This is a genomic window from Azospirillum sp., assembly GCF_035627195.1.
Lineage (GTDB): Bacteria > Pseudomonadota > Alphaproteobacteria > Azospirillales > Azospirillaceae > Azospirillum.
Genome location: NZ_DASPMG010000047.1, coordinates 1 through 52,189 on the forward strand (window position 1 = coordinate 1; position 52,189 = coordinate 52,189).

The following is a 52,189-nucleotide window of genomic DNA, read 5'->3' on the forward strand; positions in this document are numbered from 1 at the left end:
GGAAGAGGCCCCCGCCGAGGCCGAGCAGGCTCCGGCCCAGGCCTGACGCCAGGCAAAAGGGCAGCCGGGCCGCGCTTCGTCTGGTCCGGCTGCCTTTTTTTGTGAGTTCGGGCCTGAGTTGGTCAGGTCGATTCGTACTTAGATTTTTCGAGGAAAGGGCTCCCCCATGGCCGAGATTACCGCTGCGCTCGTCAAGGAACTGCGCGAGAAGACCGGCGCCGGCATGATGGATTGCAAGAAGGCGCTGGGCGAGACGAATGGCGACCTCGAGGGCGCCGTGGACTGGCTGCGCAAGAAGGGTCTTGCCGCCGCCGCCAAGAAGTCCGGCCGCGTGGCCGCCGAGGGCCTCGTCGCCGTCGCCACCTCCGGCACCGCCGGTGCCGTGGTCGAGGTGAACGCCGAGACCGACTTCGTCGCCCGCAACGAGAAGTTCCAGGGCTTCGCCGCCGAGTCCGCCAAGGTCGCGCTGACCACCGGCGCCGACATCGAGGCGCTGAAGGCCGCCGGCTACCCCGGCGCCGGCCACACCGTGCAGGACGAGCTGACCAGCCTGATCGCCACCATCGGCGAGAACATGAACCTGCGCCGCGCCGCCAAGCTGAGCGTGTCGGCCGGCGTGGTCACCAGCTACATCCACACCGCCATCGCGCCGGGCCTCGGCAAGATCGGCGTGCTGGTGGCGCTGGAGTCGACCGGCGACGTCGCCAAGCTGACCGAGCTGGGCAAGCAGATCGCCATGCACGTGGCCGCCGCCCGTCCGGACGCGCTGGACGTGGCCGACGTCGACGTCTCGGCGCTGGAGCGCGAGAAGAACGTGCTGGCCGATCAGGCCCGCGCCTCGGGCAAGCCGGAGAACATCATCGAGAAGATGGTCGAAGGCCGCCTGCGCAAGTACTACGAGGAAGTCTGCCTGCTCGAGCAGACCTACGTGATCGACGGCGAGACCAAGGTCCGCGCCGTGGTCGAGAAGGTCGCCAAGGAGCTGGGCACGCCGGTCAAACTCACCGGCTTCGTCCGCTACGCGCTGGGCGAGGGCATCGAGAAGGCCGAGAGCGACTTCGCGGCCGAGGTCGCCGCGGCCGCCGGCCAGACCCAGGGCTGATCGGACCGTTCCGATCGCGATCGGCCGATGCCCATCGGCCGATCCGCCCAACGGCCGAACCACCGTCCACCGTCATGCCCGCCCGTGCGGGCATGACGCTTGGACAGGGGGACAGCCGCAGGCAAAAGGCCTATGTTCGGGCCGGCAGTCGGCATCCGACCGACCTTCCAAACCGCGACCACCAGACGGGGAGCGATCCATGGCTGAAACCTCCGGCGCGCCGGCACCCGCCGCGGGCGTGCGTTTCAAGCGCGTGCTGCTGAAGGTGTCGGGCGAGGCCCTGATGGGCCAGCGCGACTATGGCCTCGACCCCGAGGTCGTCAACCGCGTCGCCAGCGAGGTGAAGGCGGTGGTGGCGCTGGGCGTCCAGGTCTGCCTGGTGATCGGCGGCGGCAACATCTTCCGCGGCGTCAAGGGTGCGGCGTCGGGGATGGAGCGCGCCAGCGCCGACTACATCGGCATGCTCGCCACCATCATGAACGCGCTGTCCATGCAGTCCGCGCTGGAGCGCATGGACGTCAACACGCGCGTGCAGTCGGCCATCCCGATGTCGACGGTGTGCGAGCCCTACATCCGCCGCCGCGCCATCCGGCACATGGAGAAGGGCCGCGTGGTGATCTTCGCCGCCGGCACCGGCAACCCGTTCTTCACCACCGACACCGCCGCGGCGCTGCGCGCCTCGGAAATGGGGTGCGACGCGCTGCTGAAGGGCACGCAGGTGGACGGGGTGTACACCGCCGATCCCAAGAAGGTCCCCGATGCCGAACGCTATGAGCGCCTGACCTACCTGGACGTGCTGTCGCGCGACCTGCAGGTCATGGACGCTTCGGCAATTTCCTTGGCGCGCGAGAGCCACATCCCCATACTGGTCTTCTCGATCCACACCGCCGGGGCGTTCGCCGAAGTGATGGCCGGACGTGGCAAGTTCACCATCATTACCGAAGAAAGGGAGTGAACCGTGGCCGAACCCGATGTGTCCGACGTCAGGCGCCGCATGGACGGCGCGCTTGAGGCCTTCAAGAAGGAACTGAGCGGCCTGCGGACCGGCCGCGCCTCGGCCAGCCTTCTCGAACCCGTGCAGGTCGAGGCGTACGGCAGCCGGATGCACCTCAAGGAAGTCGCCACGGTCAGCGTGCCCGAGCCGCGCATGATCACGGTGCAGGTGTGGGACCGCGGCATGGTCAAGGCGGTGGAGAAGGCGATCCGTGACGGTGGCCTGGGCCTGAACCCGCAGACCGAGGGGCAGGTGATCCGCGTGCCGATCCCCGACCTGAACCAGGAGCGCCGCCAGGAGCTGGTCAAGGTCGCCCACAAGTACGCCGAGCAGGCCCGCGTGGCGGTGCGCAACGTGCGCCGCGACGGCATGGACATGCTGAAGAAGGCGGAAAAGAACGGCGACATCACCCAGGACGAGCAGAAGACCTGGCAGGACAAGGTGCAGGCCATGACCGATCAGCACATCAAGCAGATCGACGACGCCTTGGCCAGCAAGGAAAAGGACATCATGCAGGTCTAGGAGCGGACCAGCATGCGCGACGCTGAGCAGAGCCGCCCGGCGGAACCGCCCGTCCACGTGGCCATCATCATGGACGGGAACGGCCGTTGGGCAAAGGCGCGCGGCTTGCCGCGCACCGCCGGCCACAAGAAGGGCGTGGAGGCGGTGCGCCGCACGGTCGAGGCGGCGCGTGAGCTGGGCATCGGCTACCTGACGATCTTCAGCTTCTCCTCGGAGAACTGGCGCCGGCCCGAGGAGGAAGTCTCCGACCTGATGGGCCTGCTGCGCTTCTACCTGCGCAGTGAAATCGCCGAGCTGCACAAGGCCGGCGTGCGCCTGCGGGTGATGGGCGACCGCACCCGCTTGGCCGACGACATCAACCGCCTGATCGACCAGGCGGAAGGGCTGACCGCCGACAACAAGGCGCTGACGCTGGTGGTGGCGCTGAGCTACGGCTCGCGCCAGGAGATCGCCATGGCCGCCCGCCGCTTGGCCGAAGAGGTCAAGGCCGGCCGCCTGGACCCCGCCGCCATCGACGAGGAGGCGGTCACCGCCCGCCTGTACACCGCCGACATCCCGGATCCGGACCTCATCGTCCGCACCAGCGGCGAACAGCGCCTGAGCAACTTCCTGCTGTGGCAGTCGGCCTATTCGGAGCTGGTCTTCGTCGACACGCTGTGGCCAGACTTCACCAAGCGCGACCTGGAGGCCGCCATTGAAGAGTTCCACCGCCGGGAGCGCCGGTTCGGCGCCACCACCGCCGGCAGCCGCTAGGACCAGCGACCTCAAGACGCGCGTGCTGTCGGCCCTGGTGCTGGGGCCGCTGGTGTTGGCCGCGGTGTGGATCGGCGGCTGGGTGTTCCGCCTTCTGCTGGTGGTGGGCGCCGTGCTCGCCCTGCGCGAATGGGTGCTGATCGTGGCGGGCGACCGGGCGGGCCGGCCGCTTGTGGCGTCGTACGTGGGGATCGCCGCCGTGCTGGCGGCCTACATGGTCACGGGTCCGCTCTTCGCGTTCGGCGTGGGCGTGGCGTTCTGGCCGCTGGTCGGCTTCTTCGCCGACAAGGCGGAGCGCGGGTTGACCGGCCTCGGCGTGCCCTATGTGGCGGCCGGGGTGGTCGGGCTGGGCTGGCTGCGCGAGGATCCCTCGGCCGGGCTGGGGCTGTTCCTGTTCGCGCTGCTGGCCGTTTGGGCGACGGACATCGGCGCCTACGCCGCCGGCCGCTCCATCGGCGGGCCGAAGCTGGCGCCGCGCATCAGCCCGAAGAAGACCTGGGCCGGGCTGATCGGCGGCGTCATCGCCGCCGGCCTGTTCGGCTGGGGGGTGGCCGTGGTCGACAACGCCGCGGTTCCGGCGCTGGCGCTGGGCGTCGCCGGGCTGCTGGCGGTGGTCAGCCAGATCGGCGACCTGTTCGAATCCTGGGTGAAGCGGCGTTTCGACGTCAAGGACAGCGGCAACCTGATCCCCGGCCACGGGGGCCTTCTGGACCGCATCGACGGGCTGTTGGTCGCGGCCCCGGTGCTGGCAGTGTTTCACGCGACCGTTGGTGCGAGGCTGGCATGGTGGTGAAGGGCGAGACGCCCCGGCGGGTGACGATCCTGGGCTCGACCGGATCGGTCGGCACGCAGACGGTCGATATCGTCGCCCGCGCGCCGGAGGCCTTCGCGGTGGAGGCGCTGACCGCCAACCGCAACGTCCGCCTGCTGGCCGAGCAGGCCCGCGCGCTGAAGCCGCGCATGGCGGTAGTCGCCGATCCCGCCGGCTACGCCGAGCTGAAGGACGCGCTGGCCGGCACCGGAGTCGAGGCGGCGGCCGGGCCGCAGGCCGTGGCCGAGGCGGCGCAACGGCCTTCCGAGGTGGTGATGGCCGCCATCGTCGGCGCCGCCGGGCTGGAGCCGACTCTGGCCGCCGTGCGCCGCGGCGCCTGCGTCGCCTTCGCCAACAAGGAGGTGCTGGTCTGCGCCGGTGCGCTGATGATGGAGGAGGTGAAGGCGCACGGCGCGGCCCTCCTGCCCGTCGACAGCGAGCACAGCGCCATCTACCAGTGCTTCGACTTCGCCCATCCGCAGCGCGTGCGGCGGCTGGTGCTCACCGCCAGCGGCGGGCCCTTCCGCACGAAGGACCGCGCCTTCATGGCGGCGGCGACGCCGGAGCAGGCGGTGGCCCACCCGACCTGGGACATGGGCGCCAAGATCTCCGTCGACAGTGCCACCATGATGAACAAGGGGCTGGAGCTGATCGAGGCGCACTTCCTCTTCGGCATCCCGGAGGAGCGCATCGACGTGCTGGTCCACCCGCAGTCGGTCGTGCATTCGCTGGTGGAATACGTGGACGGTTCGGTGCTGGCGCAGCTGGGCACGCCGGACATGCGCACGCCCATCGCCTACGCGCTGGCGTGGCCGGACCGGATCGAGACGCCGGCCGAGCGGCTGGACCTCGTCAAGGCCGCGACCCTGTCCTTCGAAGCCCCTGATCCCGAACGGTTTCCGGCCCTGCGGCTGGCCCGGGTGGCCTTGCAAAGCGGTGGGGGCGCACCTACTATCCTCAGTGCCGCCAATGAGGTGGCCGTGCAGGCGTTCCTGGAACGCCGAATCGGCTTTCTCGACATCGAGAAGGTCGTCGAGAAGACGTTGGCGGCGCTGCCGCACCAGCCCCTCCACGATCTGGGGGAGGTGCGGGCGGTCGACGCCGAGGCCCGCCGGTATGCGGATGCGCTGGTGATGCGCCTCGCCGCCTGACACCACGCAGCCGCCGTTCCCTGGTCGTGCGGGGTGCGGGCGGCGCATCGAAGGCAAAGGGTTTATGGACGTCCTGGGCGGTTTCGGAACGTCGGTGCTGGCGTTCCTGGTGGTTCTCTCGGTGCTCGTGTTCGTGCACGAGTTCGGACACTATTTCATCGCGCGCCGCAACGGCGTGCGGGTCGAGGTGTTCTCGATCGGCTTCGGGCCGGAGCTGTTCGGCTTCCACGACCGCGCCGGCACGCGCTGGAAGTTCAGCGCCATTCCGCTGGGCGGCTATGTGAAGATGTTCGGCGACGCCGACCCCGCCAGCACGCCGGGCGCCGAACTGCCGCACATGACCGAGTCCGAAAAGGCCGTTTCCTTCCACCACAAGCGGCTGGGCCAGCGCGCCGCCGTGGTGGCCGCCGGACCGCTCGCCAATTTCGCCTTCGCGCTGGTGGCGCTCACCCTCCTCTTCGCAACCGCCGGGCAGCCGTTCACGCCCCCCGACGTCGGCGGCATCCAGCCGGGCAGTGCGGCCGAGCGCGCTGGCCTGCAGCCGGGTGACGAGATCGTCGCCATCGACGGCGCCAGCATCCAGCGATTCGAGGAGATCCGCCAGGTCGTCAGCATGAATCCGGGCCGGCCGCTGGCCTTCGAGGTGCAGCGCGACGGCAAGCCGGTGACGTTGACCGCCGTCCCCGACTCCTCTGAAGTGAAGGACCGATTCGGCAACGTGCACCGCATCGGCCTGCTCGGCATCACCCGCGGCGGCACCGAGACCCGCCGTCACGATCCGCTGTCGGCGGCGTGGCAGGCAGGCCGCGAAGTGTTCGGCATGATCGGCGGCACCTTCACCGCGCTCGGCCAGATGGTCGAGGGAACGCGCGGCACAGAGGAGCTGGGCGGCCCGCTGCGCATCGCCCAGATGTCGGGCGAGGTCGCCCAGACCGGCTTCTACACCATGGTCTGGTTCATGGCGTTCCTGTCGGTCAATCTTGGGTTGATCAACCTGTTCCCCGTCCCGCTTCTGGACGGTGGCCACCTTCTTTTCTACGGGATCGAGGCCCTGCGCGGCCGGCCGCTCGGACCGCGAGCGCAAGAATACGGTTTCCGCATCGGACTGGCTCTGGTATTAAGCCTCATGGTCTTCGCCACGTGGAACGACCTTGTTCAGCTCCGCGTGGTCGATTTCTTTCGAGGACTAATCTCCTAAATCGATTCAGAGCCAGGGGGCGTGCTTTGCGGGTGTCGTCGAGGGTTCTGGCGCTCAGCCTGATGGCTGGCTGCGCCATGACAACGGTATCTATGGCCATGGCCCAATCGGCCGGGGCTCCGCTGGTGGTGGATCGGACGCAGGTCGCGCAAGTCTTCTCGGGCGGGACCGTCCGGGATATCCGCGTCGAAGGCTCCCAGCGCATCGAACCCTCCACGGTCCGCTCGTACCTTGCGGTGCAGCCGGGCGAACCCTTCAACCCCGACCGCATCGACGAGTCGCTGAAGGCGCTGTACGCCACCGGCTTGTTCGCCGACGTGCAGATCCGCCGCGAGGGCGACGCGCTGGTGGTCGCGGTGAAGGAAAACCCGATCATCAACCGCATCGCCTTCGAGGGGAACAAGCGCATCGAGGACGACCAGCTGGAGAAGGAGATCCAGCTGCGGCCGCGAGTCGTCTACACGCGCACCCGCGTGCAGAACGACGTGCAGCGCCTGATCGAGATCTACCGCCGCCAGGGCCGCTTCGCCGCCACGGTGGAGCCGAAGATCATCCAGCTCGACCAGAACCGCGTCGACCTCGTCTTCGAGATCAACGAGGGCGTGCGCACCGGCGTGCGCGGCATCAACTTCATCGGCAACCAGGAATTCAGCGACGGGACGCTGCGTGAGACGGTCATGACGAAGGAAAGCGCCTGGTGGCGCTTCCTGACGTCGGACGACAACTACGATCCCGATCGCCTGACCTACGACCGCGAGCTGCTGCGCCGCTTCTACCTGCGCGAGGGCTACGCCGACTTCCGCGTCGTCTCGGCGGTGGCGGAGCTGACGCCGGACCGCAACGACTTCGTCATCACCTTCACGGTGGACGAGGGCGAGCGCTACAAGTTCGGCAAGATCGACATCAACAGCAACCTGAAGGCGCTCGACCCGCAGGCGCTGCGCGGCGTCCTGCTCACCCGCGAGGGTGAGTGGTACAACGCGCAGGAGGTCGAGGACACCATCACCAAGCTGACCAACGCGGTCGGCGACCTTCAGTACGCCTTCGTCGACGTGCGGCCGCGCATCAACCGCGACCGCGAGAAGCGCATCATCGACATCACCTACGAGATCGCCGAGGGACCCCGCGTCTTCGTCGAGCGCATCGACGTGAACGGCAACGTCCGCACGCTGGACAAGGTCATCCGGCGCGAGCTGCTGCTGGCCGAAGGCGACCCGTTCAACACCTCCAAGCTGCGCCGGTCGGAACAGCGGGTGAAGGACCTGGGCTTCTTCGAGCGCGTGCAGGTCACCACGCAGGAGGGTTCCGCACCCGACCGCTCGGTGGTCAACGTCGAGGTGACGGAACAGTCGACCGGTGAAATCGCACTGGGCGCCGGTTTCTCGACCTCCGACGGTCCGTTGGGCGACTTCTCGATCCGCGAGCGCAACCTGCTCGGCCGCGGCCAGGACCTCCGCTTCGGCGCGACCATCGCGCAGCGCCGGCAGGAGTACGACATCAGCTTCACCGAGCCGTACTTCCTCGACCGCGACCTGTCGGCGGGCTTCGACCTCTACCGGATCACCCGCAACTACCAGGACGAGGCGTCGTACGACGAGAAGAACAACGGCTTCTCGCTGCGCCTCGGCTTCCCGCTGTCGGAAAACCTGCGCCAGCGCGTCTATTACCAGCTTCAGAGCACCAGCATCGACCGCGTGCCGGACTCCGCCTCCATCTACATCAAGCAGGAGAAGGGTGCGCACGTTAACTCGATCATCGGCCAGGAGCTGATCTACGACCGCCGCAACAGCCGCCTCACCCCGACGGACGGCTATTACGTGCGCCTCGTGACCGACGTGGCCGGCCTGGGCGGCAGCTCGCGCTTCATCCGCACGCGCCTGGGCGGTGGCTACTACCTGCCGCTGAGCAGCGGCGACGAGTGGGTGCTGAGCACCACGGCGGAAGTCGGCTACCTCGTCGGCCTCGGCAAGCCGATCTATCTGGCCGACCGCTTCTTCCTGGGCGGCGACACGCTGCGCGGCTTCCGCACGGCGGGCGTCGGCCCGCGCGACACGCGCACCAGCGACGCGCTGGGCGGGCGCCGCTATGGCCGTGCGTCGGTCGAGATGACCTTCCCGCTCGGCCTGCCGGAGGAGTTCGGGCTGAAGGCCCACGCCTTCTCCGACGTCGGCGTGCTGGGCAACAGCACCATCAAGAACGACCCGTTCGTGCCCGACGAGGAGTCGATCCGCATGTCGGTCGGCACCGGCGTTTCCTGGCGGTCGCCCTTCGGCCCCATCCGCGTGGATCTGGCGCTGCCGATCCTCAAGGAAGGCTACGACCGCAAGGAAATCTTCCGCTTCAGCTTTGGAACCAGGTTCTAGAATCATGCAGCTCTCCACCATCCGGGCGCTCGTGGGCGCCGCCGCGCTCGCCACCAGCGCACTCATCCCGCTCTCGGCGACCGCCCAGCAGGCCCAGCCGGCGCCCCAGGCGCCGGCGCAGCAGCCGCCCGGCCCCGGTGCGACCGCCAAGGCGCCGATCATCGTCGTCGTCGACGTGCAGAAGATCCTGCAGGATTCGACGGCGTCGAAGGGCATCCAGACGGCGGTCGAGTCGCAGCGCGACACCTACCAGAAGGAAATCTCCGCGCTGGAGGACAAGCTGCGCAACGGCGAGGCGGAACTGCGCAAGCAGCAGACCGTGCTGTCGCCGGACGCGTTCGCCAACAAGCGCCGCGACTTCGAGAAGCAGGTCGCCGACGTGCAGCGCACGGTGCAGAACCGCAAGCGGGCGCTCGACACCGCGCTGAACGAGGCGATGGGCCAGGTTCAGAAGAACATGGTGGAGATCATCGCCGACGTGGCGCGGGCGCAGAGCGCCAACCTCGTGCTCGCCCGGCATCAGGTGGTGCTGGTCGACACGCAGCTCGACGTGACCGACGTCGTGCTCGAGCGGCTGAACAAGAAGCTGCCCACCGTCGCCGTGTCGATCCCCAAGCAGTAAGAGCGGGCGCCCTTCCGGGCGCCCTTCGGCATAGCGATTGATCGGCTGCGGGAAATGGGGCACAACGTGCCTCGTCTCCCGCGGTGGCGGCGTTGTATTCTCCTTGCGCGCACGCGGACAGGCGCGCACAGCGGATGGTCGGACGATGGATGTGACGGCGGAAAACAAGAAGGTGGCCGACATCGACATCATGCGGGTCATGCAGATGATCCCGCATCGCTACCCCATGCTCATGATCGACCGCGTGGTCGACGTGAACCTGGGAGAGAGCGCGGTCGGCGTCAAGAACGTGACGATCAACGAACCGTTCTTCGCCGGGCACTTCCCCTCGCGGCCGGTGATGCCGGGCGTCATGATGATCGAGGCCATGGCGCAGACCGCCGCCGTGCTGGTGGTCGCCACGCTGGGCACCGAGGCGGAGGGCAAGCTGGTCTATTTCATGACCGTGGACGAGGCGCGCTTCCGCAAGCCGGTGATGCCGGGCGACACGCTTCACATCCACGTGACCAAGGTGCGCAGCCGCGGCAACGTCTGGAAGTTCAAGGGCGAGGCCAAGGTCGGCGACACGCTGTGCTCGGAAGCCATCTTCTCCGCCATGATCCTGGACGAGAAATGACCGTCTCGATCCATCCCAGTTCCGTCGTCGATTCCGCGGCGAAGCTCGGCGCCGGCGTCGTCATCGGCCCGTTCTGCGTGGTCGGCCCCGATGTCGAGCTTGGCGACAACGTCCGCCTGACCTCGCACGTGGTGGTCGAGGGCCGCACGCGCATTGGCGAGGGCACGGTGGTCTATCCGTTCGCCTCGCTGGGCCATCCGCCGCAGGACCTGAAGTTCAAGGGCGAGGCGTCCGAGCTGATCATCGGCCGGCACAACCGCATCCGCGAGAACGTCACCATGAACCCCGGCACCGAGGGTGGCGGGATGGTGACGAAGGTGGGCGACCACGGCCTGTTCATGGTGGGATCGCACGTCGCGCACGACTGCATCGTCGGCGACCACGTGATCCTCGCCAACAACGCCACGCTGGGCGGCCACGTGACGGTTGGCGATTACGCCATCCTGGGCGGCCTGTCGGCGGTGCACCAGTTCGTGCGCATCGGCCCGCACGCCATGATCGGCGGCATGTCGGGCGTCGAGAACGACGTCATTCCCTACGGCCTGGTGATGGGCGAGCGGGCCAAGCTGGCCGGGCTCAACCTCGTGGGGCTGGAGCGGCGCGGCTTCACGAAGGACGACGTGCGCGGCCTGCGCGCCGCCTACAAGATGCTGTTCGCGTCGGCCGGCGACACCTTCGCCAGCCGCCTGGAGGAAGTCAGCCGCGAGTACGAGGGGCAGACGCTGGTCGCCCAGATCCTCGACTTCATCCGCGGCAAGTCGTCGCGCCCGCTTCTCCAGCCGCGCATGGAGAATGGCGCCTAAGGTCGGCATCCTGGCGGGCGGCGGCGACCTGCCGGCCCGCCTTGCCGCGGCGGTGCGCGGCACGGGGCGCGAGGTGTTCATCGTCGCCTTCGAAGGGCAGACCGACCCCGCCGCCGTCGCCGGCTTCCCGCATTTGTGGAGCCGCTTCGGCGCCGCCGGCAGCATCATCGCCCGCCTGAAGGCCGAGGGCGTCGGCGACCTCGTGTTCGCCGGCCCGGTGCGCCGTCCGTCCTTCAGCGAACTGTTCCCCGACTGGTACACCACCAAGTTCCTGGCCAAGGTCGGCACCCGCGCGCTCGGCGACGACGGGCTGCTGCGCTCCGTCGCGCGCGAGCTGGAGGGCGAGGGGTTCCGCGTCGTCGGCCTGCACGAGATCCTGGGAGAGCTGCTGACGCCCGCCGGCCCGGTCGGGCGGCTGGCGCCGGACGAGGCGGCGTCGCGCGACATCGCCCGCGGGGTGGAGGTGGCGCGCGGCCTTGGCGCGCTCGACGTCGGCCAGGGGTGCGTGGTGCAGCAGGGCATCGTGCTGGCCGTGGAGGCGATCGAGGGCACCGACGCCATGCTGGAACGTTGCGCGGGGCTGCGCCGGGCGGGCGGCGGCGGCGTGCTGGTGAAGGTGAAGAAGCCGCAGCAGGATCGCCGCCTCGACCTGCCGACCATGGGCACGACGACCGTCGAGAAGGCGGCCTCGGCTGGTTTGGCGGGGATTGCCGTGCAGGCGGGCGGCAGCCTGATCGTGGATCGGGCGGCGGTGGGGGCGGCGGCCGACCGACTCGGCCTGTTCGTCGTCGGCATCGAGGTTCAAGAATGAACGGACCGCTGGTCTTCCTGATCGCCGGCGAGCCGTCGGGCGACGCGCTGGGCGCGCGCCTGATGGCCGCGATCAAGCGGCTGACCGGCGGCGCCGTGCGCTTCGCCGGCATCGGCGGCGAACGCATGGCGGCCGAGGGGCTGGACACCATGGTGCCGCAGGCCGAACTGGCGCTGTTCGGCGTGTTCGAGCTGCTGCCCCAGATCCCCAACCTGCTGCGCCGCATGGACCAGACGGTGGCCGAGATCGTCCGCCTGCAGCCCGACGTGGTGGTGAGCATCGACTCGCCGGGCTTCACCGTGCGCGTCGCCAAGCGGGTGCGGCAGGCGGCGCCCCGGATTCCGCTGATCCATTACGTGGCGCCGACGGTGTGGGCGTGGAAGCCGGGGCGGGCGCAGAAATACGCGGCCATTTACGACCACCTGCTGGCCATCCTGCCCTTCGAGCCGCCGTACTTCGAGCGCGCCGGGCTGGCGTGCACGTTCGTCGGCCACTCGGTGGTCGAGGGCGGGGCCGGGAAGGGTGATGCGGCGCGATTCCGGACGGCGCATGGCATCAAGCCGCACGAGCGCCTGATCGCCGTGCTGCCCGGCAGCCGCCGCAGCGAGGTCACGCGCCTGATGCCCGACTTTCGCGCGACGCTGGACCGGCTGCGCTCCGGCCATCCCAGCCTCGTCGCCGTGGTGCCGACGGTGGCGACGGTGCGCGACACGGTGGCGGCGGAGGTGGCCGGCTGGCCGGTGCGCACCATCGTCGTGGAAGGGGACGAGGCCAAGTACGACGCCTTCGCCGCGGCGGAGGTGGCGCTGGCGGCGTCCGGCACGGTGACGCTGGAGCTGGCGCTGGCCGGGCTGCCGATGGTGGTGGCCTACCGGCTCAGCCCGATCACGGTGGCGCTGTACCGGCGGTTCATCCGGGTGAAGTACGTCAGCCTGGTGAACCTCATGCAGGACCGGATGTTGGTCCCGGAACTGCTGCAGGAGGACTGCCGGCCGGATAAGCTGGCGACGGCCGTGGCGCGCCTGCTGGACGATCCGGCGGCGCGGCGCGAGCAGGTCGACGGCGTGGCCGAGGTCGCCCGCTGGCTCGGCCAGGGTGGCGAGCCGCCCAGCGAGCGCGCGGCCCGCGTGGTGCTGGACGAGATCGGCCGGAAGCAGAAGGGCACGAAGCCCGCACACACTGGAGGGTGAGAATGAGCGAATACCGGATGCTGCACACGATGGTGCGCGTGTTCGACCTGGACAAGTCGCTGGACTTCTACACGCGGCTGCTGGGCATGAACCTGCTGCGCAAGAACGACTACGAAGGCGGGCGCTTCACGCTGGCCTTCGTCGGGTACGGCGACGAGAAGGACACGGCCGTCATCGAGCTGACCCACAACTGGGACCAGAAGGAGCCGTACAGCATCGGCACCGGCTATGGCCACATCGCCATCGGCGTGCCGGACATCTACGGCACCTGCGACAAGCTGCGCGCCGAGGGTGCGAAGATAACCCGTGAGCCCGGTCCGATGAAGCACGGCAGCACGGTGATCGCCTTCATCGAGGACCCGGACGGCTACAAGATCGAGCTGATCGAGAAGAAGTGACGGCAAGCCCGGCCGCCGCGACGTCCAGAGTCGGGGCGGCCAGAGTCGTGGCGTGGCGGCCGGGCGCCGATCCGGTGTATCCTGCTCCTCCGATCGATAGGGGGATGTCATGGGGCCGGGTCGTCTCTGGTGCATGGCCGTGGCGCTGGTTGCCGCGCTTTGGGGTTCCGCCGCCGGGGCGGAGGGGATTGCGCAGCAGGCGATCCGCATCCCGGCCACGATGACCTGGGGCGGAGCCCCGGTGAACGTCTCGTTCGAGGCGGTCGTCGTCCGCCCGGACGGGCCCGGCCGCCATCCCCTCGTGATCCTCAACCATGGCGCCCCGCGCGACGCGGCGGAGCGGCCGGGCATGTCGCCCACCGGCATGGTTCCGCAGGCCCGCGAGTTCGCCCGGCGCGGCTGGGTGGCGGTGGCGTTCATGCGGCGCGGCTACGGCGGCACCGGCGGCGACTACGTGGAGAGCAGCGGCCCCTGCAAGCAGCCGGACTACGTCACATCCGGCAAGCGTGGCGCCGAGGACATCCGTGCCGTCATCGCCCATATGGTGCGCGAACCCTACGTCGACGGCAGCCGCGTCCTCAGCGTCGGACGCTCCGCCGGCGGTCTCGCCACCGTGGCGCTGACCGCCGATCCGCCGCCGGGCCTCGTCGCCGCCATCAGCTTCGCGGGTGGCCGCGGATCCCAGCGCGAGGACGAGGTGTGCGCCGAACACGAACTGGTCGCCGCCTTCCGCACCTTCGGCCGCACCTCGCGCGTGCCGATGCTGTGGGTCTATTCCGAAAACGATCACTTCTTCGGGCCGCGGCTGGCACGGCAGTTCCACGAGGCTTTCACGGCGGCCGGCGGCAAGGCGGCCTTCATCATGGCCGATGCCTTCGGCACGGACGGACACAGCCTGTTCTCCAACGCCGGCACGCCGATCTGGTCGGCCTACGTCGACCGCTTCCTCGCCGAGCGCGGGCTCGCCCCGCGCGCCCGGCCCATGGCCCAACTGGCACCGCCGCCCGGCCTGTCCGACAAGGCGCGCGCCGGGTTCGAGGAATACATGCGGGCTTCCCCCGGCAAGGCCTTCGCCACCTCGCCGGACGGTGCGTGGGGATGGCGCGGCGGCCGGCCGAGCGTTCAGCAGGCCATGACGGACGCGCTCGCCGCCTGCGAAAGCCACGCCAAGCAGGCTTGTCGGCTGTTGATGATCGACGACGCGCGCGCACCCTGAATGCACGTCCTGTGGGTTGCATCGGGGGCGAGGCTCGTGCCATCCTTTCATCCGAACTCGGATGAATAAGAAGGACCGCGACACATGCTGCGCCTGTACGACAACCTGTCTTCCGGCAACGGCTACAAGGTGCGGCTGATGCTGCACAAGCTGGGCATCCCGTTCGAACGGGTCGAGATGGACATCGACCACGGCGGGACGCGGACGCCGGAGTTCCTGGCGAAGAACCCGAACGGCCGCATCCCCACGCTGGAACTGGAGGACGGCACGTTCGTGGCCGAATCCAACGCCATCATCTGGTATCTGGCCGAAGGGTCGCCCTACCTGCCCGACGGGCGGCTGGAGCGGGCGCAGGTGCTGCAATGGATGTTCTTCGAGCAGTACAGCCACGAGCCCAACGTCGCCACGCCGCGCTACTGGATCACCCACCATGTGGAAATGACGCCCGAGCGCACCATGGCGCTGCCCGGCAAGCGCAAGCAGGGTTACGACGCGCTGGGCGTCATGGAAGGGCACCTCGGGGAGCGCCCGTTTTTCGTGGGTGAGCGGCTGAGCATCGCCGACGTCGCGCTGTACGCCTACACGCACGTGGCGCATGAAGGCGGCTTCGACCTGTCCGCCTATCCGGCGGTGAACGCGTGGCTGGCGCGGGTGGCCGCCGAGGCGCCGCACATTCCGATCACCCAGGGCTGAGCGGGGAGGGGCGCCATGCTGCGGCTGAAGCGGGTCTACGACCCGCCGGCACCCGATGACGGGCAGAGGATCCTGGTCGACCGGCTGTGGCCGCGGGGCCTGCGGAAGGAGGAAGCGCGCCTCGACGCCTGGATGCGCGACGTGGCGCCCAGCCCGGGCCTGCGCACATGGTACGCGCACGACGAGGCGAAGTGGCCGGAGTTCCAGGAGCGCTACAAGGCGGAGCTGGCGGGAAACGCCGGGGCCCTGGATGAGTTGCGGCGGCGCCTGAAGGACGGGCCGGTCACGCTGCTCTACGCCTCGGGCGAGGGAAAGCACACCCACGCCGAGATTTTGAAGGGGATTCTGGAAGAAGCGCCGTAGGTTGGGTTGAGCGTCAGCGAAAACCCAACATTCCAGACCATGCAAAGTACGTTGGGTCCAGACCCAACCTACGAAGGTCCGCTCAACCGAAAACCAGAAACGCGACGGCGCCGGCGATGGCGGCCCAGGCCGCCAGCCGGATCAGCCGGCGCTTGAGCGGCGGCTTGTTGTCGTTGGCCGCGGGCAGAAGCCGCGCCCGGCGGGCCGGAACGAGGTACGCGGTCGGCGGTCGGGTGGCTCCATCGGAGCCACCCTTGCCGAACTGTGCTGTGGGCCGGTTAGCCACGCTGCGCCAGCGGCACGAACGGCCGCTTGGTCTCGCCCGTGTACAGCTGACGCGGACGGCCGATCTTCTGCTGCGGGTCCTCGATCATCTCCTTCCACTGGCTGATCCAGCCGACGGTGCGCGCCACGGCGAACAGCACGGTGAACATGCTGGTCGGGAAGCCCATCGCCTTCAGGATGATGCCCGAGTAGAAGTCGACGTTCGGGTACAGCTTCTTCTGGACGAAGTAATCGTCCTCGAGGGCGATCTTCTCCAGCTCCATGGCGATGTCGAGGAGCGGGTCGTTCTTGATGCCCAGCTCGCCCAGAACCTCGTGGCAGGTCTTACGCATGACGGCCGCGCGCGGGTCGTAGTTCTTGTAGACCCGGTGACCGAAGCCCATCAGGCGGAAGTTGTCGTTCTTGTCCTTGGCGCGGCGGACGATTTCCGGAATGCGATCGACCGAACCGATCTCCTCCAGCATCTTCAGCACGGCCTCGTTCGCACCACCGTGCGCCGGGCCCCACAGCGAGGCGATGCCGGCGGCGATGCAGGCGAACGGGTTGGCACCCGACGAACCGGCCAGGCGGACGGTCGAGGTCGAGGCGTTCTGCTCGTGGTTGGCGTGCAGGATGAAGATCTTGTCCATGGCCTTGGACAGGATCGGGTTGACCTTGTACGGCTCGCACGGGGTGCCGAAGGTCATGTACAGGAAGTTCTCCGCGTACGACAGGTCGTTGCGCGGGTACATGAAGGGCTGGCCGGCCGCGTACTTGTAGGCCATGGCGGCCATCGTCGGCATCTTGGCGACCAGACGGTGCGACGAGATCATCCGGTGCTGCGGATCGTCGATGTCGATCGAGTCGTGGTAGAAGGCCGACAGCGCGCCGGTCACGCCGCAGAGCACGGCCATCGGGTGCGCGTCGCGGCGGAAGCCGCTGTAGAACTTCGAGAGCTGCTCGTGCACCATCGTGTGGCGGCGGATGGTGTTCTCGAAGTCCTCCTTCTCCTTGGCGTTCGGCAGGTGGCCGTTCAGGAGGAGGAAGCAGACCTCGGGGAAGGTCGAGTGCTCGGCCAGGTCGTCGATGGCATAGCCGCGGTGCAGCAGAACGCCTTCGTCACCGTCGATGTAGGTGATCTTGGACTCGCAGCTGCCGGTCGAGGTGTAGCCCGGGTCGTACGTGAAGCAATCGGTTTCCGCGTACAGCTTGCGGATGTCGATCACGCTCGGTCCGGTCGAGCCGTGCAGCACGGGCATGGTCACCTGCTTGCCCGTACGATTATCAATAAGGGTGACGGTGTCGCTCGACGCGTTCTGGGTCATCTCGGCACGTCCTTTATTTTATCCGGTTGAGGGCTTCCCGCCCCTTTCGAATCGGCGCAGCATAGTTCCGCAAACGCCATAGTGCAACGCATCGAAGTTATCGGGATGCGGCCTTCGACGCATCACCCATGCGTGCGAGCGTCTCGGCCCGGCCGAGCAGCTCGGCGACCTCGAAGATCGGCGGCGACACGGTCGAACCGCTGAGCGCGGCACGCAGGGGTTGGGCAACCTTGCCAAGCTTTTCGCCCTTGTCCTCGGCGAACCGGCGGACACGGGCTTCCAGCGCGGCGGCGGTCCACTCCGGCTCTTGCTCGAAGACGCCGGCGAGTTCGGTGAGCACGGCGCGTCCCGCGTCGTCCAGCAGGGCGCGGGCCTTGTCGTCGTAGGAGAGCGGCCGGGCGGCCACGTAGAAGCGGGCACTCTGGGCCAGATCGACGAGGGTGCGCGCGCGCTGCTTCAGCCCGTTCATGGCGCGCAGCAGCAGGTCGCGCTGCGCGTCGGTGAGGGCGGCGCCCATCTCCTTCTCGATCCGCGGCGCCACGAGGCCGACGAGGCGGGCGTCGTCCGCCTGGCGCAGGTAGTGCGCGTTCAGGCTCTCCAGCTTGGCGAAGTCGAAGCGCGACGGCGAACGGCCGATGCCCTCCAGGTTGAACCACTCGATCGCCTGCTCGGTCGAGATGATCTCGTCGTCGCCGTGCGCCCAGCCCAGGCGCAGCAGGTAGTTGCGTACGGCTTCGGGCAGGTAGCCCATGTCGCGGTAGGCGTCGACGCCCAGCGCCCCGTGCCGCTTCGACAGCTTGGCGCCGTCCGGGCCGTGGATCAGCGGGATGTGCGCGAACTGCGGCAGGTCCCAGCCCATGGCGTTGTAGATCTGGATCTGGCGGAAGGTGTTGGTCAGGTGGTCGTCGCCGCGCACAACGTGGGTGACGCCCATGTCGTGGTCGTCCACCACCACGGCCAGCAGGTAGGTGGGCGTGCCGTCGGCGCGCAGCAGGATCAGGTCGTCGAGCTGCTGGTTCTGCACCCGCACCTCGCCCTGCACGTGGTCCTTCAGCACCGTCTCGCCGGTCTGCGGGGCCTTCAGGCGAATCACGGGGGGCACGCCGGCCGGCGCCTCGGACGGATCGCGGTCGCGCCAGCGCCCGTCGTAGCGCACCGGCTGGCCGGCGGCCTTCTGGGCGGCCCGCATCTCATCCAGTTCCTCGGGACTGGCGTAGCAATGGTACGCCTTGCCCTCGGCCAGCATCTGCTTGGCCACCTCGGCGTGGCGGTCCTTGCGGTCGAACTGCGACACGGCGTTGCCGTCCCAGTCCAAGCCCAGCCACGACAGCCCGTCGAGGATGGCGTCGACGGCGGCCTGCGTGGAGCGGGCGCGGTCGGTGTCCTCGATGCGCAGCAGGAAGGTGCCGCCGTGGTGCTTGGCGAACAGCCAGTTGAACAACGCGGTGCGGGCGCCGCCGATGTGCAGGAAGCCGGTGGGCGACGGGGCGAAGCGGGTGACGACGGTCATTGGAAAACCAAGCTCAAGGGTCGCAGACTTTTGCAGTGCGGTGTGTAGCACAGAACGGCCGGGGGTGGGGGAGTCCCCTTGCAGTGGACCGTCCGAAAAAGTGCAGGACCACGCGGTTCGGCGTATCGTGCGGCATGAGCGAGCGCATCGTCTTCGATGGCGACGGTTTCGAGGAAGGCGCGGCACCGCCGCGGCCGCCGGGCGCGCTCGTCCGCGCGCTGGGGTGGTTTGCCGACCGGCTGCTGGCGGAGCGCGAGCGCTGGGCGCTGTGGGTGCCGGCCGGCATCGGCCTGGGCATCGCCGCCTACTTCGCGCAGCCCATGGAACCGGCGGGGTGGATCGGCGCGGTCGCGGCGGCGGCGTGCGCGGTCGCCGCGTGGATCGGACGGCGGTGGCTGGGCGTGCTCGCGGTTGCCTTGGCGCTGCTCAGCGTGGCGGTGGGATTCGCGGCGGCGCAGTTGCGCACGGCGCTGGTCGAGGCGCCGGTCCTGCGCAAGGAGATCGGGCCGGTGGCGGTCACCGGGCGGGTGGTCGGCGTCGAGGCGCTGGCGCAGGGCAGCCGCATCGTGCTGACGGATCTGGCCGTGGAGCGGCTGGATGCGGGCAAGACGCCGGCGCGCGTGCGCCTGCGGCTGCGCGACGGGCTGCCGGTGCCGCCGGCCGGCGCCATGGTGCGCGCGAAGGCGCTGCTGCACCCGCCACCGGCGCCGGCCGAGCCGGGTGCCTACGATTTCCAACGGCACGCCTTCTTCGACCGCATCGGCGCCGTCGGCACGGCGCTGACCGCGCCCGAGGTGGTGCAGGCGCCGTCGGCGACCGGCTGGCGGGCCTTCGCCGTGTTCCTGGAGGGGCTGCGGCAGACCATCGCCGCGCGCGTCCATGCCGTGCTGCCGGAACCGGCGGCGGCGGTCACCGTGGCCTTGCTCAACGGCCAGCAGACGGGCATTGGCGAGGAGGTGATGGCCGACATGCGCAACAGCGGGCTGGCGCACCTGCTCTCCATCTCCGGGCTGCACATCACGGTTGTGGCCATGCTGGTGTTCGGCGTGGTGCGGGCGCTGCTGGCGCTGGTGGAACCGGTGGCGCTGCGCTGGCCGATCAAGAAGATCGCCGCCGTCGCCGGGCTGCTGGCGGCGGTGGCCTACACAATGCTGGTGGGCGCGCCGGTGCCGACGCTGCGGTCGGTGCTGATGACGGGCGTGGTGCTGCTGGCCATCGTTGTGGACCGCAGCGCGCTCAGCGTGCGGCTGATCGCCTTCGCTGCGGTGGTGGCGCTGCTCGTGGGGCCGGACGAACTGGTGGGGCCGAGCTTCCAGATGTCGTTCGGTGCCGTGCTGGCGCTGATCGCCGCGTACGAGGTGCTGAACCCGCACATCGTGCGCTGGCACACGGGTGCTGGCTGGCTGGGCCGGGCCGCGCTGTACCTGGGCGGGCTGGCGTCGACCAGCGTCGTCGCCACGCTGGCCACCACGCCGTTCTCGCTGTTCCACTTCCAGCAGATCGCCTTCTACGGTGTGTTCGCCAACATGGTGGCGGTGCCGCTGACCTCCTTCTGGGTCATGCCGTGGAGTTTGATCGTCTACCTGCTGATGCCGCTGGGCTGGGAAGGGCCGGCGGTCACGGCCATGGGCTGGGGCGTGACCGGCGTGATCTGGACCGCGAAGGCGGTCAGCGACCTGCCCGGGGCCACCGCCATCGTGCCGGCGATGCCAGTGTGGGGCCTGGTCGCCGTCACCGGCGGCGGGCTGTGGCTGTGCCTGTGGTCCGGGCGCTGGCGGCTGTTCGGTCTGGCCGGCGTCGCGGCGGGCCTGGTCAGCCCGGTCTTCGCCGAGCGGCCGGACGTGCTGGTCTCCGGCGATGGGCGGCTGGTGGCGGTGCGCACGGCGGATGGCGGGCTCAGCCCGTCGACGGCGAACGCGGCGAAGCTGACGGCGCGGATGTGGGCGCACCGCGACGGACGCACCGACGCCGACGAGCCGTGGCCGAAGGCGGGCCGCAGCGTCGACGGCCGGCTGGCCTGCGACGCGCTGGGGTGCGTTTACCGGGCCGGCGGGCGGACGGTCGCGGTGATCCGGCAGGCGGAGGCGCTGGCGGAGGACTGCGGCGGGGTGGACGTGGTGATCAGCACGACCGAAGGGGCGCGGCGCTGCCGGGCACCCCTGGTGATCGATGTCTGGACGTTGCGCCGGGACGGCGCGCACGCGCTGTACCTGGGACCGGACGTGGGACCGGGTGGCGTGCGCGCGGAGAGCGTTCGGGCATGGCGCGGTAGCCGGCCATGGACGGTGCCGTGAGGGAAGGCGCGGCGCCGGGCCGCGCCCGCTCAATACTTGCGGAAAAGCCCCACCAGCTTGCCCTGCACGCGCACGCGGTCGGCGCCGAAGATGCGTGTCTCGTAGGCGGCGTTGGCGGGCTCCAGCGCGATGGTGTTGCCCTTGCGGCGCAGGCGCTTCAGCGTCACCTCGCCATCGTCCACCAGGGCCACCACGATGGTGCCGTTCTCGGCCGTCTCGCAGCGCTGGATGACCACCGTGTCGCCGTCGAGGATGCCGGCCTCGACCATCGAGTCGCCCGCCACTTCCAGCGCGTAGTGTTCGCCGGTCGTCAGCATGCTGGCCGGGATATCCACGGTGTTGGAGTTGTCGCGCAACGCCTCGATCGGCGTGCCGGCGGCGATGCGGCCGTAGAGGGGAAGCTGCACCGTCTCCGCCGCCGCATGGAGCTCGCGGCCGGACACGTCGCGTCCAGACAGGGCGCCGGAAAAGTCGCCCTTGATGACGTTCGGCTGGAACTTGGCGCGGGCCGGCCGGCCCGCGCCGCTGCCACGGGCCGCTTCGAGGCCTTCGGGCAGTTTGACCACCTCCAGCGCCCGGGCGCGGTGCGGCAGGCGGCGGATGAATCCGCGCTCCTCCAGGCCGGTGATCAGGCGGTGGATGCCTGACTTCGACTTCAGGCCCAGCGCGTCCTTCATCTCGTCGAAGGAGGGCGACACGCCACCCTGGCCCAGCCGCTCGTGGATGAAGAGCAACAGCTCGTGCTGCTTGCGAGTGAGCATTTGTGCCTCCCGGCGGTCGCCGTACTAGATCTGGAACAAAAGCAAAACGCTTGCAGCTTGTTCTAGTTTGGTTCTGGGCTTCCGTCAAGCGCCGGCTTTGCGGATCGGCGTGGAAATTTCGGCAGGACTCGAGATCAAAAAGACCGCTCGGGACCAAAAGACCGCCCGGACCAAAAGACCGCTCAGACCGAAAGGCAGCCGCCGGACAGGGGAATGATCTCCACCCCGTCGCCCGGCCGGGCGGGCGGCGCGTGCGGCGGGCGGACGATCAGCGCGTCGGCCTTCGCCATGCGCGACATCATCGCGCTGTCCTGGCGCGGGAAGGGTGTGACCGCCGGATCCCCTCCGGCGACGGGCGTCAGCGTGGCGCGCACGTAGTCGGCGCGGTCGTCGCAGGCGGGCAGGGCGCCGTCGAGTCGGGCGGCGCGGGTCGGCTCGTCCGCCGGAAGACCCTGGAGTGCTCGCAACAAGGGCTTGAGGAACAGCACGGCGGCCACGGCCGACGACACCGGGTTGCCGGGCAGACCCAGCAGCCGGCCGGCGCCCATGGCGGCGTCCATGCGGCCGAACATCACCGCCTTCCCCGGCCGCATGGCGATGCGGTGGAAGTCGAGGTCGCCGCCCAGCACGTCCCGCACGTGGTCGTGATCGCCCTCCGAGGCACCACCGGAGGTGACCAGCAGGTCGCAGCCGGCGGCACCCCTGGCCATCTCCGCCAGCGCCTCCGGCGTGTCGCCGGCCACGCCGAGGAAATGCGGCACGCCGCCTTCCGCCGCCACCAGCGCCGACAGGAAGAAGGCGTTGGAGCTGACGATCTGGCTGGGACCCAGCGGCTCGCCGGGCAGGCGGATCTCGTCGCCGGTGGGCAGCACCGCGACGCGCGGCCGGCGGTGCACGCGCAGCCACGGCACGTTGGCGGCGGCGGCCAGCCCGACGTCGCGCGCGGTCAGGCGCCGGCCGGCCGGCAGCACCGCCTCGCCCGCCTGGAAGTCCAGGCCCGCGGGGCGCACGAACTTGCCGGGCTTCGGCGCGACCGGGATGCGGACGGCGTCGCCGTCGGCCGCCACGTCCTCCTGCATCACCACGGCGTCCGCGCCGTCGGGCAGGGGGGCGCCGGTGAAGATGCGCACCGCCTGTCCGGGGCCGACGGTGCCGGAGAAGGCATGCCCGGCGGCGGATTCGCCGATCGGGCGCAGCGTGACGGGCGATGCGTCGGAGGCCCCCGCGAGGTCGGCGGCGCGGACGGCCCAGCCGTCCATGGAGGAGGACGCGAACGGCGGCTGGGTCAGCCGCGATACCACCGGTTCCGCCAGCACGCGCCCGAGCGCTTCGTGCAGCCCGACCGTCTCCGCCGGCAGCGGCGGGCAGTGGGTCAGCATGCGGGCGAGCGCCTCAGCGACGGAGATCATGCGGCCGGCACCGCCCACTCGCCGCTCTTGCCGCCGGCCTTGTGGACCAGCTGCACGCCGGTGATGGTCATGCCGCGGTCCACCGCCTTGCACATGTCGTAGACGGTCAGCGCGGCGACGGAGACGGCGGTCAGCGCCTCCATCTCCACGCCGGTGCGGCCCTTCAGCTTGCAGGTGGCGGTGACGTCCACGGCGTTGCGGTCGGGATCGCAGGTCAGGTCGACCTTGACCGAGGTGAGCGCCAGCGGGTGGCAGAGCGGGATCAGGTCCGGCGTGCGCTTGGCGCCCATGATGCCGGCCAGCCGCGCCACCGACAGCACGTCGCCCTTCTTGACGCCGCCCTCCATGATCAGCGTCAGCGTCTCCGGCTGCATGATCACCGAACCGCGCGCGGTGGCCGTGCGCTCCGTCTCGTCCTTGTCGGAGACGTCGACCATCACGGCGCGCCCCTCGCTGTCGAAATGGGTGAAGCCGCTCATCGAACTCCCTCTTCCACAAGGATTTTTTCCATGAACACGCTGCGCTCCAGCGGCGGGTAGTCGCCGAACGGGCCGCGTTCGGCGAAGCCGGCGGCGGCGTAGAGGCGGATGGCCTCCGGCTGCGCGACGCCGGTCTCCAGGCGCAGGACCGGCAGGCCGAGCGCCCGCGCTTCCGCCTCCAGCCGCTCCAGGACGCGGCGGCCGATGCCGGCGCCCCGCGCCTCGGGCCGCACGTACATGCGTTTCACCTCGCCGTAGCCGGCGTCGAGGCGCAACGCGCCGCAGCCGAGCGCCGCCCCGTCGCGGCGGGCGACGAAGAAACGGATGTCATCGGCCGCCAGCGTCTCCACGTCGAGGAGATAGTTCTCCTCCGGCGGATAGAGCGCGTCGAGGTGCGCGTCCAGGTTGGCGATCAGCGCGATCACCTCAGGCTGGCGTGGGTCCTCGAGGCTGACCGTGACGTCGGACATGCAGCGTCCTCAGGCCGGCGCCAACAATGCCTTGGTCGCGGCGGTGACGTCGTCCTGGCGCATCAGGGATTCGCCGACCAGGAAGCACTTGGCGCCCACGGCGGCCATGCGGGCGAGGTCGGCGGGGGTGTTCAGGCCGCTCTCGGCGACCAGCATGCGGTCGGCGGGCACGCCGGCCGACAGCTCCACCGTGGTCGCAAGATCGACCGCCAAGGTCTTGAGATTGCGGTTGTTCACGCCCAGGAGCGGCGTCTTCAGTTTAAGCGCGCGCTCCATCTCCGGCGCGTCGTGCACCTCGACCAGCACGTCCAGACCGTAGTCGCCGGCGGCCGCCTCCAGCTCGGCCGCCTGGGCGTCGTCGAGGGCGGCCATGATCAGCAGGATGCAGTCGGCACCCAGCGCGCGGGCCTCGGCCACCTGATAGACGTCGAGCATGAAATCCTTGCGCAGCACCGGCAGGTCGACGGCGGCGCGGGCGGCGACGAGGTATTCGTCCTTGCCCTGGAAGTACGGCTCGTCGGTCAGCACCGACAGGCAGGTGGCGCCGCCGGCGGCGTAGGCGCGGGCCAGCGTGGGCGGGTCGAAGTCGGCGCGGATCAGGCCCTTGGATGGGCTGGCCTTCTTGATTTCGGCGATCAGGCCGTAGCGGCCGGCGGCCACCGTGCGGCGCAGCGCGGCGATGAAGCCGCGCGGCGGCGACGCGGCGCGGGCGGCGGCCTCGACCTCGGCGAAGGGACGGGCGGCCTTGCGGGCGGCGACGTGGGCGCGCTTGTCGGCGCAGATCTTTGCCAGAACGTCACTCATTCGGCCGGCACCGTCTCGTGGGTGATGGTAACGAGGCGGTGCAGGACCGTGCGCGCCGCCCCGGAATCAATGGCATGGCGGGCGATCTCGACACCCTGCTTAAGGTCATTCGCCTGCCCGGCGACGATCAGCGCGGCGGCCGCGTTCAGCAGCACGATGTCGCGGTAGGCGCCGGGCACACCGTCGAACAAGGCGCGCAGCGCCTCGGCATTGTGGGCGCCGTCGCCGCCCTTCAGGTGCTCCGGCCGGGCCAGGAAGATGCCGGCCTCCTCCGGGTGCACCTCGAACACAGTGACCTCGCCGTCCTTCAGCTGAGCGACGGTGGTCGGGCCGGTGGTGGTGATCTCGTCCAGCCCGTCGGCGCCGTGCACCACCCAGGCGGACTCGGACCCCAGACGCTTCAGCACGTGCGCCAGCGGCTCCACCCACTGCTTGGCGAAGACGCCCAGCAGCTGGCGCTTGGCGCCGGCCGGGTTGGACAGCGGGCCCAGCAGGTTGAAGATGGTGCGCGTGCCCAGCTCCACGCGGGTCGGGCCGACGTTGCGCATGGCGAGGTGGTGGCGCGGCGCCATCAGGAAGCCGAACTTCGCCTCCCACAGGGCCTTCTTCACCAGCGCCATGTCGCAGTCGAGGTTGACGCCGACGGCGGCCAGCACGTCCGCCGCACCCGACTTCGACGACAGCGCGCGGTTGCCGTGCTTGGCCACCGGCACCCCGCAGGCGGCGGCGATCAGGGCCGCGGCCGTGGAGATGTTGAAGGTGCCGGCGCCGTCACCGCCGGTGCCGCAGGTGTCGATGGTGCCGGGCGGCGCCTCGATCGGCAGGGCCTTGGCCCGCATGATGCGGGCACCGCCGGTGATCTCCTCCACCGTCTCGCCGCGCACGCGCAGCGCCATCAGGAAGCCGCCCATCTGCGACGGCGTGGCGTTGCCGGACATGATGATGTCGAAGGCGAACTCCGCCTCCGGCTCGGTCAGCGCGTTGCCGGCGGCCACCTTGGCGAGGATGGCCTTCATGTCGGTGATGTCGCCGTGCGGTGCGCTCATGCCACGGTCTCCAGCCGGCGGGTCAGCGAGAGAAAGTTCTGCAGGATGGTGTGGCCGTGCTCGCTCTCGATGCTCTCCGGGTGGAACTGCACGCCGTGGATCGGCAGCTCGCGGTGGGCCAGCGCCATGATCAGGCCGTCGGCCGTCTCGCCCGTCACCTCCAGGCAGGAGGGCAGCGTCGCGCGCTCGACGATCAGCGAGTGGTAGCGGGTGGCGCGGAACGGCGAGGGCAGGCCCTTCAGGACACCCTTGCCCTGGTGGAACATGCTGTCGACCTTGCCGTGCATCGGCACCGGGGCGCGCACCACGTCGCCGCCGAACGCCTGGCCGATGGCCTGATGCCCCAGGCACACGCCCATCAGTGGCAGCCGCACCTTGGCGGCGGCGTCGATGAGGGGCAGGCAGATGCCGGCCTTGTCCGGGTCGCAGGGGCCGGGCGACAGCAGGATGCCGTCGGGCCGCAACGCCAGCGCCTCCTCCACCGTCAGCGCGTCGTTGCGCCGGACGACCACGTCGGCGCCCAGCTCGCCCAGGTAATGGACGAGATTGTACGTGAAACTGTCGTAGTTATCGATGAGGAGCAGCATAGAGGCCACCGGCGTTCCGGCATCGTTCCCGAAGGGGCCTACCCTAACCGGCCGGGGTGCGGATTTCCAGCCTCGCGGGACGTGCAAGGACTCTGTTGCAGCAAGCGGCGGCCGGTGCCACCCTCCCCGACGCCCCCAGGAGACCGTACAGCCCATGACCGCCGGCATCGCCGCCCATCGCCCGGAGCCCGCCTGATGGCCCGCCGACGCGCCCGTCCGGCCGGCAAGCGGCTGACCGCGACTCCGTTCCTGCTGGCGCTGGGCGCCGTGGCGGTGGTGTTCGGCGTGGCCGTCGGCGGCACGCTGTTGAGTGGCCGGACAGCGCCGGCCAAGGCGGTGACGCCGGTCGCGGCCAGCATGCCTGCGCCGCCGACGCCGCCCGCCGTGGTGGACCTGCCGCCGGTCACCGAACCGGAGCCGGGGATGCCGGTCGAGGAGGTGGAGGTCGCCCCGCCGCCGGCACCGCCCGCCCCGCCGCCGCCGGCACCCGTGCAGGCGGCGCTGCTGCCCCCGCCCGTGCCGGCGGCGCCGGGGGCCCTGCCGCTGTGGCGCAGGAACGCCTTGCCGTTCGCGGTGCCGCAGGGCGCGCCGGCGATCGCCGTCGTCATCGACGACCTGGGCGTGGACCGCAAGCGCTCGGCCCGCACGGTGAAGCTGCCCGGCCCGCTGACGCTGGCGTGGCTGCCCTACGCCGAGCAGCTGCGCGAGCAGACCCGCGCCGCGCAGGCCGCCGGGCACGAGCTGCTGCTGCACCTGCCCATGGAGCCCAGCGTGCACGCCGACCCCGGCCCGGACGCGCTGTTGACGCGCCTGGACCGGGCGGAGATCCAGCGGCGCGTCGCCCAGGCGTTGGCGAGCTTCGACGGCTACGTCGGCATCAACAACCACATGGGCAGCCGCTTCACCGCCGACCGCGCGGCCATGGCGCCGGTGCTGGGCGAGATCCAGCGGCGCGGCCTGCTGTGGATCGACAGCCGCACGACGCCGAACAGCGCCGGAATGGTGCTGGCCCAGGAGATGCGCATGCCGCACGCCGGGCGCGACATCTTCCTGGACAACGTGCAGAGCGTGGCCGCGGTGCGCGCCCAACTCGCTAAGACGGAGGTGGTGGCGCGCCGTCAGGGCTTCGCCATCGCCATCGGCCACCCGCACGACGCCACGCTGGAGGCGCTGGCGGCGTGGCTGCCCGACGTGAAGAAGCGCGGCTTCACGCTGGTGCCCGTCAGCGCCGTCGTGCGCGCCCGCTGTTCCTGCTGACGTGTTCAACGACCAAGAAGGGATCGGATCATGGCTGAGAAGTACAAGGTGGATGGGATGACCTGCGGCGGCTGCGTGCGCTCCGTCACCAACGCCATCACCAAGGCCGCACCCGGCGCTGCGGTGACCGTCGACCTGCCGGCGGGTGTCGTGTCCGTGGACGGCGCGCCGGCCGATAAGGTGAAGGCGGCGGTCGAAGGCGCCGGGTTCGACTTCAAGGGGGCTGCATAAGCGAGGGCGTTACAGCGCCGGCTTCTTCCGCTTCCACACCAGCACGCCCAGCGCCCAGGCCAGCGACACGGCCAGCGCGGCGGTCAGCGCCCAGGCGCGGCCGGCGGACTCGGCCAGCAGGTGCAGGGTGAGGATGCACAGGAAGAAGCCGGGGTTGGTGATCAGCGCGCTGCGCATCGCCGCGGCCACCGCCGCCCCGCCCAGGCGCAGGTGCAGGATCACCACCAGACTGGACAGCGCGATCGGATAGATGGCGCCGATGCCCGTCGCCGCCGGGCCGATGGCGCGGCTCAGCGACGTCACCGTCGCCACCAGCACGCCGACCAGCAGGGCGCGCAGCGGCATGTCGTACCAGCGCGCCGGGGCGGCGGTCTTCCTCAGCTCCGGGATCGGCCGGCGCACCAGAGGGAAGGCGAGGGCGTAGAAGGCCAGCACGAGCGGCACCGCCGTCCACACCGTCCAGTCCGCCACCGCCTGCAGGGCGGCGGCCAGCGCGATCCACACGGCCGAGGCGACGCCCAGCGTGACCGCCAGGGAACGGTGGGGGGCGAAGCGGACCAGCAGCACCAGGAAGGTGATCATCGCCGCGTTGCTGGCGAGGCTGGAGAGCGCCGTGGCGGCGATGAAGCGGTCGTCGTGCTCGACCGCCAGGATGACGTAGGCCGGACCGGTGGAGACGGGCAGGGTGGCGATGACGCCACCGAAGAACGGCCCCGCCTTCTCGGCGACGACGGACGCCAGCACGACGACCAGCGCCGCGCCCAGCACCTTGACCAGCAGGGCCAGCCAGACGGCGTCGGGCGGTGCGACGTCAGGCGGCACGTCAGGCCCGCGCCGCCGCCTTTACCGTTTCCTCGGCGGCGCGGATCAGCGCCTTGGCCTTGTTGACGGTCTCCTGGTACTCGGCCTCGGGGTCGCTGTCGGCGACCACGCCGCCGCCGGCCTGGACGTACATGGTGCCGTCCTTCAGCACGGCCGTGCGCAGCGCGATGCAGGTGTCCATGGCGCCCGAGGCGCCGAAGTAGCCGACGCAGCCGGCGTAGACGCCGCGCCGGGCCTTCTCCAGCTCGTCGATGATCTCCATGGCGCGGACCTTCGGCGCGCCCGACACCGTGCCGGCGGGGAAGCCTGCGACCAGCGCGTCCAGCGCGTCGTACTTCGGGTCCAGTTCGCCCTCGACGTTGGAGACGATGTGCATGACGTGGCTGTACAGCTCCACGATCATCTTCTGCGTCACCTTGACGGTGCCGATCTTGGCGACGCGCCCCACGTCGTTGCGGCCGAGGTCCAGCAGCATCAGGTGCTCGGCCAACTCCTTCGGATCGCTCAGCAGGTCGTCGGCCAGCGCTTGGTCCTCCTCCGGCGTGGCGCCGCGCTTGCGGGTGCCGGCGATGGGGCGGATGGTCACCTTGCCGTCGCGCACGCGCACCAGGATCTCCGGGCTGGAGCCGACGATCGACAGCTCGCCGAAGTCCAGGTGGAAGAGGAACGGCGACGGGTTCAGGCGGCGCAGCGTGCGGTACAGCGCCAGCGGCGACAGCTTGAACGGGATGCGGATGCGCTGGGACGGCACGCACTGGAAGATGTCGCCGGCGCGGATGTACTCCTTCGCCCGCTCCACCATCGCGTGATACTCCTCGCGCGTGGTGTTGGAGGTCCAGGCCAGCGGCAGGCCGGCCTCCGTGCGCGGCTCGCGGCGGTAGGGCAGCGGGCGCTCCAGGTCGGCGACGGCGTCGGCGAGGCGCTCGCACGCACGCCCATAGGCGGCCTCGGCCGACACGCCGGCCTCCGGCCACACCGGCGTCACCAGCATGACCGAATCCGTGACGCTGTCGAAGATGGCGACCAGCGACGGGCGCGTCAGGATGGCGTCGGGGATGCCCAGCTCGTCCGGGTTGTCGTCCGGCAGCCGCTCCATTAGCCGGACCATGTCGTAGCTGAGGTAGCCGAACAGGCCGGCGGCCATCGGCGGCAGCTCGGCCGGCAGGTCGATGCGGCTCTCGTTGATCAGCGCCCGCATCACCTCCAGCGGCGCGCCGTCGCACGGCTCGTACGCGTTGGCGTCGAACAGCGCGCGGCGGTTGATCTCCGAACCGTCGCGGCGGCAGCGCCAGACGACGTCCGGCTTGAAGCCGATCACCGAATAGCGGTCGCGGCGCGACCCGGCGCCGCGCTCCGCCGACTCCAGCAGGAAGCCGAACGGCCGTCCGTCGGCCAGCTTGAGGTAGGCGGAGACCGGCGTCTCCAGGTCGCTCACCAGCGTGGTCCAGACCACCTGCGGCCGGCCTGCCTCGTAGGCGGAATCGAAGGCGGGGGATTCGGGCAGGACCTTCACGGCGGCGACTCCGGCTGGCGGCTTGTTGGCGGGCTTACTGGTTGACGGGGTACATCTGGTCGATGAGGGCGCGGTGCACCTCCACCGGATACTGCTGGCGCAGCGCCTCGGCGAACTGGGTCATGATGTCGCCCTCGACACCCCGGTGGACCGAGTCCTCGACGGCGGCGAGCGGCGCGTCGGGGGCGGCCGGATCGGCGGGGATGACCTCCTTCAGGCGGGCGACGATCTGCTTGTCGCCGGCCGCACCGGTGACCACGTCCTCCGGCTTGGCGGCGAACAGCTGGCGGACGAGGTCGGCCGACAGGCCTTCCACCGCGCGGGCGTCGCGGGTGAAGGGGGCAGTCATGGCGAAGCTGCCGCCGGCCTTGGCGGCCAGATCCTGGGCGCCGCCCTCGTTGCCGGCCTTCAGCTTCTCGGCCACTTCCTTGGCCTTAGCGGCGGCGCGCGCGGCGCGCTCCTCCTCCTGCCAGCCGGCGACCACATCGGCCTTCACCTCGGCCAGCGGGCGGACGGCGGCGGGGGTGACGCCGTCGACGTGCACCGCGAAGAAGCGGTTGTCCGCCGTCTCGACGACGTTGGAGGTGCGGCCCTGGGCGAGGCCGAAGGCGGTCTTCACCACCTCGGCCACATTGGCGACGCCGGTGACGGCGCTGCCGTCCGGGGCCTTGCCGGTGCTGTCGACCGACGGGATGGAGACGGTCTTCAGGCCCTGGCCCTGAGCGACCTCGGTCAGCGTGGCGCCGCCGGCCAGCGCGTCGTCCAGGCGGTTCGACACCTCGTACAGGCGGTCGGCGGCCTTCTCGCGCTTGAGCTGGGCGAGCAGCGGCTCGCGCACCTCCTCGAAGCTCTTGTGGGCGCCCGGCTGCACGGCGGTGACCACGGCCACGTGCCAGCCCAGGCCGCTCTTGATCGGCGCGCTGGCCTGGCCCTGGGGCAGGGCGAAGACGGCCGGGCCGATCTCCGGCAACTCCTGCGCGGTGATGGAGTCGAGGGTCAGCGGCTCGGTCCCGGCGGCCTTGGCGGCGTCGGCGAGGCTCTGGCCGCCGCGCGCGGCGTCGGCGATCTGCTTGGCCTTATCCTCGGCGTCGACGACGACCATCTGCACGCTGCGTCGCTCGGGCGTGGTGAACTCCTCGTTGCGCTCGTCGAAGGCGGCGCGGAGCTGCTCGTCGGTGACCGTGACGTCCTTGGCGAGGTCGTCGGCGGACATCTGGAGAACCGTCAGCGTGCGGTATTCCGGGGCGGTGAAGCGGACCTGATGGTCCTCGTAATAGCGCTGGACGGCGGCATCGTCGGGCGTGCCGACGTCGCCGACGCTGGCGTTGGGGATGGTGATCACCTCGGCCACGCGCTTTTCCTGGCGGAAGCGGAACAGCTCGTCCACCAGCGGCTTGGGCGCCACGGCGCCGCCGCCGACGGCGCCGGACACCATCTCGCGCGCGATCTCGCGGCGCAGGATCTGCACGTAGCCGTCCTCGCTCAGGCCGTTCTGGCGCAGGATCTGCTGGAACAGCGTGGCGTTGAAGCGGCCCTGCTGGTCGCGGAAGGCGGGTTCCTCGGCGATGCGCTGGCGCACCGTCTCAACGCCCACCGACAGGCCGGCGTCCTTGGCGGCGAGGTCGTACAGGCTGCGCTGCACCAGCGTGGATATCGCTTGGTCCAGCACGCCGAACTGGCGCGCCTGATCGACCGTGAGCGTGCCGCCGAACAGCGGGCGCAGCCGCTCCATCTGGCGGCGGAACTCCTGGTCCACCTCGTTGCGGCCGACCTCGACCGGCCCGACCTCGATCATCGTGTTCGACGTGCCGCCTTGGCGGACCACGTCGCCGATGCCCCAGACGGCAAAGCTGGCGATGAGCAGGACGAACAGGATCTTGACGACCCACGAACCGGCGAAGGAGCGGATGAACTGGAGCATGGCACCCGAAATGCGCAGCGATCAGGCCCCCTTGGGGCCGGGCCGCGCATCATAGAAAGGCCATGGGGGCGCGGCAACCGCCGATTTGCCCGATTCAGCGGCGGTACAGCGCGTCCACGTCCAGCGCGATCCCCGGCGGGTCGAGCGTGAGCGTTCCGGCGGCGTGGATGCTGGTGTGGATGGTGCCGTCGGCATCGCGGCGGTGGTGGATGACGGCCGGGCGCTCCGTCTTCACCAGGAGGTAGTGCATGAGGCCGGGCAGGCGGAAATAGTCCTCCAGCTTGGCCCCGGCATCGCGGGCGCGGGTGCTGGGCGAGAGGACCTCGACAACGATGACCGGATTCGCAGCGGCGACGGCGTCGTCGGGCAGCGGCGGGCCGCAGTTCACGACCGCGTCGGGCTCATAGTCGGTGTCGTCGTCGATCTCCACGGTCATGCCGTCCGGCAGGGCCTCGCAGGGCAGGCCGAGGCGGCGGATCTCGGTGTCGAGCGCCTGCCAGACCCGGGCTTTGAGGCGGGCGTGGGCGGCCCGTTCCGGCGCCATGGCGACGGGTTCGCCGGCCACGCGTTCGAAGTGCGCGCCGTCCGGCTGCTCCTCCAGCCAGCGCCGGTAGATTTCCCGTGTCATACGATCGGACATGCGTGCCTCCGGGCCGCGTGATCAGACATCAACATACCGGGCAGCCGGGGCGCTCACAAGTTGCGCCACGAGGGCTACCGGCTGCCCACCCCTCCGCCCGTCTGGAAAATCGCCCGCACCCCTGCTAGAAGGCGCCACATTCGAATTTCACGCAATCGCCCTCGGGAGGGACCGCAAGCCATGGCCGCACGCCGCAAGCTGATCGCCGGGAACTGGAAGATGAACGGGCTGAAGGCCGATGGCCTCGCGCTGGCCTCGGACCTCGCGGGGCGGGTGAAGGGTGCGGGCGCCGTGCCGTTCGACATGCTGGTGTGCCCGCCGTTCCCGCTGCTGTTCCCGGTCGGCGACGCGGTCAAGGGCAGCGGCGTGGCGCTGGGCGCCCAGGACTGCCATGCCAAGCAGAAGGGTGCGCACACCGGCGATGTCAGCCCGGTGATGCTGAAGGACGCCGGCTGCGCCTACGTCATCCTCGGCCATTCCGAGCGGCGCGCCGACCACGGCGAATCCGACGCGGTGGTGAACGCCAAGACCGTCGCCGCGCACAAGGAAGGCCTGATCGCCATCGTCTGCGTCGGCGAGACGGAGGCGCAGCGCGACGCCGGCACGCAGACCGACGTGGTCGGCAGCCAGCTCGCCGGCTCGCTGCCGGAGGGCACGACGGCCGAGAACACCGTCGTCGCGTACGAGCCGGTGTGGGCCATCGGCACCGGCAAGACCGCCACGCCGGACGACGTGGCCGCCATGCACGCCTTCATCCGTGGCGAGCTGGCCAAGCGGTTCCCGGACGCCGACAAGATGCGCGTCCTCTACGGCGGTTCGGTGAAGCCGTCCAACGCGGCGGAGCTGATGGCGACGGAGAACGTCGACGGCGCGCTGGTCGGCGGGGCGTCGCTGGTGGCGGACGATTTCTGGGCCATCGCCACGAGTTGCCGCTAGCATCCCCGCGCCGGGCGCGCTAAAACAGTGGGGCTGCGCGCCGCGGGCCACGTCACACGGGTCCGCGGCGCGCTATCGGTTTGGGAGGGGGCTGCCCCTCCGCTGCGGGAATTCTGAGGAACACGGTTCATGCACGCGGTGATTCTGGTCATTCACCTGCTGATCGCGCTCGCGCTGGTCGGCGTCATCCTGATCCAGAAGTCGGAGGGCGGCGGGCTCGGCATCGGCGGCGGCACCATGGGCGGCATGATGACCGCGCGCGGCACCGCCAACCTGCTGACGCGCACCACGGCGATCCTGGCGGGCTGCTTCATGGTGACCAGCATCGTGCTCGCCATCATGGCCGGCGCCACGGGCAAGCCGACGTCGATCATCGACACGATCCCGGCGCAGCCCGTGCAGCAGCAGGCCCCCGCCGCCCCGGCCTCTCCGGCGCCGCCGGTCGCCCAGTAGGCGGAGGCTCCAGCGTCGGCAGACGGAGTGAGGAGAGGCGGCCCTTCCAAGCCGCCTCTTTCCTTTAAGGCAGAGCCTAATCGGTCCAACGGTTTCAAGTTCAGGGTCTTCGGACGATCATGACTCGGTACATCTTCATCACCGGTGGCGTCGTCTCCTCGCTGGGCAAGGGCCTGGCGTCGGCGGCGCTGGGGGCGCTGTTGCAGGCGCGCGGCTACAAGGTCCGGCTGCGCAAGCTCGACCCCTACCTGAACGTCGACCCGGGCACCATGAGCCCGTACCAGCACGGCGAGGTCTACGTCACCGACGACGGTGCCGAGACCGACCTCGACCTCGGCCATTACGAGCGCTTCACCGGCGTGGCCGCGCGCAAGGGCGACAACATCACCACGGGCCGCATCTATTCGAACGTCATCGCCAAGGAGCGGCGCGGCGACTACCTGGGCGCCACCGTCCAGGTGATCCCGCACGTCACCGACCAGATCAAGGAGTTCATCGGCGCCGACACGGACGACGAGGACTTCATCCTCTGCGAGATCGGCGGCACCGTCGGCGACATCGAGTCGCTGCCCTTCCTGGAAGCCATCCGCCAGTTCGGCAACGAGGTGGGGCCGGAGCGCGCGCTGTTCGTCCACCTGACGCTGCTGCCCTACATCCCCACCGCCGGCGAGCTGAAGACCAAGCCGACCCAGCACTCAGTCAAGGAACTGCTGGGCGTGGGCATCCAGGCCAACATCCTGCTGTGCCGCGCCGACCGGCCGATTCCGGAGAACGAGCGCCGCAAGATCGCGCTGTTCTGCAACATCCGGCCCGAGCGCGTCATCGCCGCGCTGGACGTCGACAACATCTATCAGGTGCCGATCAGCTACCACGAGGAAGGGTTCGACACGCAGGTGCTGGCCTATTTCGGCCTGCCCACCGCGGGCGAGCCGGACCTGTCGCGCTGGAGCACCATCGTCGAGCGCGTGCGCAAGCCGCAGGGCGAGGTGACCATCGCCGTGGTCGGCAAGTACACAAGCCTGCTCGACAGCTACAAGTCGCTGGCCGAGGCCCTGTCGCACGGCGGCATCGCCAACAACGTCAAGGTCAAGCTGGACTGGATCGATTCGGAGATCTTCGAGACCGACGGGGCCGTCCAGCGCCTGGAAGGCGTGCACGGCATCCTGGTGCCGGGCGGCTTCGGGTCGCGCGGCACCGAGGGCAAGATCGAGGCGGCCAAGTTCGCGCGCGAGCGCAAGGTGCCGTACTTCGGCATCTGCTTCGGCATGCAGATGGCGGTGATCGAGGCGGCGCGCAATCTGGCCGGCATCGTCGACGCCGGCTCCACCGAGCTGGGCAAGCCCGGCAACCCGGTGGTCGGCCTGCTGACCGAATGGCTGCGCGGCAACCAGCTGGAGAAGCGGTCGGAGGCCGGCGACCTCGGCGGCACCATGCGCCTGGGCGCCTACCCGGCGCGCCTGCTGCCCGATTCGAAGGTCGCGGACATCTACGGCGCGACGGCCATCTCCGAGCGGCACCGCCACCGTTACGAGGTGAACGTCTACTACAAGGACCGGCTGGAGAAGTGCGGCATGCTGTTCTCCGGCCTGTCGCCGGACGGTGAGCTGCCGGAGATCGTCGAGATCCCCGACCATCCCTGGTTTATCGGCGTGCAGTTCCATCCGGAGCTGAAGTCGAAGCCGTTCGACCCGCACCCGCTGTTCACGTCGTTCATCAAGGCGGCGATCGAGCAGAGCCGGCTGGTCTGAGAATCGTCTGGGAATCGAAAGGCGCCGTCCTCCCCATGGGAGGACGGCGCCTTTTTGCTTGCTTCAGGCGATCTTCTCGACGCTGCCGTCCAGCGCCATCAGCAGCAGCTCGACGCCCAGGTCGGGGTGCTTCTCGCGGATCTTCATGCCGAGTTTGCCCAGGATCTCGGCGTGCACGGCGGTCTCCTTGGCCGGGTCGCCCTTCAGGTCCTGGCCCAGGAAGACCTTGTAGGCGCCGCAGTCGCGGTGATCCATCACGATCACCTTCTTGATGCCGTGCAGGGCCTTGGCGACCTCCACGTGCTTGAAGAAGGTCTCGCCCCAGGCGGGTTCCTTCTCGGTCAGGGCGCCCAGGCCGGCGCCGGCCAGGATCACGTGGTCGTAGTTGTTGTTCAGGCCGCGGCCGTCCATGTAGCGGACCACGTCGTCGACCAGCCGGTAATCCATGCAGGAGAGCAGCAGCGCCTCCACGTTGCCGGCCGCGGCCGCGTGACGCAGCGGCGTGGCGCTGAGCAGCATGGCGCCGCCGCCCAGCGCGGCGAGTTTCAGGAAGGTGCGGCGATCGCCGGTGGTCTGGCGGTCGTGGCAAGAACAGTCAGCGTGATCGTGATGCATCGGCGCCTCGCTTTGCATGCAAATGATGCGCAAGCATAGCCGCTGAACGTTTAAAAAATGCCAATACTCCGCGTTTCTGGAAATGAAGTTCCAGTAACCGCATGATGAAACGGTAATGTGACGCGGCCGGGAAGCCGGATTTTTCCTGCGGTTAACGGCCTTCCGCGCCACTCTCGCGCCGGGCCCGCCATCGCTCGCGCGTCTGGCCCCACACCTCGACGGGGGCGTTTTCGTGCGGCGGCGGCAGGCGGCCGGGGCCGCGCAGTGTGGAGCCGAGCTTTTGGGCCACCATCTGCGACGCGGTGTTGGCCGGATCGATGGTGTGGATCACCTCGGTCCAGCCGAGGGCGTCGAACGCCCAGTCGATGGTCGCGGCGGCACCTTCGGTGGCATAGCCCTTGCCCCAATGCTCGCGCGCGATGCCCCATCCGACCTCGGTGCCGGGCCAGCCTTCCGGCATCCAGGGGCCGAGGCGGCCGACCCAGCGCCCGGTGGCCTTTTCGATCACCGAGAACATGGAGAAGCCCAGGATCCGCCACGATCCGGCCATGGACAGGAAGGTGCGGAAGGCGATGGCGCGGGGCTGCGCGCCGCCCAGGAAGCGGGCGGCCTCCGCATCGGCCATGAAATCGGCCCAGGCGTCGAAATCGTCCCGGACGGGAAGGCGCAGGATCAGGCGCGGGGTTTCCAGGACGGGCTCGGTCACGCGATCGTCTCCGCTCGTTGGTGTACGGCGACGTGCGTAGCGCGTCTCGCGCGCCGGCGCCATTGCCGTGTGATCGCGGCGTCCCACCTTTCGTGGCGATGCGCGAGCGAGGGCCGGGCCACGGCCCCGAATTTACGAGAGGGAAGAGACATGGGCGAGGTGACCATCACGGCCGCCGACGGCGGCGCGTTCTCCGCCTACGTCGCCAAGCCGGCCACGCTGCCGGCGCCGGGCGTCGTCGTCATCCAGGAGATCTTCGGCGTCAACGCGGTGATGCGCGGCGTGTGCGACGACCTTGCGGCGCAGGGCTACGTCGCCGTCTGCCCGGACCTGTTCTGGCGGCAGGAACCGGGCATCCAGCTCACCGACAAGACGCAGGACGAGTGGAACCGGGCCTTCGCCCTGATGAAGGGCATGGACCAGGACAAGGCGGTGGAGGACCTGAAGGCGGCGCTGGCGTGGCTGCGCGGCGGCCAGGACTGCACAGGGAAGGTGGGCACGGTCGGCTACTGCCTGGGCGGGCGGCTGGCGTTCATGATGGCCATGCGCTCCGACGCCGACTGCAACGTCAGCTACTACGGCGTCGGGCTGGACGCGCTGCTGGGCGAGGCGGGCAACATCACCAAGCCGCTGCTGATGCACGTGGCGGAGAAGGACAAGTTCGCCACGCCGGAGGTTTTGCAGAAGCTCACCGCCGGCCTTTCGGGCAACCCGCACGTGGCGCTGCACGTCTACGCGGGCGCCGACCACGCCTTCGCCCGTCCCGGCGGCGAGCATTACGACAAGGCTGCCGCCGACCTGGCCAACGGCCGCACGAGCGCCTTCTTCAAACAGCATCTCGGTTGACCCCGCCCCCCATTTTCTGGGATGCAAGGGCCCCCGGCCCTTGCCGGGAGAGTGCGAGAGGGCGGCGCCCTCTCGCAAGTCCTGTCAGGAGCAGCGCCCATGACCACCCCGAAGACCGTCCAGATCGGCAGCATTTCCATCGCCAACGACCGGCCGTTCGCGCTGATCGCCGGCCCCTGCCAGATGGAGAGCCGCGAGCACGCGCTGGAGATGGCGGCGGCGCTGAGCGAGGCGTGCGGCAAGCTGGGCATCGGGCTGATCTACAAGTCCTCCTTCGACAAGGCCAACCGCACCTCCATCCACACCGCGCGTGGCCTGGGGCTGGACAAGGCGTTGCCGATCTTCGCCGAGGTGAAGGAGCGGTTCGGCTGCCCCGTGCTGACCGACGTGCACGAGACGCACCACTGCGCGGCGGTGGCCGAGGTGGTGGACGTTCTGCAGATCCCCGCCTTCCTGTGCCGGCAGACCGACCTGCTGGTCGCCGCCGCGCAGACGGGGCGGGCGGTGAACGTCAAGAAGGGCCAGTTCCTCGCCCCCTGGGACATGAAGAACGTGGCCGCCAAGCTGGTGGCCGCCGGCAACGAGCGGGTCATGCTGTGCGAGCGCGGCGCCAGCTTCGGCTACAACACGCTGGTCAGCGACATGCGGGCATTGCCGATCATGGCGGAGACCGGCTTCCCAGTGGTGTTCGACGCCACCCATTCCGTGCAGCAGCCCGGCGGGCAGGGCACCACCTCGGGCGGCCAGCGGGAGTTCGTGCCGGTGCTGGCGCGCGCGGCCATCGCGGTGGGCGTGGCCGCCGTGTTCATGGAGACGCACCAGGACCCCGACAACGCGCCATCCGACGGCCCGAACATGATCCCCATCAAGGAGATGCCGGCCCTGCTGGCGCGGCTGCAGGCGTTCGACCGGCTGGCCAAGGGGCTGTGACGAAAGGTCCGACATTGGCTTTCAGCCAAGGAGGCATGCCGAAAGAGGCGCCATCCGCCCCTTGCCACGCAAGGTCACAGGGGCTATCAGTCCCCCCGCGCCCGAAACGCGCCCGAAATGCGGAGGAACTAGCACGATGAGCGCCATCACCGACATTCACGCCCGCGAAATTCTGGACAGCCGCGGCAACCCGACCGTCGAGGTCGACGTCACGCTGGAGTCCGGCGCGTTCGGCCGCGCGGCCGTTCCCTCGGGCGCCTCGACCGGCGCGCACGAGGCCGTCGAGCTGCGTGACGGCGACAAGTCCCGCTACGGCGGCAAGGGCGTCCAGAAGGCGGTCGAGTCGGTCAACGGCGAGATCTTCGACGCGCTGTCGGGCCTGGACGCCGCCAGCCAGCGCGCCATCGACATGGCGATGATCGAACTGGACGGCACCCCCAATAAGGCCCGCCTGGGCGCCAACGCCATCCTGGGCGTGTCGCTGGCCGTCGCCAAGGCCTCGGCGGAAGAGGCGGCGCTGCCGCTCTACCGCTACGTGGGCGGCGCCTTCGCCTCGCTGCTCCCCGTTCCGATGATGAACATCATCAACGGCGGCGCACACGCCGACAACCCGATCGACATCCAGGAATTCATGATCATGCCGGTGGGTGCGGCCACCGGTGCCGACGCCATCCGCATGGGTGCGGAGATCTTCCAGTCGCTGAAGAAGAAGCTGAAGGACGCCGGCCACAACACCAACGTCGGCGATGAGGGCGGCTTCGCCCCGAACCTCGCTTCCACCGACGAGGCGCTGGGCTTCGTGATGAAGGCCATCGAGGCGGCCGGCTACAAGCCGGGCGACGACGTCATGCTGGCGCTCGACGCCGCCTCGACCGAGTTCTTCAAGAACGGCAGGTACGAGCTGGAGGGCGAGGGCAAGTCGCTGACCCCCGACCAGATGGTGAAGTACTGGTCCGACCTCGTCGGCCGCTATCCGATCATCTCGATCGAGGACGGCATGTCCGAGGACGACTGGGAGGGCTGGAAGGCGCTGACCGACGCCATCGGCAACAAGGTGCAGCTGGTCGGCGACGACCTGTTCGTCACCAACCCCAAGCGTCTGGCCGACGGCATCAAGAAGGGTGTGGCCAACTCCATCCTGGTGAAGGTCAACCAGATCGGTACCCTGTCGGAGACGCTGGAAGCCGTCGACATGGCGCACAAGGCCGGCTACACGGCCGTGCTGTCGCACCGTTCGGGCGAGACCGAGGATTCGACCATCGCCGATCTGGCGGTCGCCACCAACTGCGGGCAGATCAAGACCGGCTCGCTGAGCCGTTCGGACCGTCTGGCCAAGTACAACCAGCTGATCCGCATCGAGGAGCAGCTGGGCACCGCCGCCCGCTTCGCCGGCCGCGGCATCCTGAAGGGCTGATCCGGCACCTTTGTCGGACGGGAAGGCGAGGGGCTCCGGCCCCTCGCTTTTTTCGTTCGTGGACCGGACGATTGACAGGGCGATCCTCCTGCCATACGCTTGCGTATGGTTCAAGAAACGGGAGGGACGCCGATGACCGCCTTCAAGCCCAGGGACCCGGATTTCGAGGCCCGCGTGCGCGACAGCTTCGCCCGGCAGACGATGATGAACACCATCGGCGCCGAGATTGTGGAGTTGGCTCCGGGCGTGTGCACCCTGGGCATGGGCTACCGCCGCGACCTGTGCCAGCAGCACGGTTACCTGCACGCGGGCGTCACAACGACGCTGGCCGATTCGGCGGCGGGCTACGCGGCGTTCAGCCTGTTCCCGGCGGGCTCCTCGGTGCTGACGGCGGAGTTCAAGATCAACCTGCTGGCACCGGCCGCCGGGGAGCGCTTCCTGGCCCGCGGCCGGGTGGAGAAGTCCGGCCGCACGCTGACGGTCGTGCGGTCGGAGGTGTTCGCGGTGGACAAGGACGGCGTGGAGCGCTCCATCGCGCTGATGCTGGCGACGATGATGTGCCTTGCGGATACGGCGGATTCCTAAAGGCTCGGCAGCAATCCCTCTCCGGCCATCCCCAGGAACGCCCCGGCGCTGACCAGGTCCTTCGCCGCCGCGATGTCCGGCGCCATGCGGCGGTCGTGCTCGGCGAAGGGCACGCGGGCGCGCAGCAGGGCCATGGCCTCGCGCAGGGCCGGGCTGGTCTCCAGGGGTGCCCGCAGGCCGATGCCCTGGGCCGCCGCCAGCAGTTCGATGGCGAGGATGCCGGCAAGGTTGTCGGCCATGTCGGACAGGCGGCGGGCGGCGTGCGTCGCCATGCTGACGTGGTCCTCCTGGTTGGCGGAGGTCGGCAGGCTGTCGACGCTGGCGGGGTGGGCCATCTGCTTGTTCTCGCTGGCGAGCGCCGCGGCGGTGACCTGGGCGATCATGAAGCCGCTGTCCAGCCCGCCCTCGCGCACCAGGAACGGCGGCAGGCCGGACAGGTTGGCGTCCATCAGCAGCGCCGTGCGCCGCTCCGACCGCGATCCCGTCTCGGCGATGGCCAGCGCCAGAACGTCGGCGGCCATGGCGACGGGCTCGGCATGGAAGTTGCCGCCGGACAGGATCTCGCCGGTGTCGGCGAAGACCAGCGGGTTGTCGGACACGGCGTTGGCCTCGCGCTCCAGCACGCCCGCCGCGAAGCGCAGGTGGTCGAGCACGGCGCCCATCACCTGCGGCTGGCAGCGCAGGCTGTAGGGGTCCTGCACCGTGCCGTGGTCGCCGCGGTGGGACTCGCGGATGCCGCTGCCCTGGAGCAGGCGGCGGTAAACGGCGGCGACGTCCGCCTGCCCAGGCTGGCCGCGCAGGGCGTGGATGCGCGCGTCGAACGGCCCGTCGCTGCCCAGCGCCGCGTCGACGCTGAGCGATCCCGCCACCAAGGCTGCCGCGAACGCGTCCTCCGCCGCGAACAGGCCGAGCAGTGCCAGCGCGGTGGACACCTGCGTGCCGTTGAGCAGCGCCAACCCTTCCTTTGCCTCCAGTTCCATCGGCGCCAAGCCGGCGCGCGCCAGGGCGTCGGCCGCCGGCAGGCGCTCGCCGCCGACGTCGGCCTCGCCTTCGCCGATCAGCACGCCCGTGAGGTGCGCCAGCGGCGCCAGATCGCCCGACGCACCGACCGAGCCCTTGGCCGGCACCACCGGCAGCACGCCGTGGTTGTAAAGCGCCAGCAGCGCGTCGATGACCTCCGGCCTGATGCCGGAATGGCCGCGCGCCAGCGCGTTGGCCTTCAGCGCCAGGATCAGCCGCACCGCCGCCGCCGGCAGGTCCGGCCCCGTCCCGGCGCTGTGCGACAGCACCAGCCGCCGTTGCAACTCGCGCACCTTGTCCGGCGGGATGCGGCGCTTCGCCAGCAGGCCGAACCCGGTGTTCACGCCGTACACCGGCCGCTCCCCCGCCGCCGCCTGTGCCACGGTGCGCGCCGACGCCGCAATGGCAGGCCGGCAGGCGGCATCCAGTTCCAGCCGGGGCGCGGACCGCGCGATGCGGCGCAGGTCGGCCAGGGTGAGCCGGCCGGGATCGAGGGTGAACGTCGCGGTCATGGGCACCTCCGGGTGTCGCCTTCCTCAAAGATGAGGTGCGCCCGGCTGTGACGCAAAGGGGCAAGTCTCCGTGGCATTAACGTGATGTCGGCTAAATTTAATATGTCGTTTACCATGAAAGCCGCCCTATCGGCGTGCCAGATCCGCACGGGTTCCGGCGAAACAAGGTGACGACTGGAGGAAGATCCATGCCACCCCTGAACCGACGCACGTCGATCAACAGCGCCGCCAACGGCGACGGACGCCCCGAATTCGGCAGCCGTTACTTCGGCCGGATCCTGTTGGGCTCGTTCGTGTTCAGCGCGGCCATCAACGTCCTGATGCTGAGCGTGCCGCTGTATTCCCTGCAGGTGTTCAGCCGGGCCATCCCGTCCGGCAACATCGACACGCTGATCATGCTGACGCTGATCACCGTCCTGGCGCTGTCGATGATCGGCGTCATGGAGGTGGTGCGCACCCGCCTGCTGACCCGCGCCGGCAACGCCATCGAGGTGGCGTGGCGCCGCCGCTTCAGCGGCGAGGTCGTCGAGAGCGCCGCCCGCGGCCGCCCCGACATGACGCCGCTGGGCGACATGATGGAGGTGAAGGCCGCCCTGTCGCGCCCGACCTTCGCCGCGCTGCTGGACCTGCCGTGGACACCGATCTACGTCGTCGGCATCTGGCTGATCCACCCGGTGCTGGGCGGCCTGATGCTGGGCAGCATGGTGCTGCTGACGGCGCTGGGCCTATTCGGTCACTGGGCGGTGAAGGGCATGAGCGACGACGCCAAGCAGCCGGCGTCCCGCGCCCAGCGCCTGTTCGATGCGGTAACCACGCGGGCCGACACCGTCCGCGCGCTCCGCATGGGTCCGGCCGCCGTCGACATGGTGGTGCGCGACACCCTGACCACCTCGGCGCTGAGCGCCCAGGCGGCCGAGCGCGGCGCCTCCATCGCCGCCGTCACCAAGTGGATCCGCTACCTTCTGCAGGTCGCCGTCACCGGCGTGGGCGCCTGGCTGGTCATCGAGCAGCAGCTGTCCTTCGGCGGCATGATCGCCACCTCGATGCTGGTCGCCCGTGGCATGGGTCCGATCGAGCAGACCATGGGTGCCTGGACGCAGATGCTGAAGACGGTCGAGTCCTGGCGCCGCCTGTCGGCCCTGATCAAGCGCGTGTCGCGGGAGCCGGTGCGCGGCGGTGTCAACATCGAACCGGAGCGCCTGACCGCCGAGAACGTCCTGTTCGTCAGCCCGCGCGACCAGAAGCCGATCCTGCGCGCCGTCACCCTGACGGTGGAGCCGGGCCAGACCATCTGCGTGCTGGGCGCCAACCGCTCGGGCAAGTCGGTGCTGGCGCGTCTGCTGGCCGGCGTGCAGGCGCCCAGCGCCGGCACCCTGCGCCTGGGCGGCCTCGCCGTCTCCGCCCTGACGCCGAAGGACCCGATGAAGGGCATCGGCTTCCTGCCGCAGCGCTCCGACCTGTTCCCCGGCACGATCGCCGAGAACATCGCCCGCTTCCAGGAGGTCGAGGACGACAGCCTGGTCATCGCCGCCGCCAAGCGCGCGGGCATCCACGAGTGGATCGAGAGCCTGCCCATGGGCTACGAGACCGAGGTCAACGACCCGGCCAACCCGATCACCGGCGCCACCGCCCGCCTGATCGCGCTTGCCCGCGCCGGGTTCGGCGAGCCGGTCCTGATGGTGCTGGACGAGCCGGCCGCCGGCCTGGACGAGCAGGGCATCGCCGCCGTGCGCCGCTTCATCGCCGAGGCCAAGCAGCGCGGCACCACCACCATCGTGCTGAGCTACATGCCGGTGTTCGTGGACGCGTCCGATAAGACGTACATCCTGCAGAACGGCATGGTGCACGACGTTCCCAACCGCGCCCAGCAGGCGCAGCCGGCCCAGCCCCATGGGCAGGGCGAAGCCGCGGTGCCCGCCGCCTCCTGGGGCCGCATGCGCAGCGTCGGCGGCGCCACCGCCGCCCCGGCGGTCGAGTAAGGCAAGGAGACCGGCACCATGAGCACGACCAAGACCCTCACCAAGGCCGCCGGCAACGCCGCCGCCATGGGCAACGCGATGCGCAGCCTCCTGCCCGAGACCAGCGTCCGCAACCTGCTGGCCGGCGGCGCCGCCGTGCTGGCGGTGGGCATGGGCGGCATGACCGCCTGGGCCGCGCTGGCCCCGCTGCACAGCGCCGTGGTGGCGCAGGGCGCCCTGGCGCCCGAGACCGGCCGCAAGACCGTCCGCCACAGCGAGGGCGGCCAGATCGGCGAGATCCTGGTGCGCGGTGGCGACACCGTGAGGGCGGGCCAGGTGCTGATGCGCCTGGACGCCACCGAGGCCGAGACCCGGCTGGAGGTGCTGAACGCCCAATGGCTGGAGATGCTGGCCCTGGAGGCCCGCCTGCAGGCCGAGCTGTTCGACCGCGAGGCCATCGAATGGCCGGCCGAACTTCAGAAGCGCCGCGCCGGCAGCGCCACAGTCACCAAGCTGATGGACAACCAGAAGACGCTGTTCGACGTGCGCCGCCACCAGCTGACCACCGAGGAGCGGCTGATCGGCGAGCGCGTCGAGACCCTGCGCGAAGAGGGCGCCAGCCTGGAGCAGCAGCGCACCTACCAGACGCGCGAGATGAAGCTGGTGCAGGAGGACATCCGCATCACGCAGGGCCTGCTGGACCGCGGCAACTCGACCCGCACCAAGCTGGTGGAGCTGCAGCGCGAGGAAGCCCGCCTGATGGCCCGCGACAAGGACATCGAGGCGCGCATCGCCCAGACCAAGCAGCAGGCCGCCGAGGCGCAGGGCGACTGGGTCAAGCGCCGCAACGACTTCCGCGAGAAGGTGCTGATCGACCTGGACAAGGCGCGCTCCGAGACGGCGCGCTTGGCCGAGCAGATCCGCGACGCCGCCAACCGCCTCGCCAACCGCGACATCAAGGCGCCGGACGACGGCATCGTGGTGATGAACGGCCATCCGGCCGTGGGCGGCACCATCGTGCAGAACGAGGCCATCCTGGACGTGGTGCCGGACGGCCGCGCCCTGCTGGCCGAGGTGCACGTGCAACCGAAGGACATCAAGTCGATCACCGTCGACCTGCCGGTGAAGGTGCAGCTCACCGCCTATGACTCGCGCGTCGTCGGCTCGCTGGACGGCACGGTGGAGTACGTCTCGGCCGACCGCATCGTCGATCCGGTGAGCCGCCAGGACTACTATCTGGCGCGCATCCGCCTGAAGGACGAGAACCCCGAGGCGCACGAGGTGCACAAGCTGACCATCAAGCCCGGCATGCCGGTGGAGGCGCGCATCCTGCTGTCCGCCCGCACGCCGCTGGACTATCTGGTGACGCCGCTGTCGCAGTCGTACATCAAGGCGTTCGTCCAGGAGTAACGTCCGACGTTGGGTTTTCGCCGAAAGGGCCGCTCCTTCAGGGAGCGGCCCTTTTCGCGTTCAGGCGACGACCACGCGGGCGAGGCGCAGGCGGCTGCGGGCGAGGTCGAGGGCGCTTTTGAGCTGCGCCGTCGAGAAGGGCTTGTGCACGACGCCCAGCGGGTAGGTCTCGGTGATCCGGCTCATGGTCGCGTGGTCGGCGTAGCCGGACAGGAAGATGGAGCGGACGCCGAAGCCGGCGTTGAGCCGGCGCGCCGCGGCGATGCCGTCGCCGCCCACGCCCAGCCGCACATCCATCAGGGCCACGTCCGGCTTCTCCCGCGCGGCGAGGAGCAGGGCGTCCTCCTCGGTGTGGACGATGCCGCAGACCGTGTGGCCGAGGTCCTCGACGGTGTCCTTCACCGCCTGGGCGACCGCCGGCTCGTCGTCCACGACGATGACGCGAAGCGGGCGGGGAGGGAGCGGCGGCGCGTGGCGCTGGCCGATGTGCCGTCCCATCACGCGGGCGGGGCCGCAGCGATGGGGCCGTTCGCCGGTGATCGGCTGGGGCATGGTCTCCGGATCCTCGCGCATCGCGTCGGACCTCTCCAAGGAGGGTTAATGTGCGTTTACCATTACCGGGACGTTAACGGCGCAATCGATAGTGGGCAAGCGACAATTGAAACGCACAAACCCTCTCGACTCAGGGAGTCGCGAGGTGATGCGTCGTTGCAACAGTGTGGCGTGCGGAAGACGTGCGGCGCTGCCGCTCAGCGGCTCAGCCAGTCGATCGTCTTGGCAGCGCCGACACCGGGCGCCGGCCGTGCCGGACCGGCGCCCCGTGCCGGCGCGCGCGTGCTGGTCGGCTGGAGCCACGCGGCGGCGGACGGCGCTGGTGGCGGCGGGGGCTCGACCTGACGGTAGGCCGGCGCCATGGGCGGCGGCGGGTCGAACGACGCCAGAGGCGCCATCGGCGCCGGGGGAGGCGGAACGAACGGCTCGATGACCGGCGCCTGAGGCGACGCCGGGGGTGAAGGCGGCATCGCCGCCAAGGGGGCGGCGAGGGGGGCGGCCTGTGGGGCGGTGAAGGGAGCCGCCGCCGGAACGGCGCGCAGCGGGGGCGGCGAGGGGCGGTCGGCGTCCGGCTGGGCGCCCGTCTCGGTGTTGACGCGACGGGCGGCGTCGCGGATGCCGATCAGCGCCGTCACGGCGAACTGCAGCAGCGGCGTCATACGCTCGGGATCGGCGAGGTCGTCGGCGGTCAGCGACGCGAACTGGCTGCGGACCTGCTCCACCGTTTCTTCGATGTGCGCGGTCAATTCGCCCGTCTCGCGCACGATGCGCTCAAGATCTTCGCGCAGGACCGAGATTTCACAGGCCTGGCGCAGTTCGTGGAAGCCGATGGTCTGCGCCGAAGCGCGCAACGACCGGAAATCCTGTGCCATCCTCGCCAACCCTCGAAGCCGCGGGGCAATCGGTCACACGTTTAACGCCGTTCTCGGGCGTTGGAAACCGTTTGCGCCCTGCGGTTGCTTGTACTATTTTTTGCGCGCCGGTGGAATCGTTTCCTTCGGTGTTGGGCACCGGTCCGTCTTCCCGCAACGCTTTCTTTCCGAGTTTTATACGGTGTCGATCGATCGCACGGAACTCGAGCGGCTGCTCGCCGATCGCCCGGCCGGCAATCGCAGCGCGATGCAGGCTGTGCGGGAGAGCTATACCGACATCAGCCTGATGCGCGAACGCGGGCTGTCCTGGGCCGAGATATCGGACGTTCTGGCGCGCCTGGGCGTGACCGCGCGCGACAACCAGCCGATTTCGCCGGTGACGCTGCGCTCCGCCTTCTTCCTGGTCGGGTCCGAGCAGAAGGGTGAGACGCCCGACGGCGCCGCTACCGGCCTGCCGGCCGAGACGCTGGAAGCCGTGCACCGGGCCGCGCTCGAGGCCGGCCGCGATTCCGCCGCCGCGGAGCCTGAACCGGAGTCCGAGGCCGAGCCGGAACCCGAGCCTGCACCGGAACCCGAGGCCGAGCCGGAAGCGGCGGAGCCCGTGCGCACCGCCGAGCCCGACCCGACGCCCGACCCGACGCCCGAACCAGAGCCCGAACCCGAGCCGGTCCCGGAGCCGGAGGCCGTGGCGGAAGCACCGCCCGAGCCTGAGCCCGAGCCCGCGCCGGAACCCGAACCCGTGGCCAAGGCGCCGCCGCCCGCTCCTCCGCCGGCCACGCCGCCGCGTCCGGAACCGCCGCGCCCGGAGCCGCCACGAACAGAACCGGCTGTCCGCGCCGCGGACGCCCAGTCCCCTCTCGACACGACGACAAGACTTTTGAAAGGCGATCGCATGCTGGGAACGATCTTCGTCCTGAATGACCGCGGAGGCGTCGGCAAGACGCTGCTGTCCCATCACCTGATGGCGACCGCCATGCTGGAGGGTCTGCAGCTCAAGGTCGTCGAGTACGAGGTGAACGAGCGCCTTGCCCGCCTCTTCGGGCCGGAGGTGGTTGAGCACCGCCGCATCACCCAGGACTTCATGAACCTGATGGGTTCGGGCGACGGCTTCTACGAGTTCTGGGACCAGATCGGTCCGGAGCTGCAGCGCGGCGGCCGCCTGTTCGACTTCGGCGGCAACATCAGCCAGTGGTTCTTCAACTGGGCCGAGGTGTCGGGCTTCGACTACTACGTCGGCGACGGTGAGCGGCTGACCTTCATGGTGCCGGTCACCGTGGATCTCGCCTCGCTGTCGACCGGCATGGCGACGCTGGAGCGCATCGCCACCATCGCGCCGAAGGCCAAGCGCGTGCTGGTGGAGAACGGCGTCTCCGGCCCGTTCACGCAGATCGAGGATTCCAACTACGCCCGCCGCAAGGCCGAGATGGTCGAGCGCGAGGGGCTGAACGTCATCTCCATGCCGCCGTGCACGGCGCCGGCCTGGGCGCGCCTGACCGGCCACCGCCTGGACCAGGTGGCGCAGATGACGCGCGAGGACCTGGTGAAGCTGGGCATGACGCCGCCGGTGGCGTCGCGTTCGCTGATCATCATCCACGAGTGGCTGCGCGGCATGCGTCAGGCGCTGGCCCCGTATCTGGTCGACGCCTTCCGCCAGACGCCCGGCGTGGGGGCCAAGCCCGGTGCCCGCCAGAACGTGGTGTGACGGGGAAACGTCGTGTCGATGCGGAACGCGGGGGCCTTCGGGCCCCCGTTTTCGTTTCAGCTTTCGTTTCTGGGGCCACCGTTTCCGGGGTAGGCCGGGAACCCGGCTTCAGCGCAGCCGTTCTCCGGGCGTTACCGAATCCCGGAGGCGGACATGCTCAAGTGGGCGCTGATCTTCCTGGTCATTTCGCTGGTCGCCGGCGCGCTCGGCTTCTCCGGCGTGGCGCGCGCCACGGCCGGCGTGGCGCGGGTGCTGTTCTACATCTTCCTGGTGATCTTCCTGATCTTCCTGGTCCTGGCCCTGCTGGCGGGGCAGGCGGTGTTCTAGCGGTCTACAGGAACGCCTCGACCATCGCCGCGAACTCCTCCGGGCGTTCGGCGTGGATCCAGTGGCCGGCGTTCGGCACCATCTGGATTTTGGCGGCCGGGAAATGGCGGCGGATGGCGGGCTCGCGCTCCGGCGTGATGTAGTCGGACGCGGTCCCGCCGATGAACAGCGCCGGCCCCTCGTACCGCCGCTCGCCCAGGTCGGGGAAGCCGATCAGGGCGTCCATGCCGGCGGCGATGGCGTCCAGGTTGATGCGCCAGCGGAAGGCGCCGTTCTCCATCACGAGGTTCTGCAACAGGAAGGCGCGCAGCGGCGCCTCCGGCACCGCGTCCACCAGCTGCGCCTCGACGTCGGAGCGCCGCGCGCTGCCGGCGAGGTCGGCGCGCTGCATGGCGGCGACGTAGGGGCCGTGCGTGTGCGTGTAGGCGACGGGGGCGATGTCGGCGACGACCAGCCGCTCGACCCGCTGCGGGTGCCGCAGCGCCAGCGTCATGGCCGTCTTGCCGCCCATGGAATGCCCCAGCACGGCGGCGCGCGCGTAGCCGCGGTCGTCCAGGAAGCGCAGCACGTCGTCCGCCATCTCCGGATAGCTCATGGTGCCGGCCCAGGGGGCGCCGCCGTGGTTGCGCAGATCCAGCGCGAAGACGTGGCGCTGCTCGCCGAAGCGGCGCGCGATGCTCTGCCAGTTGCGGGCCGACCCGAACAGCCCGTGCAGGACCAGGAGCGGCGTGCCGCCGATGCTCTCGCCGGCTTCGAGATAGGTGAGGGGGAGGGCCTGGGTCATGGCGGTCGCGGTCCCGGTGCTTCGTGGTTGCGCCGGATCCTAACAGCAGGTGCGATTGCCTGCTGCGCTTTTTGCCGCGCGCGACCGTGGCGTCCGGCGCATGGCTGCGTATAGTGGCGCCCGTCTCAGTCCGGGAAAGCATTGCACCGTGATCCGCAACATCCTGTCCGTCGGTGGGCTGACGCTGGCCAGCCGCGCGCTGGGCTTCCTGCGCGACATCCTGACCGCCGCGCTCCTGGGCGCCGGGCCGGTGGCCGACGCCTTCTTCGTCGCCTTTCGCCTGCCCAACCACTTCCGCGCCCTGTTCGCGGAGGGCGCCTTCGCGTCGGCCTTCGTGCCGCTGTTCTCCGGCACGCTGGTGCAGGACGGGCAGGAGGCGGCGCGCCGCTTCGCCGAAGAGGTGATGGCGCTGCTGCTGGCGGTGCAGCTGGTGCTGCTGCTGGTGTTCCTGGCGATCATGCCGCAGTTCATGCTGATCTTCGCGCCGGGATTCTCGGACGAGCCGCAGAAGTTCGAGCTGGCGGTGCTGTTCACCCGCATCACCTTCCCGTACCTGCTGTTCATGTCGCTGGAATCGCTGCTGGCCGGCGTGCTGAACGGCGTGGGGCGGTTCGGCGCGGCGGCCGCCGCCCCCATCCTGCTGAACCTCTGCCTGATCGCCTCGCTGACCGTGGCGGCCCCGCTGATGCCCACGGTGGGGCACGCGCTGTCGTGGGGCGTGTTCGTGGCCGGTGTTGCGCAGTTCCTCTACCTCGCCTGGGACGCGGAGAAGGCCGGCGTGGGGCTGCGGCTGGTGTGGCCGCGGTGGACGGCGGGGGTGAAGCGATTCCTGGCCGTGCTGGGGCCGGCGGCGCTCGGCTCCGGCCTCACGCAGATCAACATGTTCGTCGACACGCTGATCGCCTCGCTGCTGCCCACCGGCGCCGTGTCGTACCTGTACTATGCGGACCGGCTGAACCAGCTGCCGCTGGGCGTCATCGGCATCGCCATCGGCACCGTGCTGCTGCCGGAGATGGCGCGCCGCATCAAGGGCGGCGACGCCGCCGGTGCGCTGGAGAGCCAGAACCGCGCGGTGGAGCTGACGCTGGTGCTGACCATCCCGTGCGCGGTGGCGTTCCTGGTCGCTGCGCTGCCGCTGGTGTCGGTGCTGTTCCAGCACGGGCGGTTCGGCCCGTCCGACGCCGCGGCCTCGGCGGCGACTTTGCAGGCCTACGCGCTGGGCCTGCCGGCCTTCGTGGTGATCCGCAGCCTCGTGTCCGGCTTCTACGCGCGGCAGGACACGGCGACGCCGGTGCGCGTGGCGATGGTGGCGATGCTGGTCAACGTGGCGCTGAAGGTGGCGCTGATGGGCTGGCTGGCGCAGGTCGGTCTGGCCGTGGCGACCTCGGTCGCCGCCTGGGTCAACGCCGGGCTGCTGGCGTGGCTGCTGCACCAGCGCGGGCTGTACACGCCGGACGCGCGGCTGCGCCGCAACCTGCCGCGCATGGCCGTGGCCGGCGCGGCGCTGGGCGCGGCGCTGTGGCTGGGGCAGTCGACGCTGGCGCCGTGGCTGTTCGCCATCGACCTGGGCCTGCGCGTCGGCGGGCTGGCGCTGCTCGTCGGCCTGGGCGCGGCGGTCTACGGCGTGCTGGCCGTGGCGCTGGGGCTGATCCGCTGGGGGGATATCAAGCGTCTGCGTCGGCGGAAGTCCTGACGTTGGGTTTTGCGGCTAACGCCTCAACCCAACCTACGGCTGAGCGGTAGGTTGGGTTGAGCGCAGCTGTTCAGACCGGACACTTGGTTTACAGGTGTTCGGAGACATGGTTGACAGGTTGGACCGAACCGAGGCGATCGCGCAAGTCGACTTGCGCGATCGCCTCGGCGGCGAAATGGACGGTCCA

52 protein-coding genes are annotated in these 52,189 nt (G+C 70.0%); 32 read left to right on the forward strand and 20 right to left on the reverse strand.

Annotation, left to right across the window (positions count from 1 at the left end):
* Positions 1–166 precede the first annotated feature (166 nt).
* The 17 genes from tsf to VED21_RS04305 all read left to right on the forward strand — a co-directional run bounded on the left by tsf (position 167) and on the right by VED21_RS04305 (position 15,606).
* Positions 167–1,102, forward strand: a complete 936-nt coding sequence (tsf, locus tag VED21_RS04225; protein ID WP_324881068.1) for a translation elongation factor Ts — start codon at positions 167–169, stop codon at positions 1,100–1,102.
* A 199-nt stretch (positions 1,103–1,301) separates the two neighbouring features.
* Entirely contained in the window at positions 1,302–2,057 is a 756-nt protein-coding gene (gene pyrH / locus VED21_RS04230; RefSeq protein ID WP_324881069.1) for a UMP kinase, read from the forward strand.
* Positions 2,058–2,060: 3 nt separating this feature from the next.
* Complete coding sequence (gene frr / locus VED21_RS04235) at positions 2,061–2,618, forward strand: ribosome recycling factor (RefSeq protein WP_324881070.1); 558 nt, start codon at positions 2,061–2,063, stop codon at positions 2,616–2,618.
* 12 nt (positions 2,619–2,630) lie between these two features.
* Positions 2,631–3,371 carry an isoprenyl transferase gene (locus VED21_RS04240; protein WP_324881071.1) on the forward strand — a complete coding sequence of 247 codons (741 nt, stop codon included), beginning with the start codon at positions 2,631–2,633 and terminating at the stop codon, positions 3,369–3,371.
* Complete coding sequence (locus tag VED21_RS04245; RefSeq protein ID WP_324881072.1) at positions 3,313–4,164, forward strand: phosphatidate cytidylyltransferase; 852 nt, start codon at positions 3,313–3,315, stop codon at positions 4,162–4,164. Before VED21_RS04240 ends, VED21_RS04245 begins: the two co-directional genes overlap by 59 nt.
* The gene (locus VED21_RS04250) at positions 4,155–5,333 is read left to right on the forward strand and encodes a 1-deoxy-D-xylulose-5-phosphate reductoisomerase (RefSeq protein ID WP_324881073.1); all 1,179 of its coding nucleotides are present in this window, start codon (positions 4,155–4,157) and stop codon (positions 5,331–5,333) included. Before VED21_RS04245 ends, VED21_RS04250 begins: the two co-directional genes overlap by 10 nt.
* A 64-nt stretch (positions 5,334–5,397) precedes the next feature.
* Positions 5,398–6,531, forward strand: coding sequence for an RIP metalloprotease RseP (gene rseP / locus VED21_RS04255; RefSeq protein WP_324881074.1), 1,134 nt, complete (start codon positions 5,398–5,400; stop codon positions 6,529–6,531).
* Between the two features lie 77 nt (positions 6,532–6,608).
* Complete coding sequence (gene bamA / locus VED21_RS04260; protein WP_324881075.1) at positions 6,609–8,894, forward strand: outer membrane protein assembly factor BamA; 2,286 nt, start codon at positions 6,609–6,611, stop codon at positions 8,892–8,894.
* A 4-nt stretch (positions 8,895–8,898) separates the two neighbouring features.
* Positions 8,899–9,516 (forward strand): OmpH family outer membrane protein, encoded by a 618-nt coding sequence (locus VED21_RS04265; RefSeq protein WP_324881076.1) that lies wholly within the window; start codon positions 8,899–8,901, stop codon positions 9,514–9,516.
* Between the two features lie 145 nt (positions 9,517–9,661).
* Entirely contained in the window at positions 9,662–10,132 is a 471-nt protein-coding gene (fabZ, locus tag VED21_RS04270; protein WP_324881077.1) for a 3-hydroxyacyl-ACP dehydratase FabZ, read from the forward strand.
* The gene (gene lpxA / locus VED21_RS04275; protein ID WP_324881078.1) at positions 10,129–10,935 is read left to right on the forward strand and encodes an acyl-ACP--UDP-N-acetylglucosamine O-acyltransferase; all 807 of its coding nucleotides are present in this window, start codon (positions 10,129–10,131) and stop codon (positions 10,933–10,935) included. The genes fabZ and lpxA overlap by 4 nt, the downstream gene beginning before the upstream one ends.
* The gene (locus tag VED21_RS04280; RefSeq protein ID WP_324881080.1) at positions 10,925–11,746 is read left to right on the forward strand and encodes an LpxI family protein; all 822 of its coding nucleotides are present in this window, start codon (positions 10,925–10,927) and stop codon (positions 11,744–11,746) included. The genes lpxA and VED21_RS04280 overlap by 11 nt, the downstream gene beginning before the upstream one ends.
* Complete coding sequence (gene lpxB / locus VED21_RS04285; RefSeq protein WP_324881081.1) at positions 11,743–12,936, forward strand: lipid-A-disaccharide synthase; 1,194 nt, start codon at positions 11,743–11,745, stop codon at positions 12,934–12,936. Before VED21_RS04280 ends, lpxB begins: the two co-directional genes overlap by 4 nt.
* 2 nt (positions 12,937–12,938) lie before the next feature.
* Positions 12,939–13,334, forward strand: a complete 396-nt coding sequence (gene gloA / locus VED21_RS04290; RefSeq protein WP_324881082.1) for a lactoylglutathione lyase — start codon at positions 12,939–12,941, stop codon at positions 13,332–13,334.
* Positions 13,335–13,443: 109 nt separating this feature from the next.
* Complete coding sequence (locus VED21_RS04295) at positions 13,444–14,550, forward strand: alpha/beta hydrolase family protein (protein WP_324881083.1); 1,107 nt, start codon at positions 13,444–13,446, stop codon at positions 14,548–14,550.
* Positions 14,551–14,634: 84 nt separating this feature from the next.
* Positions 14,635–15,243: a glutathione S-transferase family protein gene (locus VED21_RS04300; protein WP_324881084.1), complete on the forward strand. Its 609-nt coding sequence runs from the start codon at positions 14,635–14,637 to the stop codon at positions 15,241–15,243.
* A 15-nt stretch (positions 15,244–15,258) separates the two neighbouring features.
* The gene (locus VED21_RS04305; protein WP_324881085.1) at positions 15,259–15,606 is read left to right on the forward strand and encodes a DUF488 domain-containing protein; all 348 of its coding nucleotides are present in this window, start codon (positions 15,259–15,261) and stop codon (positions 15,604–15,606) included.
* An 82-nt stretch (positions 15,607–15,688) separates the two neighbouring features.
* Here the strand turns inward: VED21_RS04305 and VED21_RS04310 are convergent, their stop codons facing one another.
* The 3 genes from VED21_RS04310 to gltX all read right to left on the reverse strand — a co-directional run bounded on the left by VED21_RS04310 (position 15,689) and on the right by gltX (position 18,705).
* Complete coding sequence (locus VED21_RS04310) at positions 15,689–15,892, reverse strand: hypothetical protein (protein ID WP_324881086.1); 204 nt, start codon at positions 15,890–15,892, stop codon at positions 15,689–15,691.
* Positions 15,885–17,195 (reverse strand): citrate synthase, encoded by a 1,311-nt coding sequence (gltA, locus tag VED21_RS04315; RefSeq protein ID WP_324881087.1) that lies wholly within the window; start codon positions 17,193–17,195, stop codon positions 15,885–15,887. The genes VED21_RS04310 and gltA overlap by 8 nt, the downstream gene beginning before the upstream one ends.
* A 97-nt stretch (positions 17,196–17,292) precedes the next feature.
* A complete protein-coding gene (gene gltX / locus VED21_RS04320) occupies positions 17,293–18,705 on the reverse strand; it encodes a glutamate--tRNA ligase (RefSeq protein WP_324881088.1) in 1,413 nt (470 codons plus the stop codon).
* A gap of 134 nt (positions 18,706–18,839) precedes the next feature.
* On the opposite strand from gltX, the gene VED21_RS04325 reads away from it, so the two are divergent.
* Positions 18,840–20,999: a ComEC/Rec2 family competence protein gene (locus tag VED21_RS04325; RefSeq protein ID WP_324881089.1), complete on the forward strand. Its 2,160-nt coding sequence runs from the start codon at positions 18,840–18,842 to the stop codon at positions 20,997–20,999.
* A 29-nt stretch (positions 21,000–21,028) separates the two neighbouring features.
* Here VED21_RS04325 and lexA read toward each other — a convergent pair whose 3' ends face one another.
* The 7 genes from lexA to VED21_RS04360 all read right to left on the reverse strand — a co-directional run bounded on the left by lexA (position 21,029) and on the right by VED21_RS04360 (position 26,555).
* Complete coding sequence (lexA, locus tag VED21_RS04330) at positions 21,029–21,760, reverse strand: transcriptional repressor LexA (RefSeq protein ID WP_324881090.1); 732 nt, start codon at positions 21,758–21,760, stop codon at positions 21,029–21,031.
* A 182-nt stretch (positions 21,761–21,942) separates the two neighbouring features.
* Positions 21,943–23,169 (reverse strand): gephyrin-like molybdotransferase Glp, encoded by a 1,227-nt coding sequence (gene glp, locus VED21_RS04335; RefSeq protein WP_324881091.1) that lies wholly within the window; start codon positions 23,167–23,169, stop codon positions 21,943–21,945.
* The gene (moaC, locus tag VED21_RS04340) at positions 23,166–23,648 is read right to left on the reverse strand and encodes a cyclic pyranopterin monophosphate synthase MoaC (RefSeq protein WP_324881092.1); all 483 of its coding nucleotides are present in this window, start codon (positions 23,646–23,648) and stop codon (positions 23,166–23,168) included. Before moaC ends, glp begins: the two co-directional genes overlap by 4 nt.
* The gene (locus tag VED21_RS04345) at positions 23,645–24,118 is read right to left on the reverse strand and encodes a GNAT family N-acetyltransferase (RefSeq protein WP_324881093.1); all 474 of its coding nucleotides are present in this window, start codon (positions 24,116–24,118) and stop codon (positions 23,645–23,647) included. Before VED21_RS04345 ends, moaC begins: the two co-directional genes overlap by 4 nt.
* Positions 24,119–24,127: 9 nt before the next feature.
* Positions 24,128–24,922 carry an indole-3-glycerol phosphate synthase TrpC gene (trpC, locus tag VED21_RS04350; RefSeq protein WP_324881094.1) on the reverse strand — a complete coding sequence of 265 codons (795 nt, stop codon included), beginning with the start codon at positions 24,920–24,922 and terminating at the stop codon, positions 24,128–24,130.
* Positions 24,919–25,968, reverse strand: coding sequence for an anthranilate phosphoribosyltransferase (gene trpD / locus VED21_RS04355; protein ID WP_324881095.1), 1,050 nt, complete (start codon positions 25,966–25,968; stop codon positions 24,919–24,921). Before trpD ends, trpC begins: the two co-directional genes overlap by 4 nt.
* Positions 25,965–26,555, reverse strand: a complete 591-nt coding sequence (locus tag VED21_RS04360) for an aminodeoxychorismate/anthranilate synthase component II (RefSeq protein WP_324881096.1) — start codon at positions 26,553–26,555, stop codon at positions 25,965–25,967. The genes trpD and VED21_RS04360 overlap by 4 nt, the downstream gene beginning before the upstream one ends.
* A gap of 195 nt (positions 26,556–26,750) precedes the next feature.
* Between VED21_RS04360 and VED21_RS04365 the strand changes: the two genes are divergently transcribed.
* Both VED21_RS04365 and VED21_RS04370 read left to right on the forward strand, forming a co-directional pair.
* On the forward strand, positions 26,751–27,812 hold the full coding sequence (locus tag VED21_RS04365) for a divergent polysaccharide deacetylase family protein (protein WP_324881097.1): 1,062 nt from the start codon (positions 26,751–26,753) through the stop codon (positions 27,810–27,812).
* Positions 27,813–27,842: 30 nt separating this feature from the next.
* Complete coding sequence (locus VED21_RS04370) at positions 27,843–28,043, forward strand: heavy-metal-associated domain-containing protein (RefSeq protein ID WP_324881098.1); 201 nt, start codon at positions 27,843–27,845, stop codon at positions 28,041–28,043.
* A 9-nt stretch (positions 28,044–28,052) separates the two neighbouring features.
* On the opposite strand, the gene VED21_RS04375 is transcribed toward VED21_RS04370, so the two are convergent.
* The 4 genes from VED21_RS04375 to VED21_RS04390 form a co-directional block, all read right to left on the reverse strand.
* On the reverse strand, positions 28,053–28,865 hold the full coding sequence (locus tag VED21_RS04375; protein WP_324881099.1) for a hypothetical protein: 813 nt from the start codon (positions 28,863–28,865) through the stop codon (positions 28,053–28,055).
* Position 28,866: 1 nt separating this feature from the next.
* Positions 28,867–30,378 (reverse strand): anthranilate synthase component I, encoded by a 1,512-nt coding sequence (gene trpE / locus VED21_RS04380; protein WP_324881100.1) that lies wholly within the window; start codon positions 30,376–30,378, stop codon positions 28,867–28,869.
* Between the two features lie 34 nt (positions 30,379–30,412).
* Positions 30,413–32,299 carry a SurA N-terminal domain-containing protein gene (locus tag VED21_RS04385; RefSeq protein ID WP_324881101.1) on the reverse strand — a complete coding sequence of 629 codons (1,887 nt, stop codon included), beginning with the start codon at positions 32,297–32,299 and terminating at the stop codon, positions 30,413–30,415.
* 94 nt (positions 32,300–32,393) lie between these two features.
* Positions 32,394–32,939, reverse strand: a complete 546-nt coding sequence (locus tag VED21_RS04390; protein ID WP_324881102.1) for a Uma2 family endonuclease — start codon at positions 32,937–32,939, stop codon at positions 32,394–32,396.
* Between the two features lie 180 nt (positions 32,940–33,119).
* Here VED21_RS04390 and tpiA point away from each other — a divergent pair, with 180 nt between their 5' ends.
* The 3 genes from tpiA to VED21_RS04405 all read left to right on the forward strand — a co-directional run bounded on the left by tpiA (position 33,120) and on the right by VED21_RS04405 (position 36,076).
* Positions 33,120–33,875, forward strand: coding sequence for a triose-phosphate isomerase (gene tpiA, locus VED21_RS04395; protein ID WP_324881103.1), 756 nt, complete (start codon positions 33,120–33,122; stop codon positions 33,873–33,875).
* Between the two features lie 129 nt (positions 33,876–34,004).
* Positions 34,005–34,328, forward strand: a complete 324-nt coding sequence (gene secG, locus VED21_RS04400) for a preprotein translocase subunit SecG (RefSeq protein WP_324881104.1) — start codon at positions 34,005–34,007, stop codon at positions 34,326–34,328.
* Positions 34,329–34,447: 119 nt separating this feature from the next.
* Positions 34,448–36,076: a CTP synthase gene (locus tag VED21_RS04405; protein ID WP_324881105.1), complete on the forward strand. Its 1,629-nt coding sequence runs from the start codon at positions 34,448–34,450 to the stop codon at positions 36,074–36,076.
* 63 nt (positions 36,077–36,139) lie between these two features.
* Here VED21_RS04405 and VED21_RS04410 read toward each other — a convergent pair whose 3' ends face one another.
* Positions 36,140–36,691: a carbonic anhydrase gene (locus VED21_RS04410; protein ID WP_324881106.1), complete on the reverse strand. Its 552-nt coding sequence runs from the start codon at positions 36,689–36,691 to the stop codon at positions 36,140–36,142.
* Between the two features lie 151 nt (positions 36,692–36,842).
* Positions 36,843–37,397: a GNAT family N-acetyltransferase gene (locus VED21_RS04415; protein ID WP_324881107.1), complete on the reverse strand. Its 555-nt coding sequence runs from the start codon at positions 37,395–37,397 to the stop codon at positions 36,843–36,845.
* Positions 37,398–37,547: 150 nt separating this feature from the next.
* Here VED21_RS04415 and VED21_RS04420 point away from each other — a divergent pair, with 150 nt between their 5' ends.
* The 4 genes from VED21_RS04420 (at position 37,548) to VED21_RS04435 (ending at position 41,172) form a co-directional block, all read left to right on the forward strand.
* Positions 37,548–38,243, forward strand: a complete 696-nt coding sequence (locus VED21_RS04420) for a dienelactone hydrolase family protein (protein ID WP_324881108.1) — start codon at positions 37,548–37,550, stop codon at positions 38,241–38,243.
* A gap of 99 nt (positions 38,244–38,342) precedes the next feature.
* Positions 38,343–39,173, forward strand: a complete 831-nt coding sequence (gene kdsA / locus VED21_RS04425; protein WP_324881109.1) for a 3-deoxy-8-phosphooctulonate synthase — start codon at positions 38,343–38,345, stop codon at positions 39,171–39,173.
* A 136-nt stretch (positions 39,174–39,309) separates the two neighbouring features.
* On the forward strand, positions 39,310–40,587 hold the full coding sequence (gene eno, locus VED21_RS04430; protein ID WP_324881110.1) for a phosphopyruvate hydratase: 1,278 nt from the start codon (positions 39,310–39,312) through the stop codon (positions 40,585–40,587).
* 132 nt (positions 40,588–40,719) lie between these two features.
* Complete coding sequence (locus VED21_RS04435; protein ID WP_324881111.1) at positions 40,720–41,172, forward strand: PaaI family thioesterase; 453 nt, start codon at positions 40,720–40,722, stop codon at positions 41,170–41,172.
* Here VED21_RS04435 and hutH read toward each other — a convergent pair.
* Positions 41,169–42,704: a histidine ammonia-lyase gene (gene hutH / locus VED21_RS04440; protein WP_324881112.1), complete on the reverse strand. Its 1,536-nt coding sequence runs from the start codon at positions 42,702–42,704 to the stop codon at positions 41,169–41,171. The genes VED21_RS04435 and hutH overlap by 4 nt on opposite strands.
* A gap of 188 nt (positions 42,705–42,892) precedes the next feature.
* On the opposite strand from hutH, the gene VED21_RS04445 reads away from it, so the two are divergent.
* Positions 42,893–44,683, forward strand: coding sequence for a type I secretion system permease/ATPase (locus VED21_RS04445; protein ID WP_324881113.1), 1,791 nt, complete (start codon positions 42,893–42,895; stop codon positions 44,681–44,683).
* Positions 44,684–44,701: 18 nt separating this feature from the next.
* On the forward strand, positions 44,702–46,072 hold the full coding sequence (locus VED21_RS04450) for an HlyD family type I secretion periplasmic adaptor subunit (protein WP_324881114.1): 1,371 nt from the start codon (positions 44,702–44,704) through the stop codon (positions 46,070–46,072).
* A gap of 60 nt (positions 46,073–46,132) precedes the next feature.
* On the opposite strand, the gene VED21_RS04455 is transcribed toward VED21_RS04450, so the two are convergent.
* On the reverse strand, positions 46,133–46,645 hold the full coding sequence (locus VED21_RS04455) for a response regulator (RefSeq protein WP_324881115.1): 513 nt from the start codon (positions 46,643–46,645) through the stop codon (positions 46,133–46,135).
* Between the two features lie 176 nt (positions 46,646–46,821).
* Positions 46,822–47,496 carry a hypothetical protein gene (locus VED21_RS04460; protein WP_324881116.1) on the reverse strand — a complete coding sequence of 225 codons (675 nt, stop codon included), beginning with the start codon at positions 47,494–47,496 and terminating at the stop codon, positions 46,822–46,824.
* A 181-nt stretch (positions 47,497–47,677) separates the two neighbouring features.
* On the opposite strand from VED21_RS04460, the gene VED21_RS04465 reads away from it, so the two are divergent.
* Entirely contained in the window at positions 47,678–49,198 is a 1,521-nt protein-coding gene (locus VED21_RS04465; protein ID WP_324881117.1) for a hypothetical protein, read from the forward strand.
* A 153-nt stretch (positions 49,199–49,351) separates the two neighbouring features.
* The gene (locus VED21_RS04470; protein ID WP_324881118.1) at positions 49,352–49,525 is read left to right on the forward strand and encodes a DUF1328 domain-containing protein; all 174 of its coding nucleotides are present in this window, start codon (positions 49,352–49,354) and stop codon (positions 49,523–49,525) included.
* Between the two features lie 4 nt (positions 49,526–49,529).
* Here the strand turns inward: VED21_RS04470 and VED21_RS04475 are convergent, their stop codons facing one another.
* Positions 49,530–50,309 (reverse strand): alpha/beta fold hydrolase, encoded by a 780-nt coding sequence (locus VED21_RS04475; protein ID WP_324881119.1) that lies wholly within the window; start codon positions 50,307–50,309, stop codon positions 49,530–49,532.
* Positions 50,310–50,457: 148 nt separating this feature from the next.
* Here VED21_RS04475 and murJ point away from each other — a divergent pair, with 148 nt between their 5' ends.
* Positions 50,458–52,002, forward strand: a complete 1,545-nt coding sequence (murJ, locus tag VED21_RS04480; protein ID WP_324881120.1) for a murein biosynthesis integral membrane protein MurJ — start codon at positions 50,458–50,460, stop codon at positions 52,000–52,002.
* Positions 52,003–52,189 lie beyond the last annotated feature (187 nt).

What these genes read in the sequence shown, in the direction of transcription:
- trpC (WP_324881094.1), bottom strand. Translation starts at nt 24,922, where the DNA reads ATGAGTGACGTTCTGGCAAAGATCTGCGCCGACAAGCGCGCCCACGTC.
- tpiA (WP_324881103.1), top strand. Translation starts at nt 33,120, where the DNA reads ATGGCCGCACGCCGCAAGCTGATCGCCGGGAACTGGAAGATGAACGGG.
- VED21_RS04450 (WP_324881114.1), top strand. Translation starts at nt 44,702, where the DNA reads ATGAGCACGACCAAGACCCTCACCAAGGCCGCCGGCAACGCCGCCGCC.
- VED21_RS04265 (WP_324881076.1), top strand. Translation starts at nt 8,899, where the DNA reads ATGCAGCTCTCCACCATCCGGGCGCTCGTGGGCGCCGCCGCGCTCGCC.
- tsf (WP_324881068.1), top strand. Translation starts at nt 167, where the DNA reads ATGGCCGAGATTACCGCTGCGCTCGTCAAGGAACTGCGCGAGAAGACC.
- VED21_RS04295 (WP_324881083.1), top strand. Translation starts at nt 13,444, where the DNA reads ATGGGGCCGGGTCGTCTCTGGTGCATGGCCGTGGCGCTGGTTGCCGCG.
- VED21_RS04385 (WP_324881101.1), bottom strand. Translation starts at nt 32,299, where the DNA reads ATGCTCCAGTTCATCCGCTCCTTCGCCGGTTCGTGGGTCGTCAAGATC.
- VED21_RS04360 (WP_324881096.1), bottom strand. Translation starts at nt 26,555, where the DNA reads ATGCTGCTCCTCATCGATAACTACGACAGTTTCACGTACAATCTCGTC.
- gltX (WP_324881088.1), bottom strand. Translation starts at nt 18,705, where the DNA reads ATGACCGTCGTCACCCGCTTCGCCCCGTCGCCCACCGGCTTCCTGCAC.
- VED21_RS04405 (WP_324881105.1), top strand. Translation starts at nt 34,448, where the DNA reads ATGACTCGGTACATCTTCATCACCGGTGGCGTCGTCTCCTCGCTGGGC.
- VED21_RS04365 (WP_324881097.1), top strand. Translation starts at nt 26,751, where the DNA reads ATGGCCCGCCGACGCGCCCGTCCGGCCGGCAAGCGGCTGACCGCGACT.
- gloA (WP_324881082.1), top strand. Translation starts at nt 12,939, where the DNA reads ATGAGCGAATACCGGATGCTGCACACGATGGTGCGCGTGTTCGACCTG.
- VED21_RS04240 (WP_324881071.1), top strand. Translation starts at nt 2,631, where the DNA reads ATGCGCGACGCTGAGCAGAGCCGCCCGGCGGAACCGCCCGTCCACGTG.
- hutH (WP_324881112.1), bottom strand. Translation starts at nt 42,704, where the DNA reads ATGACCGCGACGTTCACCCTCGATCCCGGCCGGCTCACCCTGGCCGAC.
- VED21_RS04325 (WP_324881089.1), top strand. Translation starts at nt 18,840, where the DNA reads ATGAGCGAGCGCATCGTCTTCGATGGCGACGGTTTCGAGGAAGGCGCG.
- kdsA (WP_324881109.1), top strand. Translation starts at nt 38,343, where the DNA reads ATGACCACCCCGAAGACCGTCCAGATCGGCAGCATTTCCATCGCCAAC.
- gltA (WP_324881087.1), bottom strand. Translation starts at nt 17,195, where the DNA reads ATGACCCAGAACGCGTCGAGCGACACCGTCACCCTTATTGATAATCGT.
- lpxB (WP_324881081.1), top strand. Translation starts at nt 11,743, where the DNA reads ATGAACGGACCGCTGGTCTTCCTGATCGCCGGCGAGCCGTCGGGCGAC.
- VED21_RS04280 (WP_324881080.1), top strand. Translation starts at nt 10,925, where the DNA reads ATGGCGCCTAAGGTCGGCATCCTGGCGGGCGGCGGCGACCTGCCGGCC.
- VED21_RS04300 (WP_324881084.1), top strand. Translation starts at nt 14,635, where the DNA reads ATGCTGCGCCTGTACGACAACCTGTCTTCCGGCAACGGCTACAAGGTG.
- pyrH (WP_324881069.1), top strand. Translation starts at nt 1,302, where the DNA reads ATGGCTGAAACCTCCGGCGCGCCGGCACCCGCCGCGGGCGTGCGTTTC.
- fabZ (WP_324881077.1), top strand. Translation starts at nt 9,662, where the DNA reads ATGGATGTGACGGCGGAAAACAAGAAGGTGGCCGACATCGACATCATG.
- VED21_RS04470 (WP_324881118.1), top strand. Translation starts at nt 49,352, where the DNA reads ATGCTCAAGTGGGCGCTGATCTTCCTGGTCATTTCGCTGGTCGCCGGC.
- eno (WP_324881110.1), top strand. Translation starts at nt 39,310, where the DNA reads ATGAGCGCCATCACCGACATTCACGCCCGCGAAATTCTGGACAGCCGC.
- lpxA (WP_324881078.1), top strand. Translation starts at nt 10,129, where the DNA reads ATGACCGTCTCGATCCATCCCAGTTCCGTCGTCGATTCCGCGGCGAAG.
- VED21_RS04460 (WP_324881116.1), bottom strand. Translation starts at nt 47,496, where the DNA reads ATGGCACAGGATTTCCGGTCGTTGCGCGCTTCGGCGCAGACCATCGGC.
- VED21_RS04420 (WP_324881108.1), top strand. Translation starts at nt 37,548, where the DNA reads ATGGGCGAGGTGACCATCACGGCCGCCGACGGCGGCGCGTTCTCCGCC.
- VED21_RS04305 (WP_324881085.1), top strand. Translation starts at nt 15,259, where the DNA reads ATGCTGCGGCTGAAGCGGGTCTACGACCCGCCGGCACCCGATGACGGG.
- VED21_RS04390 (WP_324881102.1), bottom strand. Translation starts at nt 32,939, where the DNA reads ATGTCCGATCGTATGACACGGGAAATCTACCGGCGCTGGCTGGAGGAG.
- bamA (WP_324881075.1), top strand. Translation starts at nt 6,609, where the DNA reads ATGACAACGGTATCTATGGCCATGGCCCAATCGGCCGGGGCTCCGCTG.
- VED21_RS04445 (WP_324881113.1), top strand. Translation starts at nt 42,893, where the DNA reads ATGCCACCCCTGAACCGACGCACGTCGATCAACAGCGCCGCCAACGGC.
- glp (WP_324881091.1), bottom strand. Translation starts at nt 23,169, where the DNA reads ATGATCTCCGTCGCTGAGGCGCTCGCCCGCATGCTGACCCACTGCCCG.
- secG (WP_324881104.1), top strand. Translation starts at nt 34,005, where the DNA reads ATGCACGCGGTGATTCTGGTCATTCACCTGCTGATCGCGCTCGCGCTG.
- lexA (WP_324881090.1), bottom strand. Translation starts at nt 21,760, where the DNA reads ATGCTCACTCGCAAGCAGCACGAGCTGTTGCTCTTCATCCACGAGCGG.
- VED21_RS04435 (WP_324881111.1), top strand. Translation starts at nt 40,720, where the DNA reads ATGACCGCCTTCAAGCCCAGGGACCCGGATTTCGAGGCCCGCGTGCGC.
- VED21_RS04345 (WP_324881093.1), bottom strand. Translation starts at nt 24,118, where the DNA reads ATGTCCGACGTCACGGTCAGCCTCGAGGACCCACGCCAGCCTGAGGTG.
- VED21_RS04455 (WP_324881115.1), bottom strand. Translation starts at nt 46,645, where the DNA reads ATGCGCGAGGATCCGGAGACCATGCCCCAGCCGATCACCGGCGAACGG.
- trpD (WP_324881095.1), bottom strand. Translation starts at nt 25,968, where the DNA reads ATGAGCGCACCGCACGGCGACATCACCGACATGAAGGCCATCCTCGCC.
- VED21_RS04250 (WP_324881073.1), top strand. Translation starts at nt 4,155, where the DNA reads ATGGTGGTGAAGGGCGAGACGCCCCGGCGGGTGACGATCCTGGGCTCG.
- VED21_RS04475 (WP_324881119.1), bottom strand. Translation starts at nt 50,309, where the DNA reads ATGACCCAGGCCCTCCCCCTCACCTATCTCGAAGCCGGCGAGAGCATC.
- VED21_RS04370 (WP_324881098.1), top strand. Translation starts at nt 27,843, where the DNA reads ATGGCTGAGAAGTACAAGGTGGATGGGATGACCTGCGGCGGCTGCGTG.
- rseP (WP_324881074.1), top strand. Translation starts at nt 5,398, where the DNA reads ATGGACGTCCTGGGCGGTTTCGGAACGTCGGTGCTGGCGTTCCTGGTG.
- moaC (WP_324881092.1), bottom strand. Translation starts at nt 23,648, where the DNA reads ATGAGCGGCTTCACCCATTTCGACAGCGAGGGGCGCGCCGTGATGGTC.
- VED21_RS04410 (WP_324881106.1), bottom strand. Translation starts at nt 36,691, where the DNA reads ATGCATCACGATCACGCTGACTGTTCTTGCCACGACCGCCAGACCACC.